The 55,993-nt window shown below is 62.1% G+C and carries 47 protein-coding genes; 24 read left to right on the top strand and 23 right to left on the bottom strand.

What is annotated here, in order from left to right:
• Window positions 1-144 precede the first annotated feature (144 nt).
• The 3 genes from GWC77_RS18815 to GWC77_RS18805 all read left to right on the top strand — a co-directional run bounded on the left by GWC77_RS18815 (window position 145) and on the right by GWC77_RS18805 (window position 3,816).
• Window positions 145-1,926: a phosphocholine-specific phospholipase C gene (locus GWC77_RS18815; RefSeq protein WP_254367035.1), complete on the top strand. Its 1,782-nt coding sequence runs from the start codon at window positions 145-147 to the stop codon at window positions 1,924-1,926.
• A 279-nt stretch (window positions 1,927-2,205) separates the two neighbouring features.
• Window positions 2,206-2,652 carry an HU family DNA-binding protein gene (locus tag GWC77_RS18810; RefSeq protein WP_173259487.1) on the top strand — a complete coding sequence of 149 codons (447 nt, stop codon included), beginning with the start codon at window positions 2,206-2,208 and terminating at the stop codon, window positions 2,650-2,652.
• Between the two features lie 231 nt (window positions 2,653-2,883).
• Entirely contained in the window at window positions 2,884-3,816 is a 933-nt protein-coding gene (locus GWC77_RS18805) for an Abi family protein (protein ID WP_173259485.1), read from the top strand.
• Between the two features lie 216 nt (window positions 3,817-4,032).
• Here GWC77_RS18805 and GWC77_RS18800 read toward each other — a convergent pair whose 3' ends face one another.
• From GWC77_RS18800 to GWC77_RS18780, 5 genes are all read right to left on the bottom strand, one after another.
• Window positions 4,033-5,457: a cytochrome-c peroxidase gene (locus tag GWC77_RS18800; RefSeq protein WP_173259483.1), complete on the bottom strand. Its 1,425-nt coding sequence runs from the start codon at window positions 5,455-5,457 to the stop codon at window positions 4,033-4,035.
• A gap of 115 nt (window positions 5,458-5,572) precedes the next feature.
• The gene (locus GWC77_RS18795) at window positions 5,573-7,234 is read right to left on the bottom strand and encodes a phospholipase C (protein WP_173259481.1); all 1,662 of its coding nucleotides are present in this window, start codon (window positions 7,232-7,234) and stop codon (window positions 5,573-5,575) included.
• 360 nt (window positions 7,235-7,594) lie between these two features.
• Complete coding sequence (locus GWC77_RS18790; RefSeq protein ID WP_173259497.1) at window positions 7,595-8,758, bottom strand: porin; 1,164 nt, start codon at window positions 8,756-8,758, stop codon at window positions 7,595-7,597.
• 252 nt (window positions 8,759-9,010) lie between these two features.
• Window positions 9,011-9,955: a YihY/virulence factor BrkB family protein gene (locus GWC77_RS18785; protein ID WP_173259479.1), complete on the bottom strand. Its 945-nt coding sequence runs from the start codon at window positions 9,953-9,955 to the stop codon at window positions 9,011-9,013.
• 134 nt (window positions 9,956-10,089) lie between these two features.
• Window positions 10,090-11,010 (bottom strand): helix-turn-helix domain-containing protein, encoded by a 921-nt coding sequence (locus tag GWC77_RS18780; protein WP_173259495.1) that lies wholly within the window; start codon window positions 11,008-11,010, stop codon window positions 10,090-10,092.
• A gap of 203 nt (window positions 11,011-11,213) precedes the next feature.
• Here GWC77_RS18780 and GWC77_RS18775 point away from each other — a divergent pair, with 203 nt between their 5' ends.
• The gene (locus GWC77_RS18775; RefSeq protein WP_173259477.1) at window positions 11,214-12,128 is read left to right on the top strand and encodes an NAD(P)H-binding protein; all 915 of its coding nucleotides are present in this window, start codon (window positions 11,214-11,216) and stop codon (window positions 12,126-12,128) included.
• A gap of 109 nt (window positions 12,129-12,237) precedes the next feature.
• Here the strand turns inward: GWC77_RS18775 and GWC77_RS18770 are convergent, their stop codons facing one another.
• The 3 genes from GWC77_RS18770 to GWC77_RS18760 form a co-directional block, all read right to left on the bottom strand.
• Window positions 12,238-13,752: a hypothetical protein gene (locus GWC77_RS18770; protein ID WP_173259476.1), complete on the bottom strand. Its 1,515-nt coding sequence runs from the start codon at window positions 13,750-13,752 to the stop codon at window positions 12,238-12,240.
• 192 nt (window positions 13,753-13,944) lie between these two features.
• Complete coding sequence (locus GWC77_RS18765) at window positions 13,945-15,234, bottom strand: DUF3422 family protein (RefSeq protein WP_173259474.1); 1,290 nt, start codon at window positions 15,232-15,234, stop codon at window positions 13,945-13,947.
• A gap of 132 nt (window positions 15,235-15,366) precedes the next feature.
• On the bottom strand, window positions 15,367-15,513 hold the full coding sequence (locus GWC77_RS18760) for a hypothetical protein (protein WP_173259472.1): 147 nt from the start codon (window positions 15,511-15,513) through the stop codon (window positions 15,367-15,369).
• A gap of 327 nt (window positions 15,514-15,840) precedes the next feature.
• On the opposite strand from GWC77_RS18760, the gene GWC77_RS18755 reads away from it, so the two are divergent.
• A complete protein-coding gene (locus GWC77_RS18755; protein ID WP_173259470.1) occupies window positions 15,841-17,385 on the top strand; it encodes a methyl-accepting chemotaxis protein in 1,545 nt (514 codons plus the stop codon).
• 24 nt (window positions 17,386-17,409) lie between these two features.
• On the opposite strand, the gene GWC77_RS18750 is transcribed toward GWC77_RS18755, so the two are convergent.
• Both GWC77_RS18750 and GWC77_RS18745 read right to left on the bottom strand, forming a co-directional pair.
• Window positions 17,410-17,679, bottom strand: coding sequence for a hypothetical protein (locus tag GWC77_RS18750; protein ID WP_173259468.1), 270 nt, complete (start codon window positions 17,677-17,679; stop codon window positions 17,410-17,412).
• 124 nt (window positions 17,680-17,803) lie between these two features.
• Complete coding sequence (locus GWC77_RS18745) at window positions 17,804-19,267, bottom strand: DHA2 family efflux MFS transporter permease subunit (RefSeq protein ID WP_173259466.1); 1,464 nt, start codon at window positions 19,265-19,267, stop codon at window positions 17,804-17,806.
• Between the two features lie 416 nt (window positions 19,268-19,683).
• Between GWC77_RS18745 and GWC77_RS18740 the strand changes: the two genes are divergently transcribed.
• The 6 genes from GWC77_RS18740 to GWC77_RS18715 all read left to right on the top strand — a co-directional run bounded on the left by GWC77_RS18740 (window position 19,684) and on the right by GWC77_RS18715 (window position 24,684).
• Complete coding sequence (locus GWC77_RS18740) at window positions 19,684-20,253, top strand: RNA polymerase sigma factor (RefSeq protein ID WP_173259465.1); 570 nt, start codon at window positions 19,684-19,686, stop codon at window positions 20,251-20,253.
• 58 nt (window positions 20,254-20,311) lie between these two features.
• Window positions 20,312-21,145, top strand: a complete 834-nt coding sequence (locus GWC77_RS18735; protein ID WP_173259463.1) for an anti-sigma factor — start codon at window positions 20,312-20,314, stop codon at window positions 21,143-21,145.
• A gap of 266 nt (window positions 21,146-21,411) precedes the next feature.
• Complete coding sequence (locus GWC77_RS18730; protein WP_173259461.1) at window positions 21,412-21,630, top strand: hypothetical protein; 219 nt, start codon at window positions 21,412-21,414, stop codon at window positions 21,628-21,630.
• Between the two features lie 158 nt (window positions 21,631-21,788).
• Window positions 21,789-22,136 carry a DUF4399 domain-containing protein gene (locus tag GWC77_RS18725; protein WP_254367034.1) on the top strand — a complete coding sequence of 116 codons (348 nt, stop codon included), beginning with the start codon at window positions 21,789-21,791 and terminating at the stop codon, window positions 22,134-22,136.
• Window positions 22,137-22,381: 245 nt separating this feature from the next.
• The gene (locus tag GWC77_RS18720; RefSeq protein ID WP_173259457.1) at window positions 22,382-23,746 is read left to right on the top strand and encodes an MFS transporter; all 1,365 of its coding nucleotides are present in this window, start codon (window positions 22,382-22,384) and stop codon (window positions 23,744-23,746) included.
• 65 nt (window positions 23,747-23,811) lie between these two features.
• The gene (locus tag GWC77_RS18715; RefSeq protein ID WP_173259455.1) at window positions 23,812-24,684 is read left to right on the top strand and encodes a helix-turn-helix domain-containing protein; all 873 of its coding nucleotides are present in this window, start codon (window positions 23,812-23,814) and stop codon (window positions 24,682-24,684) included.
• A gap of 63 nt (window positions 24,685-24,747) precedes the next feature.
• Here GWC77_RS18715 and infA read toward each other — a convergent pair whose 3' ends face one another.
• Together infA and GWC77_RS18705 are read right to left on the bottom strand one after the other, a co-directional pair.
• A complete protein-coding gene (gene infA, locus GWC77_RS18710) occupies window positions 24,748-25,014 on the bottom strand; it encodes a translation initiation factor IF-1 (protein ID WP_173259454.1) in 267 nt (88 codons plus the stop codon).
• Window positions 25,015-25,148: 134 nt separating this feature from the next.
• Window positions 25,149-25,352 (bottom strand): cold-shock protein, encoded by a 204-nt coding sequence (locus tag GWC77_RS18705; protein ID WP_173259452.1) that lies wholly within the window; start codon window positions 25,350-25,352, stop codon window positions 25,149-25,151.
• A gap of 314 nt (window positions 25,353-25,666) precedes the next feature.
• On the opposite strand from GWC77_RS18705, the gene GWC77_RS18700 reads away from it, so the two are divergent.
• Window positions 25,667-25,987: a pyrimidine/purine nucleoside phosphorylase gene (locus tag GWC77_RS18700; RefSeq protein ID WP_173259450.1), complete on the top strand. Its 321-nt coding sequence runs from the start codon at window positions 25,667-25,669 to the stop codon at window positions 25,985-25,987.
• A 53-nt stretch (window positions 25,988-26,040) separates the two neighbouring features.
• Here GWC77_RS18700 and GWC77_RS18695 read toward each other — a convergent pair whose 3' ends face one another.
• The 4 genes from GWC77_RS18695 to GWC77_RS18680 all read right to left on the bottom strand — a co-directional run bounded on the left by GWC77_RS18695 (window position 26,041) and on the right by GWC77_RS18680 (window position 31,158).
• The gene (locus GWC77_RS18695; protein ID WP_173259449.1) at window positions 26,041-27,999 is read right to left on the bottom strand and encodes a beta-galactosidase; all 1,959 of its coding nucleotides are present in this window, start codon (window positions 27,997-27,999) and stop codon (window positions 26,041-26,043) included.
• A 54-nt stretch (window positions 28,000-28,053) separates the two neighbouring features.
• On the bottom strand, window positions 28,054-28,905 hold the full coding sequence (locus tag GWC77_RS18690; RefSeq protein ID WP_173259447.1) for a carbohydrate ABC transporter permease: 852 nt from the start codon (window positions 28,903-28,905) through the stop codon (window positions 28,054-28,056).
• 30 nt (window positions 28,906-28,935) lie between these two features.
• Window positions 28,936-29,853: a carbohydrate ABC transporter permease gene (locus GWC77_RS18685; protein ID WP_173259445.1), complete on the bottom strand. Its 918-nt coding sequence runs from the start codon at window positions 29,851-29,853 to the stop codon at window positions 28,936-28,938.
• Between the two features lie 63 nt (window positions 29,854-29,916).
• A complete protein-coding gene (locus GWC77_RS18680; protein WP_173259443.1) occupies window positions 29,917-31,158 on the bottom strand; it encodes an ABC transporter substrate-binding protein in 1,242 nt (413 codons plus the stop codon).
• 251 nt (window positions 31,159-31,409) lie between these two features.
• Here GWC77_RS18680 and GWC77_RS18675 point away from each other — a divergent pair, with 251 nt between their 5' ends.
• Window positions 31,410-32,465 carry a LacI family DNA-binding transcriptional regulator gene (locus tag GWC77_RS18675; RefSeq protein WP_173259441.1) on the top strand — a complete coding sequence of 352 codons (1,056 nt, stop codon included), beginning with the start codon at window positions 31,410-31,412 and terminating at the stop codon, window positions 32,463-32,465.
• 53 nt (window positions 32,466-32,518) lie between these two features.
• Here GWC77_RS18675 and GWC77_RS18670 read toward each other — a convergent pair whose 3' ends face one another.
• Both GWC77_RS18670 and GWC77_RS18665 read right to left on the bottom strand, forming a co-directional pair.
• Window positions 32,519-32,944 (bottom strand): DUF1801 domain-containing protein, encoded by a 426-nt coding sequence (locus tag GWC77_RS18670; RefSeq protein ID WP_173259439.1) that lies wholly within the window; start codon window positions 32,942-32,944, stop codon window positions 32,519-32,521.
• A gap of 36 nt (window positions 32,945-32,980) precedes the next feature.
• A complete protein-coding gene (locus GWC77_RS18665) occupies window positions 32,981-34,165 on the bottom strand; it encodes an acyltransferase (RefSeq protein WP_173259437.1) in 1,185 nt (394 codons plus the stop codon).
• Window positions 34,166-34,388: 223 nt separating this feature from the next.
• Between GWC77_RS18665 and GWC77_RS18660 the strand changes: the two genes are divergently transcribed.
• The 3 genes from GWC77_RS18660 (at window position 34,389) to GWC77_RS18655 (ending at window position 37,491) form a co-directional block, all read left to right on the top strand.
• The gene (locus tag GWC77_RS18660; protein ID WP_173259435.1) at window positions 34,389-35,696 is read left to right on the top strand and encodes an L-histidine N(alpha)-methyltransferase; all 1,308 of its coding nucleotides are present in this window, start codon (window positions 34,389-34,391) and stop codon (window positions 35,694-35,696) included.
• Window positions 35,697-35,931: 235 nt separating this feature from the next.
• Window positions 35,932-36,057 (top strand): hypothetical protein, encoded by a 126-nt coding sequence (locus GWC77_RS30115; protein WP_302181374.1) that lies wholly within the window; start codon window positions 35,932-35,934, stop codon window positions 36,055-36,057.
• Window positions 36,058-36,834: 777 nt separating this feature from the next.
• Window positions 36,835-37,491 carry a response regulator transcription factor gene (locus GWC77_RS18655; protein WP_173259493.1) on the top strand — a complete coding sequence of 219 codons (657 nt, stop codon included), beginning with the start codon at window positions 36,835-36,837 and terminating at the stop codon, window positions 37,489-37,491.
• A 27-nt stretch (window positions 37,492-37,518) separates the two neighbouring features.
• Here the strand turns inward: GWC77_RS18655 and GWC77_RS18650 are convergent, their stop codons facing one another.
• Window positions 37,519-37,902, bottom strand: coding sequence for a response regulator transcription factor (locus GWC77_RS18650; RefSeq protein ID WP_173259433.1), 384 nt, complete (start codon window positions 37,900-37,902; stop codon window positions 37,519-37,521).
• 235 nt (window positions 37,903-38,137) lie between these two features.
• On the opposite strand from GWC77_RS18650, the gene GWC77_RS18645 reads away from it, so the two are divergent.
• A complete protein-coding gene (locus tag GWC77_RS18645; protein ID WP_173259430.1) occupies window positions 38,138-39,712 on the top strand; it encodes a PAS domain S-box protein in 1,575 nt (524 codons plus the stop codon).
• Window positions 39,713-39,856: 144 nt separating this feature from the next.
• Here GWC77_RS18645 and GWC77_RS18640 read toward each other — a convergent pair whose 3' ends face one another.
• Complete coding sequence (locus GWC77_RS18640; RefSeq protein WP_173259428.1) at window positions 39,857-43,129, bottom strand: PIG-L family deacetylase; 3,273 nt, start codon at window positions 43,127-43,129, stop codon at window positions 39,857-39,859.
• A gap of 390 nt (window positions 43,130-43,519) precedes the next feature.
• On the opposite strand from GWC77_RS18640, the gene GWC77_RS18635 reads away from it, so the two are divergent.
• The 3 genes from GWC77_RS18635 to GWC77_RS18625 all read left to right on the top strand — a co-directional run bounded on the left by GWC77_RS18635 (window position 43,520) and on the right by GWC77_RS18625 (window position 48,652).
• A complete protein-coding gene (locus GWC77_RS18635) occupies window positions 43,520-46,312 on the top strand; it encodes a bifunctional diguanylate cyclase/phosphodiesterase (protein WP_173259426.1) in 2,793 nt (930 codons plus the stop codon).
• 126 nt (window positions 46,313-46,438) lie between these two features.
• A complete protein-coding gene (locus GWC77_RS18630) occupies window positions 46,439-47,554 on the top strand; it encodes a triacylglycerol lipase (protein WP_173259424.1) in 1,116 nt (371 codons plus the stop codon).
• Window positions 47,555-47,836: 282 nt separating this feature from the next.
• Entirely contained in the window at window positions 47,837-48,652 is an 816-nt protein-coding gene (locus GWC77_RS18625; protein WP_173259422.1) for a lipase secretion chaperone, read from the top strand.
• Window positions 48,653-48,710: 58 nt separating this feature from the next.
• Here the strand turns inward: GWC77_RS18625 and GWC77_RS18620 are convergent, their stop codons facing one another.
• On the bottom strand, window positions 48,711-50,291 hold the full coding sequence (locus GWC77_RS18620) for a PLP-dependent aminotransferase family protein (protein WP_173259420.1): 1,581 nt from the start codon (window positions 50,289-50,291) through the stop codon (window positions 48,711-48,713).
• 116 nt (window positions 50,292-50,407) lie between these two features.
• Here GWC77_RS18620 and GWC77_RS18615 point away from each other — a divergent pair, with 116 nt between their 5' ends.
• From GWC77_RS18615 to GWC77_RS18600, 4 genes are all read left to right on the top strand, one after another.
• Complete coding sequence (locus tag GWC77_RS18615; protein WP_173259418.1) at window positions 50,408-51,517, top strand: ABC transporter ATP-binding protein; 1,110 nt, start codon at window positions 50,408-50,410, stop codon at window positions 51,515-51,517.
• On the top strand, window positions 51,412-52,662 hold the full coding sequence (locus tag GWC77_RS18610; protein ID WP_367949064.1) for an ABC transporter substrate-binding protein: 1,251 nt from the start codon (window positions 51,412-51,414) through the stop codon (window positions 52,660-52,662). The genes GWC77_RS18615 and GWC77_RS18610 overlap by 106 nt, the downstream gene beginning before the upstream one ends.
• Before the next feature lie 98 nt (window positions 52,663-52,760).
• Window positions 52,761-54,020, top strand: a complete 1,260-nt coding sequence (locus GWC77_RS18605; RefSeq protein ID WP_173259490.1) for an ABC transporter permease — start codon at window positions 52,761-52,763, stop codon at window positions 54,018-54,020.
• Between the two features lie 40 nt (window positions 54,021-54,060).
• Window positions 54,061-54,897: an ABC transporter permease gene (locus tag GWC77_RS18600; protein ID WP_173259416.1), complete on the top strand. Its 837-nt coding sequence runs from the start codon at window positions 54,061-54,063 to the stop codon at window positions 54,895-54,897.
• Window positions 54,898-54,911: 14 nt separating this feature from the next.
• On the opposite strand, the gene GWC77_RS18595 is transcribed toward GWC77_RS18600, so the two are convergent.
• Window positions 54,912-55,502 (bottom strand): hypothetical protein, encoded by a 591-nt coding sequence (locus GWC77_RS18595; protein ID WP_254367031.1) that lies wholly within the window; start codon window positions 55,500-55,502, stop codon window positions 54,912-54,914.
• Window positions 55,503-55,793: 291 nt separating this feature from the next.
• Window positions 55,794-55,993: hypothetical protein (locus tag GWC77_RS29145; protein ID WP_217283331.1), on the bottom strand; the 200-nt coding region annotated here is incomplete at its 5' end.

Raw genomic sequence — 55,993 nt, 5'->3', positions numbered from 1 at the left:
ATGACGGGGGACTGCTCGGCGCGGCGTGGCGGCAGCGGTTCCGGGCTACGCCCTTCACCGCTGCCGCCACGCCAGTACTCTCATCCTGATTGACGCGCTGCTCTCATCTTGTTTGACGCGCGGCACGGCGTGGCCAACCTCGGCATGAAGTACATGCAAGGCCTGCTGCACGATTGGGCGACGACTCACTTCGCCTGGAACGGCGGCCGCTACGATCAATGGGTGCTGGCGAAAGGGCCGACCACGATGGCCTACCTCACGCGCGAGGACATTCCGTTCCACTACGCGCTCGCCGACGCCTTCACGATTTGCGATGCCTACCATTGCTCGAGCATGGCGCCGACGGACCCGAACCGCTATTACCTATGGACGGGCGGACTGGGCAACGACTGCACCGGCGGCGGCCCCGTGATCGATAACGCCGAGGCGGGCTATACGTGGTCGACTTTTCCGGAGAAACTGCAAGCCGCCGGTGTCTCGTGGAAGATCTATCAGGACATCGGCATGGGCCTCGACGCAAACGGTTCCTGGGGGTGGACGAAGGACCCGTTCATCGGCACTTACGGCGACAACTCACTGCTCTTTTTCGACCAGTATCGCAACGCGCGGCCAGGCGATGCGCTATACGACAATGCGCGCACCGGTACGAATGCGGCGAGGGGAGACGGCTATTTCGATATCCTGAAGAACGACGTGTTGAACGACAGGTTGCCCCAGGTATCGTGGATCGTTCCGCCCGAGGCGTATTCCGAGCATCCGAATTGGCCGCCCAATTATGGCGCATGGTACATCGATCGGGTATTGCAGGCGTTGACGGCAAATCCGGCGGTATGGAGCAAAACGGTGCTCTTCATCGCCTACGACGAAAACGACGGCTTCTTCGATCACGTCGTGCCTCCGTTCGCACCGTGGTCGGATCAGACCGGACGTTCCACCGTCGACACATCGAACGAATACTTTGGCGGAGCGCCGGGCAAAGCGTCCGGTCCCTACGGATTGGGCCCGCGGGTACCGATGCTCGTGGTGTCGCCGTGGTCGAAGGGCGGCTGGGTGTGTTCGGAGACCTTCGACCACACGTCGATCATCCGCTTCATCGAACGCCGGTTCGGCAGCGCCGGCAGCGGTGCGCTGCGGGAGTCGAACATCACCGCATGGCGGCGGGCGATCTGCGGCGATCTGACGAGTGCGTTCGATTTTGCCAATCCGAACGCCGCATTTCCAGCGCTGCCCGGTACGGATGAATACGCGACGGTCGATCGCCAACGCCATTTCGGCTATATTCCGCTGCCGCCGCTCACCGCATCGAAACCGGCCCAGGAAGCGGGTGTGCGACCCGCGCGAGCGTTGCCCTACGAGCTTTTTGCTCATGGTTACATCACGGCGAGCGAGCGCACGTTACGGATCGAGCTGACGAACCGCGGCCACGCGGGTGCCGCGTTTCTGCTTTACCGTACGGGTAGCGCCGACACCCCGCGCGCGTACGCCGTGCAGAGCGGCAAGCGTCTGTCCGACGATGTCCCGCTCGATGCAGATGGTCGTTATCACTACAGTCTGCATGGGCCGAACGGCTTTTTCCGGCGTTTCAAGGGCTCGGCGAAAGCGACACGCGGGTGGGGCGGCGGTGTTGCGCTGCCCGAAGTGACCGAAGCTTATGACGTCGCGAACGGCAGTATCGGCTTGCGGCTCCGAAACATCGGCAGCGCGGCTTGCGAATTCGAGGTGCGCGATGCCTACGGTTCTCCCTCCGTCAAACGGCGCGTCGTGGGCGGAGAGATTGCGGACGTCTACTTCGATTTGCGCGCGTCCCACGGCTGGTATGACCTTGCGGTGCTCGTGGACACCGATTCCTCGTTCGAGCGCGGGTTCGCCGGCCACGTTGAAACCGGCCGTAGCAGCATGAGTGACCCGGCGTTCGGCATCGATTGAGCACGCAAACGTAGGGTTCGCCCCAGGGTAGGTCCGTCTCTTGCGCGGCAAGTGCTTTGCATCCGAACGATTTCGAGGGGGGACGTCCGCCGTTTTTCGTTACTTCGTTGCGCGAGACACCGGAAACAGTCTGCCGAACGCAACAAATTCGGCGTCTTGGCAGGCCTTCATGCATAAAACAGATGCATGAAGGCGCGCGGCGCTTGTAGAATCCGGCCTTGAAGCGCCGCGCATGTTGTGCGTGCTTCGTGCGTTCAACGACCAACAGGTAGGAGAAACATGTCGACTTCCGCAAACAAGGTTGCGAAAAAGGCTGCCGCCGCACCGGCGAAGAAAGCAGCTGCGAAGAAAGTGCCCGCGAAGAAAGCCGCGGCTAAGAAGGTCGCCGTGAAGGCGTCCGGTGCTGCGGCGCCGATCAAGGACACCTTCACGAAGGCCTCGCTGGCTGCCCACCTTTCGGAGCGCTCGGCTGTCGAGCCGAAATCGGTGAAGGCGGTGCTCTCGGCGCTCGAGGACACGATTCTCGGCTCGGTGCACAAGAAGGGTGCCGGTGAGTTCACGCTGTCCGGCCTGCTGAAGATCGTCGTGCAAGCCGTGCCGGCGAAGAAGAAGCGCTTCGGCAAGGATCCGTTCACGGGCGAAGAGCGCTGGTTCCCGGCGAAGCCCGCGTCGGTGCGCATCAAGGCACGTCCGCTGAAGAAGCTGAAGGACGCGGCTTCGGCTTAAAAGCCCCAGTACGTCGCGCGTTTTCGCAAAATCCCTGCGAGCCGTTGTGGCTCGCAGGGATTTTTTTCGTGCGAACGCGCGCTTCGGCACCCGGACGTACCGCACTACCTGCGCTATGGCTTTAACGCGCGCGCGACGGGCGCCTGCGGCTTCCCGGCGTCCGAATGATAGTTATCGAATCACCCTAGTGCGGGTGGCCGAATAGAATTGGCGTCCCTGAAAGGAGAGTCGATGACCAAGGGGCCGAAGAAACCGGCGACGCCGACCAAGACCTACGCAAAGGCGCCGCTGAGCGTAGACGATGCGCTTAGTCACCTGTGGCGGCGACGGCTCATGATCGATGATCGCCCGGCCAATGCGCGTGTTATGCGCTCGATCGGGTATTTTCGATTGCATGTCTATATGCGCCGTTTTCAAAATCCTGCGACCAAGTATTCCTGGCCACGCACACGCTTCAAGGATATCGTCGAGCTATACGAGTTTGACCGACGGTTGCGCGCGGTGACGATGGACGTGACTGAAAGAGTCGAGGTGGCGCTGCGTTCGGCGCTCTCGACTCCGATCGCGTTGACTCATGGCAGCCATTGGTATGCGGACCGCTCGCTGTATCGCAACCTGCGCGGCTATGCGTCGGCGCTCGCCCAAATCAGCCGGGAATGTGACAAGAAAAAAGGGCTCGCACTGACTCACTACCACGAGACGTATGCCGTGCCGGACCTGCCCCCCGTCTGGCTCGTGTGCGAGCATCTTACGTTAGGCGCGCTTTCGCGATTGTTCGAGGCACTTTCAATCAGTCACCGGAAGACCGCTGGGCGGCATGGCTGGCCGGATATCCCCGATCCGTTGCTCGTGTCTTGGCTGCATTCGCTGACCGACCTGCGCAACGCGTGCGCACATCATTCGCGAATCTGGAATGCCAAGTTCTCCGTATCTGCACCCCAACAGCCAAAAAGCACGGCCCTCGCCAGATATGCGGCCGGAATGCATCAAAACTGGACCTACTATGCGCGGGCGGTCATGATCAAAGCTCTGCTTGATCTCATGGGGTACGGCGGAGAGTGGCGCGAATCACTGAAGACGACACTTGCGTCGTGCCGACATGTCGATGCGGCCGCCCACCTCGGATTTCCGCGCGGATGGGAGATCGCTCCGGCATGGGTTTGACATCGCGTTGACGTCGACGCGGCATTTGGATACTATCGGTGGTGAACACGCTGGGAACGCTTCTCAACGATGCGCAACATCCTACGCTAAAAAGGGACGCGAAAGCGTCCCTTTCCTTTAGTGCGCTGAGCAGGGGCGCACTTCCGCTAGTTTCCGGTGACCTATGCTGATCGGTTGCCCGAACGTTACGTCGTCCTTCCTTGTTGGTTTGTGTCGCTACGGCTTCGACGGCACTTCATAGCCGTCCGTCAACGTCTTCAGGAAAGCTATGATGTCGGCCATATCGGCTTGTGTCATAGCCGGCGTATCGCCAGGCTTGCGATCGAACGGTGCGTCGGTCTTGTCGATGTTCGCCCGGTATTTGACGGGCAAGTCGTCGTATTGCTCGACTTTTCCCTTGGCGTCGCGCGGATAGATCTTGGCCGGATCTATGTCGCGCAGATTGTAGAAGTTCAGCACTTCATCGAGCGAGCGGTACGCCCCGTTGTGGAAAAAGACACTGCGCGTGGCAACGTTGCGCAAGCTCGGTGTGAGGAACATGCCGCAGTACTGGGTTTGATTCGCGAGATCGGCCCGGTGGGGACCGCACAGACCGAGGTCGTGATAGCTCGCGTTGCGGTTGACGGCCAGCACGCGGTTACGGGGCACGCCGAGCGCTTCGTACTCGAAGTCGGTGAACATCGGCGGTTGGCCGTCTTTGGTCGGCGTGGACAGATGGCATCCGGCGCAATTGGCCTTTTTCGGATCGTTGAAGAGGCGCAGGCCACGCATTTCCGCACGGGTGAGACGGACCTTGCCCTCGAGCCAGTAGTCGTATTTGCTCGTGTAGGGGTGGAACGACGGATCTTCGACCTGATAGCGGGCCACGGCGAACATCGCTTCGGAAAGCAGCAAACGCGGATCATTCAATACGCTCGCGCCGAAGAGCTTCGCGAACGCTTCGCGGTAAGCGCTGTGGGCCAGTTTGTCGGCCGCTGCCTGTTCGCTCGCATTGGCCATTTCGACGGGATTGAGTAGCGGACCGTACGCCTGCTGCTGCAAGGTATCGGCGCGCCCATCCCAGAAGAGGCCGCCTTGCGGCACGAGTTCCGGAGCAGCGGGCGCGGTGCCGGCGGCTTTTTGCACATGCGTCGCGCTCGATGCCTGCTGCGCGGCTTGCTCGAGATTGGTGGGCTCGTCGGCATCCGCTTGCGAAGGACCGATGCCGAAGTTCGGCTGGCGATACAGATACATGAGCGAGGGCGGGGGACGATCGCCCTGAAGCGTCATGTCGCTACCGCCAAACTGCACCGGCAAGGCGTTGGGCGGGCCGTACGCCCGTGCGGGGCTATGGCATGACGCACAAGAAAGCTTGCCCGAAGCCGACAACGTCGGATCGAAGAAGATCGACTTGCCGAGCATCGCCATCGCGCTCAGCGGGGCGGTTTGCGGGCGCTGCAGATGGACCGGGTGCAGATTCACACCGGTCAGTTGGGAGACGATCCGGCCGATCGGGGCAGGCGCCGAGCGTGGATAGGCCGCAGCCAGCGCCAATCCGCCGGCCGCAATGAACGCGGCCGCGCCCGCGAGCGTGCCAGTCCATGTGCGACGGCGTGGGATCGTTGGAGCGGGAGGGAGCGCTTGGGTAACGTTCGTTTGCATGGCGTCATGGCGCGCAAAACAGTGTGCAAAATCGCGTTTTCATCGTCACGATCCAAACAAGCCAAGGCCCGCGAGGGGCCCTGGCTTGCAAACGTGGCGGTGTGGGGCGGACTACTTACTGCTCGTCGCCTTCATGACGTCCATGGATAGGCGTGCCCAGCGTCGGATCGAGCATGAGGCGCTGGGGATGCGGTCTATGGAAGTCGAACATATCGGAGATATCGCCGGCCGTCGCGTCGAATGAGCCTCCCCCGATGCGCGAGCCGTCGAGCCAGTTGTCTTCGATGAAACGGACGATCGAAGCCTGCGAAATCGGCGTGTGACTGACGTAGTTCGGCTTGGTCCACGGCGAAATCACGAGGAACGGGATACGCGTGCCCGGGCCGCAGCGGCCATTCACGGGGCCGCCATTCACGCCGAGCGGCTGCTGACCCGTGCCGCACATTCCCGAGCCGTTGAGCTGATCGGCGACCGGATCGAACGATGCGCTCGTCGGTTTCACATAAGCATGGTCATACCAGCCGTCCGAGTCGTCCCACGTCACGATCACCGCCGTACGGTCCCACTCGGGCTGCTGTTGCAGGAAATTGACGACCTTCGCAGTGAACGCCTGCTCGTCGAGCGGATCCGAGTATCCCGCGTGACCGTCCTGATAAGCAGGCGCCTTCAGAAAGCTCACTGCGGGGAAATTGCCGGCCTTGACCGCCGCGAAAAAGTCATCGATATCGTACTGATGGTTGGCCGGGTCCTTGGTCCTGCCGTCGTCGGCGAGCGTGAAGCCGACCGATTGCAGGGAGCTCGGACGCAAGTGTTGCGGGTTCGACGTGGACGCGTAGTACTGGAACCAGTTGTGGTGCGGGATGTAGTCGGCCGTCGAAGCGTTGACCACGTTCGACAGCGAGCTGCGAGCGCAACCCGTCGTGCCATTCGCGTTCATCGCCGACAAGTTGAAGCCGCCCATGAAGCCGCCCCACGGGATCGCCTTCGCATTGAGCAGATCGCCAATATTCTTGCCCGACATCATGGCCTGATCGGTCGCGCTCGAGCAGAGGTCATAGGCCGGGTCGACGTCGTTGATCATCGTGAAGCCGCCTTGCGTGTCGTTCACGTAGTACGAGTTTCTCGACGATTTGACGATCTGCATGCCATTCGTCTGGCCCGCGATCGCTTCGAGCGCGCCAGGCGTCGATGGACCGTATGTGTCCGTATAGGCGTTGTCGCTCATCGCGAAGCGCTGGGCATAGTTCCACATGGCGGTGACCGTATTGCCGTCGTAGTAGCCCATGACTTGGCCCTTGGTGCCGAAGGCACCCGCGCCGCCGCTCGACCCCTTACCCGTGTACTTCGGGAAGAGATCGGCGGCACCGTTGTCGTAGGCCTGCTCTTCGGCCGTGTAGGCGTGATTCTGGTCAGCCGTTGCCGCTTGCGTGCGGTCGAGGCGGAACGGATTCGCGGCACCAGTGCCGTTGGCCGTGTTCGTAAAGTTCGGATTGCTCGTCAGCAGTGCGCCGCTAAGACCGTTGACCTTGGGCGTACCGGGCGCGGCCACGAATACGGGCTCGCCGGCGGGGTTCGTCGCATGCGGGTAGGTCGCGAAGTAGTGGTCGAACGAGACGTTCTCGTTGTAGATGACGACGAGGTGTTTGATCGGCGTAGCGGTCGGGAACGTATCCGCGAACCGGTGCCAGTGGCGTGCCTGATAGTTGTCGCCGTACGCGGCAAACGCGGTCAGCGACACCGCGGCGAGTAGGGCAGGAAAGTACGTGCGGCGAAACATGGGGGCGTGCTCCTGATCGTGGGGGAACGGGCGCATTGGAGCACGCGCAAATTAAGGGACCGAGGCATCCAGCTTTCAGAAGTCGATCGACAGGCTTTCTATTTGCTTCGTCTTTGCTGGCGATGCCCCTGCTCTGCATTGGGCATGAGTAAGCGCTAAAGCGCTAACTCCGGCCTTGCTCTGCATTGGGCATGAGTAAGCGCTAAAGCGCTAACTCCTGCCTTGCTCTGCATTGGGCATGAGTAAGCGCTGAAGCGCTAACTCCTGCCGTAAAAAAAAAACCGGCCGGGTAGGATCCCGGCCGGCTCGGTGTTACATCGGAGTACTGACGATCGCTCGCCGTACTCCTTTCGACGTCGATCAGAACTTGTGGCGCAAACCCACTGCCACGAGTTCCTGGCTGCTCGTGCCGGCGTAGCCGTACGAACCCACCGACGCTTGCGCGTTGACGATCGCCGTTCCCGTATCGTTACGCGTCTGGCCGCTGGCATGCTGATATGCGCCAACGAGGTACACATCCGTGCGCTTCGAGAGCGAGTAGTCGGCGCCCAGCGAAACCTGGTGGTACTTGGCCGACGTATCGCCGCTCGACTTCGTGTAGCTGTAGCCGAGGCCCAGCAGCATTGCCGGCGTCAACTGGTAGTTCACGAAGCCCTGACCCGTGTTGTACTTCTCGGTCGAACCGAACGTCGACAAGCCGTCCGACTTGTACTGCGCGTTGCTATAGCCAGCGCCGACCGTGAACGCACCCACCGTGTACTGCGCGGCAACGCGAGCGATGTTGATCGACTTCGCCGTCTGGTAGCCCATATTGATCGGGCCGTTGAACGTGCCGTCCGAAGTACCGGCCCAGCCGCCACCCGATGCCGTCGGCGTGCGCACGCCGTTCGAGTTGTCAGCCTTGAAATAACCCGCCGCAACGCCGAGCGGGCCGTTGTTGTAAGCCGCAGCCACCGACCACGTTTGACCCGAGCCCGTCTTGCCTGCGACACCGCCCAGCGAGTACATGCCTTCGACCTGGAAGCCGGCGTAGTTCGGCGACAGGTATTTGATCGAGTTGTTCGTGCGCGAGCTGTTGTCGTAGTTATCGACGTCGCCTGCCGTTGCGAACACGCTGCCGAAGTAATTGTCAGCCGTGATGCCTTGCACCAGATCGACGAGCGGATCGTATTGGCGGCCCAGCGTGACCGTACCGAATTGCTTGCTCTCGAGGCCGACGAATGCCTGGCGGCCGAACATGCGGCTACCTTGACCCAGCTGACCCGTGGTGGAGTTGAAGCCGTTTTCCAATTGGAAAATCGTTGCGAGACCGCCGCCCAGATCTTCCTGGCCCTTCAGGCCCCAGCGGCTGCCGGACAGATTGCCGGTGCCCATGTTCCAGCCGTTGTCGCTACCCGATTGGTGATGCACGTACGTGATAGACGTGTCGATCACGCCATACAGCGTCACGCTGCTCTGAGCTTGAGCGGCACCCGCGGCGCCGAGCAGTGCGAGCGAGAGCGTCGACAATGCGATTTTTTTCATCATTTCTCCACGCGAATGATTATCGAAGACTGTTGCGAAGCGGAGAATATCGCAATGTCCCTACCGAGGTGACCGGAAAAAAAGAAAGTGTCTCCAAAAGGAAACACCCGTGACACCTAGCCCCGGTAGGCACTCGGCGCGTATCGTTGCGTAATGCGAAATTGTCTATTCCTAAATCGGGAATAGTTCATGTTGTGATATTTAAATTAAACGAAGCACGCTTAATTGTCTGGCTAATAGCCAGTTAATTCGTCAGCGTAGCGTTTTACCGGCTGCCTGGCGGACAGGGCCCGCACGTTGCCGTTCCTTTCGGCGCTGCTCTCTCGCGGCACGTCTTGCGCGATCGCGGGCCGCGGCGAACTCCGCGCCGAACAGAAGGACGAGCGCCGAAAAGTAAAGCCACATGAGGAGTGCCGCGAGGGAGCCCGCCGCGCCGAACGCGTTGGCCATTCCGGCGTGCGCGAGATAGAGCGCGAACAGCTTTTTTCCGCCCGAAAACAGCAACGCGGAGAGGACGCCGCCTGTCAACGCATCGCGCCACTCGACGTGAGCGTCGGGCAGGAATTTGAGTAGCGCTGCGAACGACAGCGCGAGGACGACGAGCCCGAACGTCAACTGCAGGATGTCGCCGACCGCGGCATACGAGGTGCCGCCCCAGAGCCATTCGCCGATGAACGTGATGATGGTATCGAGCACGAGCGAAACGATTGCCAGAAACGCGACGCCGAGCACGAGTCCGAATGAAATGAGCCGCACCTTGACGAGCGCGACGACGCTGGAGAAACGGCTCGTCGCACCGATCGGCCATACGACGGCGAGGGCGCTGTTCAGCGAAGCGAACGTCGCCGACGCGCCGAGTGCGAGCGCGACGAACGACACGAATGCGGCGAAGCCTCCGCTGTCCCTGTGCGTACGAGCATTCGCGACGATCATCTGCACCGCGGCGGCGGCCTCGTCGCCGATCAGCTGATGCACGTCCGAGAAGATTTCTCCGCGGATGGCGTCGGCGCCGAAAAACCAGCCGGCGACGGCGATCACCATGACGAGCAGCGGCGCGAGCGAAAACGCCGAGAAAAAGGCGATGCCGGCTGCCATCGTCGTGCATCGGTGTTCGCCGAAATGCACGACCGCATCGACGACGCAGGCGCCTTCGCGCCGCGCGGCGTCATATGTCCTGCGAAATGAAAGCGCGGTCATGGCGTGCCCCGACAGAAAACCGAGCGATTGCCCCATATCCCGCAGGGGACGTGCCAGCCCGGGATTTGGCGACGCAGCAATTTACCCTATGCCGGTTGCCGCGCGGATGGCACTGCTTGGGCTCCGATACGCACTCAGCCGTATCGCGCGCGGCGCTCGATCGGCGCCGGGGTTTCACCCTCGTCGCTGTACTTGGCGGTGCGCATCATTTGCCGCGGTGTGGTGCCGAGCAAGCGGCTCATCCAATGTGCCATATGGCTTTGATGTGCGAAACCGGTTTCCAATGCAATCTGCGTCGCGCTCAGCTTGCCTTGCAAGATCAACTCGCGGGCGCGCTCGACGCGGCGTTGCACGACATAACGATGCGCCGGCATCGCAAACGTCTCACGAAAGAGGACTTTGAAGTGCGGCACGCTGAGTTCGACGAGTGCAGCGAGATCCGACAGCGTCAAACGCTGGTCCAGATGGCTCTCGATGAACTCCGCGACGAGTTTGGCCGCGCGCGGCCCGAGCGTTTGTTTGCGCTCGCCCAGCGCGGGCGCGCCTTCGGCCAGTCGCACCGTCATCGCGGTGCACAGGCTCTCCGCGAAGAGGGGATCGGACGGCAGATTCGATTCGAGCTCGGCACGCAACGCCCACGCGAGATGCTGCAAGCGCGGATCGCGTAATTGGAATTGCGGGCGGATGCGCGCTTGCGAAGCGGTGAGGCCAAGCTGATCGAAAGTCGTTCGTGCGAAACGATCCGTCACCCAGATGCGCAAGATCGTACTGTCGGACTCGTCGATCCACTCGCCGTCGAGCCCGGCGGGAACGACATCGGCATCGCCGTGCGCCTGGATGCGGGCGCATCGGCTCCCGTCGCAGCGGCAGCGGGCCTTGACTGGGGCACCGACGTGAAAGGCAATGCGGTGGGCCGTACTTGCCGGAACGTGGTAGGTCCCGGCGGGGAACGCGAGCAATTCGGCGCCGAAGCCGGTCCATCCCAGGCCGGTGCTGGAGCGCAGCACATACCGCGCGTGGGGCGGCGGGGGGTGATCGCGTGTCGTCGCGTTCATGGCATCGAGGGGTTGGGCGTCGGTTCGAATGGCTGACATTGTGCGACGTTTTCTCCGGGTGCGCTCGGGCGTGTCCAACGTGCGGCGCGCAGCTGGGTGGCCCCATCGCCGCCATCCATATCTGCGAATTGCGATCCGTGCATGCGCGCGAAACCATCGATGCCGCGATAGCATCGGCCTCACCCTAGTGGACGGAGTCAATAGTGTTCGTCATTTTCGGTGCATCGGGAAATGTGGGGCGCGCGACGGTAGCCGCGCTCGTCGAGGCGGGACAGCCCGTGCGCGCGGTGGTACACGACCGCGCGCAAGGGGACGCATTTGAACGCATAGGGTGCGACGTGGTCGTTTGCGAATTGGCCGATAGCGCCGCGGTACAACGTGCGCTCGAAGGTGCAGATGCGGTGCAGATGCTGTGCCCGGTGCCACGCGGCGACGCGGAACCGGCCGATACGATGCGTCGAGCGATCGATGCGGTCGAGACGGCGCTGCGTGCGCGGCCACCCTCTGTTTTGCTCGCGCTGTCGGACTATGGGGCGGAACGGCCGCGCGGCACGGGGATCACTGTCCTCTTTCATGAACTGGAGCGGCGGTGGCGCGGTATTGCGGCGCGCTCGATCATGTTGCGCTCGGCCGAGCATATGCATAACTGGGCGCGCGTGATGCCGCTTGCGTTGGAGACAGGGGTGTTACCAAGCTTTCACCATCCGTTGAGCAAGCAATTTCCGACGGTGGCGGCATCCGACGTCGGGCGCGTCGCGGCTCAACTGCTGCTCGACGAATCCGAGCAGGCATTGCGAGTGGTGAGCGTGGAATGCGAGCACCGCGTCAATGCGTACGAGGTCGCCCAAACACTTGGCGAGGCGAGCGGCCGAAAAATCGACGCCGTCGCGGTGCCGCGCGAGGCTTGGGAGCAAACGCTCTCCCGTGCGGGACTCGGCGCCGCGCATGTGGCGTTGATCGTGGAGCTTTATGACGCGCACAACGCCGGCATGATCGACGTCGAAGCCGGCGCGGGCGAACGCCGTTTCGGCTCGACGTCGCTGCGCGACGTGTTCGACGAGATCGTGCCGCGTGTGATGGCGATGCGCAACGCTTCGGTACGCGGCGAGCGGTTGTGAGGACGATCGAAGCAATCGTGTCGCTCGCCTGGGAATGGGCTCTACGGATAGCGTCGATACCCGAAATGCTCGCGGGGATTCCAAACAGTAACGACGATTTTTCGTTGCATTAGCTAGGCTGCCCGATTGCGTCCTTCGCGATGCCTTCTTCGAGATATTCAACGATCAGTTGCCGAAAAGCGGCGATACGTTCGTAAGGCGTGGCAGTGCTGGCGCCGAACGCCCGTCCGTATGCTTGCTCGTGGCGCCGAGTTTGCAGCCATGCTCCGGGAAGCCAGCGACGTATTTTTTCCGCCAGCATATGGGTCGCCTGTTCGGCGATCGCTGAGGGCGCGAGAGGCAGCCCAATCGATTCACTCGGGCGCGTTCCGATGCTGCCAAGGAAGGCCTCGTGGAAGCGCTCGACAGTGTATCGCCTGCCAGTGGGAAGCTGCAGATGATCGGATATCGGCGATGCATATGCCATCGCGTTCGTCTGCGCGCCGCTCCACCGCTCGATATGTCCGGCTGCTGCAATTGCACGGTAGTCGAGGGCGATGTCGCTCATGTCCTTCACGAGCATGTCGACGACACGCCCGTTTGCGTCAATCACGACATCGATGTTTTGCTCGTGCAATTCCGCATGAGCATGCGTGTCCGTGAGCTCGCTCATCAGGATAGCCGCGAGCTTCGGTGCCAACTCGCGGACGAGCCATGATGCTTGAATCTCGCCGATCGACGAAAGGTCCTGCGCGCTGGTACCGAAAACGATTCGTCCCCGCTCGCTCTGGGCAAATTCGGGGTCCGTCAGCACATGAATGGGCGCGACGAAGTCACCAGGCATGAATCCACGGCGGGCCACGGGCATTTCTCGCCAAAGCGCGGTAATCGGCGCTGCTCCGTCGTCAAAACTCAGCGCAATGCCAGCCGGCTCACGGATGTAGTGGGAGTTACCTTGCAGCGCCGCTGAAAATTGAACAGCGGTCTTGACTTCCTGCGGTAACAGTTGCTTATGGGGCGCGTCGAAGGCGAAACGCGGGTCGTCCGGTATCGAGAATTTGAACTGCTGCCAGCCTGAGCCTGTTTTGATCAGTACTGTTCGATAGGAACTGCGCATGAAAGCGGGCTCTCTCTGCTCCGGGGCAGGGAGGCCGAAAAGTTCGGTCATGCGCTCGAGATTGGCCCGGTCGCCATAGTGCAAGCGGATGCGAACCTTCCCGTCGGGTGCTTCGAATGGCGAGCCCCTCAAGTCACCGAACACCGTCAGACTGCCTCTCTTTCTGGCAATCGTTCGCTCGTCGAGATCCCAAAACGGCGAGACACCGCGTACCGTCGACGGCATGAGTTGCGATGCCAGTCGTTCATTGGGGCGGCTGCCGTTGAACTGTCCTTCGTGGAAGACAAGACCGATTGCGTACTTGTCGTAAGGCGTCTCGATGAGCGGGTCCGATAGCGTTACTCGCGCTCGCTTATGTAGGTATGGGGAGGAGTTGTTCGCCGGCTTGGCATTCAGCGGCTGTAGCGCAGGCGGCACGCTTCGCGTTGCGGGCGCCGGATCGGGCGGATTCGAAGACGTGCGCCCGCCCGCGATCGGCTGCTCGCCGTCGGGACGATTCTCGCAGGGGTCCTTTCCAATCCGTGTCATATCCGAGGAGCCCTCCAATGCAAGTCAAGTCGGCTCCGCCGCTCAGGCTTGATGGTGCTCGGTATCCTCGTCCGAGGCTCGACCTTATGCGAATCGGTTTGCGGCAAAACGCAATTCCCGAGTGGCCGTGCAGCGGGTGCAATGGTGTGAACAATGAATCGGGCGAACGCTTCGGCCGAACTGGTGCGGCGTCTAACCTGTCTGTCGGTGCGAATTTTCGCGGCCCAAGCGACGGATGCGGCGGGTGAACAACAGCACTCCCGCCACGACGGGAACGATGAGCAGGCCTTCCAGCACCTCGGGGTCCAGTGGCAGCTGTGCCGCGTGGAGCGCGCGTAGCGCTGCGCCCGAAAGGTTGAGCACGTAGTACGAGATGGCCGCCACTGAGAGGCCTTCCACCGCATGTTGCAGATGCAATTGCGTGCGTGCGGTGCGATTCATGCCTTCGAGTAGCGCTGTCGTATGTTCCTCCTGTGCCAGATTGACGCGCGTACGCAGCAAATCGACGGCCCGCGCAACGCGCGTGGCGGACTGTTGATGCCTCGACCACACCGAGCTGCACGTTTGCATGGCGGGCAATAACCGGCGCTGCATGAATTCCGCGATCGTAGGGAACCCTTCGATCCGCGCTTCCCGCAGTTCGGCAATGCGTGCGAGCACGAGCTTCTCGTAGGCCGCGGACGCGCTGAAGCGCGTCTCCAAACCCGCGTGCGCCTCGATCTGGCCGGCCAGGCGGGTGAGCTCCCTTAGCAGATAGGCGTCGTCGTGCTCGGGGCCGGTCTGTTCCATGCTCCGCATGAGCATCGACAGCGATCCGTCGAGTTTGCCGAGAAATTGGCTGTGGCGGCGGGCGTCCGGTAACGCGAGCAACGCCATCATCCGATAGGTCTCGATTTCGAACAGCCGCTGGATGAGGCGGCCGGCCTGCGCCTCGCGGAAGCCGAGATCGAGTACCAGGAAGCGAGAGAAATGATCGTCGTGGACGAGCCAGTCGCAGTAGACTTCGCCGCCGGAAAGCACCTTGCTGCCGACGAGCACCGGCCCGCTCAGCAACTCGCGAACTTCACGACGTGCGGCTTCGGCTTGGGCGTTGCAGAGCAGTTCGGCGTGAACCGCGACGAAGACGCTTTTTTCGAGCAGTGCAAGCCAGGACGCCGGAACGTCCGCCATCGCAGCGCCATTGAAAAGACGATCCTGCGCGGCCGTGCGCACGAACGTGAACGTCGAGAACTCGGTGTGCTTTTCCCACTTGATTTGCCAGTCGCCTTTTGCTGCCGCGTAATGATTGTGCTGGGCGCAAGGCGCGGGGAGTCCCAGTGCAGCGGCCAAGGCCGCCAGCAAGCGGCCGTGGATGTCTTCGTCGTGCTCGGAGTAGATGGCGAGATGGCTCAGTGACGCCGGGCCGGTAATCCGCAGGAAGGGGCGTGCGTGAAGTTCCTTGGAAAGCGGGTCTCTAAGCGGGTGATTGAGCGAGGCGAACATCGTGAGGGATCGGTAGCCGGATGCGCCAGTGTACCGTTTCCTCGTCGCCGTTTCGAACGGCGGCGCTCGTCGCGCGCCTATCCATATGTGCGAAGCCCGCGCTCGACGGGTCCCGCAGGCTTCGGTGGATGCCTACCGACGTCGATACGGATAGGCCTCGACCGTCACTTTTCGGCGCTCGAGCCTCGTTTCGACACGCGGGCTGGCCCCGCGGATGAACAGGATCGCGCAGGTGGCAACCATGAACCAGATGGAGAGAATTATCGCGAAAGCGCTCATGCCAGCCTCCCAAAGTGTCGAAGATCGCGACCGCGGTATCGGCCTTATCAGCCATCCGGTCTGTCGATGATTGGCAGTCTGCGCTCCCAACGCGGGCTTCGATTCGATAAAAAGAGGCTGAATTCAGGGCTAATCCGAGCCATGGAGGCGATGGCCTTGAATCTGGATATGCACTTCCGACTGGGGAAAACGCGGGGCATCGGGGGGGGTCAGAAAGTTTTAAAGCTGCCGTTGAGCAAGTAAGGTCACCCGCGTTCGTTCCCCGTAATGGGGAATGCGAGATGGCGCCCCCCACTGGACGAGCTCAGAAGAACAAGGAATAACCCTATGCTGCCCCGTTTCCGCGATCTGCGCATTGGTGTTCGTCTGGCCATCGCCTTTTTCATCGCCGCTTTGCTGACAGCGGTGCTTGGTGTCGTGGCGCATGGAAGGTTGTCCGCCATCAGTGCGGAATGGCAGGAATACGAGTCGGTCACGGTCGCGAAACTCCGCTTGCTCCAACACGCGAAAGACATGTTCGGTGAGGCTGTGCACAGCTACAAGGATTACGTCCTTCGGGGCGGTGCGTACCGCGCGAAGTTTCTCGCGAGCCTCGACGAGATCGACAACGCGGCACGAACTTCATTGCAATTGGGTTCATTTGGGCCTGCCGAGTCCGCGGGTGTCGACACGCTGATCGCGGCAACGGCCAGTTACCGTGCGACGCTTGTGGCCCTCGATCCACTGATCGCATCAGGTGCTTCGATCGAAGCGCGCGACCGTAACGTCGCGGGAGCGGACAAGCCCATCGGGCGTGCCCTCGATGCTTTGATCGCCATCGGGACCGCACGCACGCATGAAAAGGGGACTTCCATTACAGAAGCCGCCTTGTTCGCGCAACGGACGATCATCGGAGTAACCATCGCGGCCTTAGTGTTGGCCATCCTGTTGGCGTTTTTCATCGCCCGGGGCATTACCGCTCCCATCCGCGCAGCCGTATCGGCCGCCGAGGCAGTAGCGCGCGGCGATCTCACGCAAGCGATCGTCACCGATCGCGCCGACGAGACCGGCAGGCTTCTCAGCGCGCTCAGCGATATGACCGGGTCGCTTCTTCGAGTCGTGGGCCAGGTCCGTCGCGGCGCCGATGGCTTGGCGACGGCGACCAGCCAGATTGCCGCGGGTAATCAGGATCTCTCTTCGCGCACGGAGGAGCAGGCGAGCTCGCTCGAGCAGACCGCCTCCAGCATGGAGGAACTCGCCGCGGTGATTCGGCGCAATGCGGACAATGCCCAACAAGGCACCGCGATGGCCGGCAATGCGGCCGAGGTTGCGCTCAAAGGCAGTGCGGTGGTGGGCAACGTCGTGAATACCATGGGCGAAATCAGCGAGCGCTCGGGCAAGATCGCGGACATTACCGGAATCATCGAAGGGATCGCGTTTCAGACGAACATTCTCGCGTTGAATGCGGCGGTGGAGGCCGCGCGCGCCGGGGATCAGGGGCGCGGTTTCGCTGTCGTGGCGTCGGAGGTCCGCAATCTGGCCCAGCGTTCGGCTGGCGCCGCAAAGGAAATCAAGGAGCTCATCGCCACGTCCGTCGCGAAAGTCGACGATGGTGCACGACTGGCATCGGAAGCTGGCGAGACGATGGATGAGGTCACGCGAGCGATCACGGCGGTGCGCGACATCATGAATGAAATTGCAGCGGCTTCGGCAGAGCAAAGCCGTGGAATCGAGCAAGTCAATCTGGCGATGGCCCAGATGGATCAGACGACGCAGCAAAACGCAGCGCTCGTCGAAGAGGCCGCGGCTACCTCCACTTCGCTACACGAGCAGGGGCGCCAACTGAGTGAGGTCGTGTCATTTTTTCAGATCCCGTTGACTCGACTACTGTAGACACCTTCAAGATCGATGCCGTGTTCAAGCACGTATGTATCGATCTCCATGGAAACCGCTCACGACCTCACAGACGACGCATTCCTCGACACATTCCTCGCCTGTGCGCTGCCGGCCGGGTCGTTCAACCATCGCAATCACCTGCGCGTGGCGTGGATCCATCTCCGACGTTTCGCCCTCGACGATGCGATCGAGCGAACCTGTGCCGGCATTGCGCGCTACGCCGCGCACCTTGGCGCGTCCGACCGATACCACCGAACGCTGACGGAAGCGCTGATCCGGCTCATGGCCCACGCTGAAGAGTCCGATCCATCGCACTCGTTCGAGGATTTTCTGGCGCGCCCGCAACGCCGGCGACCTGTCGCTCGGCGATGCGTGAATGCGCTTCGAACCGCGTCGCTGGATGAGCGCCGTGGCGTTAGCGGCTTTCGCTGGAAACGGATTGCGCGGTCTCGTCCGGACGAGCTACCGCTTCATGGGGCCGCGTCCGCACGAACGCGCCGGCCAACACCGCGGCGATCGTGGCGGCAATCGCGCCGAGCAGGAACGCGAGATGGTAACCGCCGTTGAGCGCGCGATCGAGGTCCGCCCCCGCCGCAGCAAGCCGATCGCTGCGCGCAGCCGCCAGGCTGGCGAGAATTGCCAACCCCAGCGCGCCGCCCATCATGAACGATGTGTTGACCACGCCGGAGGCCAGACCCGACTCGTCAGGCGCCACGTCGCTCATGGCGGCCAGCAAAACCGGGTTGAACGCCACGCCGGCACCGAGGCCCAGCAGGATCATGCCTGGCAGCACGTGTAACGCAAAGCTGCCGTCCACGGGTGCCCGCGCAAACGACGCAAGGCCGAGCGCCGCAACGAGAAGGCCCACGCACAACGGGGCGCGAATACCGAAGCGCATCACGAGTTTCGCCGATAGCCCGAGCGAAAAGACGGCCATGATGATGTTTGCTGGCAGGAACGCCAGGCCGACTTTCATGGCGCTGTAGTCGAGCACGCGCTGCAGGTAAAGCGCGGAGATGAAGAACCACGCGAACATCGCTGCGGCCCACAGCACCCCCACCACGTTGGCGGTCGCTACGTTGCGCAGGGCGAACATGCGAAGCGGCATGAGCGGATGCGACACGCGCGATTCGACGACCAGGAAAACGAGCATGAGCGCGATGGCGGCGCCGAGTTGAGCAAGCGTCGGTACCGACGTCCAGCCCGCTTCGTTGCCATGCACGATCGCATAGACGGCGAACATCAGCGATGTCGTGACGGTGAGCGCGCCGGCTACATCGAGCTTGGCGCGCTCAGCCAGCGGCTTGGCGCGCGGCAGCAGCGCCAGGCATGCTACGTAGACCCCGACACCGATCGGGACGTTGACCAGAAATATCCAGTGCCAACTGAGCATGCTCGTCAGGAGGCCGCCAAGCAGCACGCCGATACTGCCGCCGCTTGCGCAGACGAAGCCATAGACACCCATCGCTTTCGCCCGATCGCCTGGCGAGGTGAACAGATTCATGATCAGAGACAGCGAGACCGCGGAGACCACCGCTCCGGCCACACCTTGCACCGCGCGCGCAGCGATCAGCAGGCCTTGCGAATAAGCGAGCCCGCAGCCGGTGGACGCCAGCGTGAAAAGCGCGATGCCGAGGAGGAACAGCCTCCGGTGCCCGAACAGATCGCCGAGGCGGCCGCCCAACAGCAGAAAACCGCCGAACGTGAGCATGTAGGCATTGACCACCCATACGAGCGACGTTTCGGTGAACCCGAGATCCGCGCGGATGGACGGCAGGGCGACGTTCACGATGGTCGTATCGAGTACGATCATCAGCACGCCGAAACAGAGCAGGATCAGCGCGAGCCAACGCCTGCGTTCGTCGATGCCATGTTCCATGAGCCACTCCTCTCCTATTCGCGATTGCTTTTGGGGTGATGTCCATATCGCTGACTCGGCGGCGGCGACAGTGGGGACCGTGGCCGCCGCGCCATTCGACGCGAGCAATGATAAATGGTCGGGGCATTCTTCCGCGCCGAACTAAGCGGGTGCCAATCCGCCACTACGGTTTTTAGTAGACATCGGCAATATTTGAATGGGCGGGGCGTGCGTGCTTCGCTTTTCCGTAGTTCCGCTTCTGGTTTGCGTAGATCATGGGGCCGCTAACGTGACACACTGCGGATGGGACTGCAGTGTCCGATGACGATGGCCGGCATCGGGCGGTGCCTGGCTGGCAAGTATCCTGGTGAGCGTATCCCGACGGCCGCAGGAGCAGCGACTTCAACGACGTGCTTCAGGTAAAACGGTGCAAATCGATGAATCAGGTGGACGATCTAGCGGAAATTTTACCGAGCCTGTTGCCGCGATTGTGGCGGTTCGGACTGCGGCTTGCCCGTAACAAGGAGGACGCCGAAGATCTGGTCCAGCGTGCTTGCGTGCGTGCGCTCGAGCGGCGACACCAATTGCAGCCGGGTACGTCGGCGCTGAGCTGGACGTTTTCGATCATGCATTCCGTTTGGTTGAATGAAGTGCGGGCGCGCCAGATTCGCAGCCGCGCCAGTCTCGAATGGAGCGAGGAGTTGGTCGATACCGTTGCGACCCCGGCCGGTTCCAATCCCGAGCTGAAAGTGCTGTATTGGGAAATCATGAAAGCGGTGGACGAATTGCCGGATGCGCAGCGCGTGGTGATGTTGCTTGTTGCCAGCGAAGGACTAAGCTACCAGGAAGCGGCGGATACACTTGGCATTCCGATCGGGACCGTCATGAGCCGGCTTGCCCGCGCCCGGCTTACGATCGGGCAGCGTTTTCACAACGACGGTCGCCGGGCGGTCCGCAGTCCCGCCAGCCGGGAAGCCGGCAATATGCGCGATCCGAGGGTGGTATGACGTTCGCGGAAATAGAATGCGTGGGGTTGGCGCAAACGATGACAGGAGAGCCTCAATCATGAGCGTCGACGAGATCGTGCTGATGGAGTATGTCGACGGCACGGCCAGTCCTGAAGTGCGGGCCGAGGTCGAGGCCGCGCTCGAAAAGTCGCCCGATCTGGCCGAGCAGCTTGTCATCATGCGCGCTTCCGCTTTGCCGTTTCAGGCTGCGTTCGAACATCAAGCGCTGCCCGACGTCCCGGCGCAGCTTCGCGCGAACGTCGAGCAGCTGGCCTCGAAAGCTCCGCGTGGCCGCCAACGCATGATGCTGCCGTGGCTCGCCGTCGCGTTCGTTGCCGGTGCATTCAGCGCGGGTATCGTGTTCAGATACCTTCCGCCGGTCACGACTGGCTCGCTGCTGGCCGCCGCCGATATCGGCGATTCGCAAGTTTCACCATGGGTCAAAGCCGTCGTCGATTATCAGGTGCTGTACTCGCGCAAGACGCTCGCCGATCTCGTTACGGACCGCAATGCCACCGCGCGGACGGTGGATCAGATTCGCCGCGTCGACGGTATGCCGACGCTCAGCATTCCCGATCTGCGCGCGGCCGGTCTGACGTTCAAACGCGTACAGCGATTGAACTATGCGGGCCAACCGCTGGTGCAGATCGTTTATCTGCCCGAGCGGGGCGATCCCGTCGCGCTGTGCGCGATTGCCGAAACAGGACCCGACGAGCCGGCGCATGCGGAGAAGGTGGGCGGCATGGATGCCATCACCTGGCGGCGCGATCGTCTCGCGTATGTCCTCGTTGCAAAAAACGACAGCGTCGATCTCGAGCGGCTCGGCACGCAGATCGCACAAGGTCGTTCTCCGGAGTTGGCGCCTCAGCTCTACGGGAGTGCCGGCGTGTAAGAGCCCGGTAACGGTGACACTGAGCGGGCGTCGGTTCTTGCGATAGCTCCGTTGCCGTGTCGATCCCGACAACAAACCTTCCTGCACTTCCTGCACAAAGGCCCGCAGCGATGCGCATAGCGCACGCTCGCCCATGCGCGCTTTCGTAGTCGCGGAATAAAGCCGGCGGCGGCGGTGTTTTGCAAGTACGCAGCAACGTCATGCGTTCGGTTTGCAGCGGCGAGCGACAGACATACGGATGCTGCTTGCCGATAGGAGGGCGCCAAATGAATACGCTCGAGATGGCCCGCGCGGCGGGATTCGTCGTTTTGCTCGACGGGAAGATCGGTAGGGAAACCTATCATTCCGTAACCGGATCGGTGTTAGCGCTCGAGCGATTCCAGGCGCTGTGCCGCGGCGGAGGCAATATCGTCGACGGCGGCGATGCCGCGATCGCATTCGGTCCAGACGCCGCACGGGATGCTCACAAAACATCTCTCGTGTGAAATTGCCCCGTACGCTGACTATGGGGTATCCGTGCGCGATTCGAATGTGCGCCGATTTACGTAGTTTTCATCCTTTCCAGGAGCTAGTCCCCATGATTCGACGATGCGCAAAGCTTCTTCTCAACTTGGCGATATACGCGAGCGTGTCCGCCGGCTCGATGAGCGCGCAGGCGGCCGCGGGCGTCAGTTTTGTCGAGCCTGCCGATGGCGCGACAGTGAGCAATCCCGTGCGCGTCAAATTCGCTGTCAGCGGAATGCGCGTCGCGCCCGCGGGCGAGTTGATCGTTGGGGCGGGGCATCACCATGTCCTCGTCGACGGCAAGCCGCTTGCGAAAGGAGACGTGATACCTGCGAACGATCACGCCATTCATTATGGTAAAGGTCAAACCGAGGCCGAACTGACGCTGCCGCCGGGCGACCATACGCTCACGTTGCAGTTCGCCGATGGCGCACATCGATCATATGGACCGGACTGGAGTCAGACGATCAAGGTCCACGTGAAGTAAAACCGCACCCTCGGGCGCCGACGAGGTTCATATTGAACCCGGCGCCCGGCCGACTCATCGGGAAATCCCTCGATATTGGAATAGTCCAATTTTTTTGGATCTTTTTGCAAGTCGGCTGCGTGCCTTCCTTCTACAATGGCTCGACCACACTGGCCGGGCCCATTCGACGGATCGCATCAGGACTGCCTGACGCGCAGCTTCGTCATCCCGGTCAGAAAACATAAGACGAGACAAGGAGGAGGACGATGACTGCTACCCACGCCGTCGACATTCAGGATTTCATCAACGCTCGGCGCTTTTCGAAGTTCCAGTGGCTGATTTTTTCGATGTGTTTCGTCATCGTGCTGCTCGACGGCTTCGATACCGCCTCGATCGGCTTCATCGCCCCTTCGCTGCTTGGCGAATGGCATCTGACGAAGCCCGCCCTTGCGCCAGTCTTGAGCGCCGCATTGTTCGGTCTGGCGTTCGGCGCGATCGTGGCCGGCCCCTTGTCCGACCGGCTTGGCCGACGCAAGCTATTGATCGGCTCCGTCGCCATCTTCGGCACGGCCTGCTTGATGTCGGCCTTTGCCGGTGACCTGAGCCAATTGACGATCCTGCGGTTCATAACCGGCATCGGCCTCGGGGCTGCCATGCCGAACGCGGTCACCATGATGAGCGAGTATTGCCCCGATTCGCGGCGCTCGACACTGACCAACCTCATGTTCTGCGGCTTCCCCTTAGGCGCGGCGTTGGGCGGCTTCCTGGCCGCCTGGATCATTCCGCATTTCGGCTGGCGCAGCGTGCTCGTCCTGGGCGGCGTCGTGCCGCTGGCGCTCTTGCTGGTCATGGCCGCTGCTTTGCCGGAATCTGTCCGCTTCATGGTGCTGCGCGCGCAATCGAAGGACAAGATTCGCGCCGCACTGCGGCGCATTTCGCCGGATGCCGACGCGATCCATGACTTCACGTTGGGCGAGGTGGCTCCCGCGCATCGCGGCAATGGGATCGGCGTTGTACTGTCCCGTTCGTACGTCTTCGGCTCCATCATGCTGTGGATCGCCTATTTCATGGGTCTCGTGATTTTCTATGCCGCAATCAATTGGATGCCGATCCTGCTCAAGGATGCAGGGCTTGCGCCGCAGCGAGCCACGCTGATCTCCGCATTGTTCCCGCTCGGTGGCATCGGTGCCGTGCTGTCAGGCGCGCTGATGGATCGGCGCAACGGAAACCGGATCGTCGCTGCCTGCTTTGCATTGACGGCCGTCAGCGTCTTCATGATCGGGCAGACGGCCGGCAATATCGGCGGCCTCGTGCTGTTGGTATTCGTCGCGGGTGTGTTGATGAATACGGCTCAATCGTCGCTGCCGGCGCTCGCGGCTGCCTTCTATCCGACCGCCGGACGCGGTACCGGCGTTGCGTGGATGCTGGGCATCGGCCGATTCGGCGGAATCGCCGGCTCTTTTCTCGTAGCCGAGCTGACACGTCTGCACTTCAGCTTTGCGGGCATCTTCGCAGTCTTGGCCGTGGGCGGCATCATTTCCGCCGTGGCGCTGCTCGTGAAGCAGGCAGTCCATCCTCAACAAGGCAGCAAGGGTCGGAGCGGCGATCGCGCGCAGGCGCTCGCGCATTGATCGATCGGACCTTCGAAAACAGACGCAACGGGCGCGGGGCCGACGCCGTCGGACGCGATCAGGCAATGAAGCATTCGAGCTTGCACGACATTCCGATCTTCAAGCTCTATGGCGAAGGTCGTGACTGGCGCACGCCGGACCTGCTTCACTGCGAGTCGATCCCGGAGCGCAGCAGCCTGTATGACTGGGAGATTCGCGAGCACCGTCATTCCGACCTCGCGCAACTTCTCTACGTCCGCAGAGGAACGGCTCTGATCGATATCGAAGGCGAGCGCACGGAAATCAAGCGGCCAGCGATCCAGATCGTGCCGCCGCTATGCGTGCATGGCTTCACGTTCAGTCCGGACGTAGATGGATTCGTCATCACGATCGCAGCTCCGCTCGTGAGCTGGCTTCAGGAACAGATCGACTCGCCGCGCCTCGTCCTACAGCACCCCGCCTGCTATCCGGTCGGCGCGGATCGGAAATACCTCGACACGCTCTGCGCGGCATTGAACCGCGAATACGGCAACCCGGCGCCTTCGCGGGATCTGCTGCTTCGCTCGCTCGTGAGCGCATTGATTGTGTGGGTCAGCCGCCAGGATCATCAGCGCGAGGTGGCCAACGAAAGGTTGGATCGCGGACATACCCATCTGAAGGCGTTCTCGAAACTGCTCGAGAAGCACTATCGCGAGCAATTGCCGATCAGCGAGTATGCGTCGTCGCTGGGCATCACGGCTGTCCATCTGAATGCGGTGTGTCAGCGCCTGGCCGGCCAGAGTGCGCTTTCGATCGTGCATCAGCGGCTGTTGCTCGAGGCCAAGCGGAATCTGATCTATACGACGCTGAGCGTGAGTCAGATCGCCGATTTGCTCGGGTTCTCCGAACCCGCGTACTTTACGCGTTTCTTCAGGCGCCTGACAGGCACCACGCCGAGCGGATTCAGAAAGGGCAGCTAAGTCGCGTCACCCGTTGCACCCCGATGGCGATGGACATGCCAGGCCAATTTGTATTTCGACGCGTCAGCGTCGGGCAAACCGGCTCCGGGGGGCGCTGCCCGAGCTCCGTTCGTCTTTGTGCCGGAAATTGATGCGTCCTTTGGTCAGGTCGTAGACCGACAATTCGAGGCGGACGCGATCGCCCGCAAGGATGCGGATATGGTGCCGGCGCATGCGACCCGAGGCGTACGCCCCGACTACTGCACCGTTTTCGAGTGTGACGCGAAATCTGCTATCGGGCAGCACTTCGTCCACCACACCGTCGAGTTCGAGCAATTCTTCTTTTGCCAAATCCATTTCTCCGTGAGTGAGCCACCGCGAAAGCGATGACGCGCCGAATCCCGGTCCCTTGCGGGAAACGGGTTCGGCAAGTTTTTGCGCGCGATTTGGCGGGCGCAGAGGGTGCTGTGAAGCACCCTGCCTATTTACAGAGGCGAGATGTTCGAGGCTTGCATGCCTTTGGGGCCACGCTTCGTCTCGAAGCTGACCTTTTGGCCTTCGGCGAGCGTTTTGAAACCATCGCCGCGAATTTCCGAGAAATGCGCGAAGAGATCATCGCCGCCGTTGTCAGGCGTGATGAAGCCAAAACCCTTGCTGTCGTTGAACCACTTGACGGTACCGGTATCCATAAAAGTTCTCCTGATAATGGACAAATGTAGAGATGCGTCGCGAAATCGACGCGGGGAAAAGAATCAAGGAGGGAGAGGACAACGAATACCGCGTTCCGCGGTCAATGATGAACAGCAATCACGCTTCTTGAAGACTTCGGCCCTCACCCTACGCTTGACGTTTGCCTCTGTCAAGGTATTTCGCTGAACGCCGAGCGCCGTATCGTATCATTGCCGTCGTGCGCGCTGGCGGTAAAGCGGCGCAACTCCGGCCGTTGGGCGTGATCGTCATGCCGCGGCGGCTCATACGCTTATAACGCCAAGAGGAAAGTCCCATGACGGCTGCAACGCAATTCGATCAAGTTTCCATCGTCAAACGAGCCAACGTTTACTTCGACGGCAAATGCGTGTCGCACACGGTGCTGTTCGCGGACGGCTCGCGCAAGACGCTCGGCGTCATTTTGCCCGGCACGCTCAACTTCGGTACCGATGCGCCCGAACTCATGGAGGTGCAGGCAGGCCAGTGCCGCATTCGTCTCGAAGGAAGCGACGAGTGGAAGACATACGGGGCGGGCCAATCGTTCTCCGTACCGGGCAAGAGCCGCTTCGATATCGAGGTGATCGAAACGCTCGACTATATCTGCAGTTACCTCTGACATTCCGATATGCCGCGAGCGATAAGGCAACCGCTTCTTGCTTACCGCACGGCTCATTCTTCAAGCCATGCGGCCACGTCCACTGGCCCGACGATGGGGCCCCCCAGCACGAACTTCGCGCCGGGCGGCGCCGGGACCGGGTGCGGCTCGGCCCCATAGTTGATGGCGAAGCGCAGCGGGCCGCGCCTGCGCAGCCGCAGGCCTTCGGGCAACGCCGCTGCGTCGAGGCCGGCCCCGCGCGCGCAGTGCATCATCAAGGCACCCAGCAGCGCACGATCGAATCCGGCTGTCGCAAACGTCACCCGGCCGTGGCGAAGGATGGCGGGCAGACCATCGTCGAAGCGCGCGATCGTCTCCGTTTGCTCACCGGGTTCCGCATGGTCTCGCCATCGCAGTGCCGATCCGGTGACGCCGTCGAAGCGCAGCGTCGGGCGCACCGAGGGCCGCAACGACTCGGAGGCAACGATGCGCATCGGCAGCACCTCCTGAAGTTTGCCCGGTGGTAACTGCGGCACGATCGAAAACGTCTCGGACTTCGCGCCGGTGCGCGGTCCAAAGAGCCAGTGGTTCGATCCTTTGCGAATCTGTTCGACGACGTGCCCGGGCAGAATCGGCAGCGTCGGTGCGACGACGAGCGCATAGCCGCTGACATCGGTGCTTGCCGACACGATATCGACATCGAGCCCGCATTCACGCAGTGCGCAATACCACTCGAACACCAGATGCTGATAGTCGATGTCGACGCCGTGCCGCTGCGTCGCGATGACCCAATCGGCCTCATAGTCGAATAGCAGCGCAACATGGGCTTTTGCGCTGCTTTGACCGAGCGAAGCGGCGAGCTGGCGTAGCTCCGCGCCGACTTGCTCGACTTCACCGCCGCCCGCCGAGAGCGCATCGTCAGGTGTATGGAGGCCGGAATGCATCTGCTCCTGCGCGTACGGACACTGCCGCCAGCGGAAGTAAGACACGAGCTCGGCGCCATGCGCGAACGCCTCCCACGTCCAAAGCCGCACGATGCCAGGTTCGGGTACCGGGTTCCACGGTGCCCAGTTGACGGGGCCCGCCTGCTGCTCCATGACCCACATGCGCCCGTTGCCCACACCGCGGTAGAGATCGTGGCTGAATGCGGAAACGTCGGGATGTCCGGTGCGTGCCCAGCGGTGCTTGTCGGCCTCTGGAAGCGGCAGTACTTCGGTGCGCGGTACCGGATAGCTGTCCCACGCAGCTACGTCGAGTCCGTGACGTGCGAATACGTAATGATCGAATGCGGCGTAAAAACCCATGAAGTTGTGGAGCACATCGCGTCCAGGCGAATGCGCGCGGATCAGCCTGGCTTGCAACGCATGAAAGCTCGCGACTTCGTCGGATTGAAAGCGTCGGAAATCGAGCACATGGGCGGGGTTGGCATCGGTCGGGGTTCGGACCGGCAGTTCGATCTCTTCGAAGCTGCGGTATTCCATGCTCCAGAAAACGTTGCCCCACGCCACGTTCAGTGCGCCGATGTTTTCATAGCGCGCGGCGAGCCAGCGTCGAAAGCCAAGCAATGCGGCGCGCGTATAGGAGGGCAGCGTATCGTGGCAGCCGATTTCATTATCGGTTTGCCACGCGACGACAGCGGGATGCGCGCCGTAACGGCGCACCATCTCGCCGACGATCCGCGCACAGTGATCGCGATAGATTGGGCTCGAAATGTCATAGTGACGTCGCGACCCGAACTGCATCGTGGTGCCGTCGCTTGCAACCGGAAGTATCTCGGGATGCAGGTCGACGAGCCACTTGGGCGGCGCCGCGGTCGGTGTGCCGATGACAAGCGTCAACCCGTGGCGTGCCAGCGTCGCGATGGCATTGTCGAGCCAAGCCCATTCATAGCGACCCGGCTCCGGCTCGATCCGGCTCCATGCGAATTCCGCGATGCGAACACGTGCGATGCCCATCTCCGCCATTCGGCGCGCATCGATTTCCCACTTATGCTCGGGCCAATGTTCCGGGTAGTAACAGACGCCAAGCTGCATTGAGCGTTCCTCGATTCGTTTGTGAAAAATGGTCGACGCGCAGCTGGCGTTGCGCTAACCCTTCGTTGCGCCGAACGTCAGGCCGGCAACGAAGTGTTTCTGCATGGCGAAGAACATCAGGACGGACGGCAGGGCGGCGAGCACCGAGCCGGCCGAGACGAGATTCCACGCGGTGGTCCACTGCCCCCTGAGCGCTGCCACGCCGACGGTAATGGGCGCTGCCTCGTCGCCTTGTGTGAGGCAGAGCGCCCAGAAGTAGTCGTTCCAGACGAAGGTAAAGACCAGAATGGCGAGCGCGGCGAGCGCCGGCCGCACGAGCGGCAGCACGACGCGTGCGAAGATCGTCCACTCGCTCGCTCCTTCGATGCGCGCGGCCTCGATGAGTTCGTATGGAAGCTCGCGGATGAAATTGCGCAGAAACAGTGTGCAAAAGCCCGTCTGGAACGCGGCGTGGAAAATGACGAGCGCCCAGACCGTGTTGTAGAGATTGAGTCCGAGCATCAATTCGCGCACGGGAATCATCAAGATCTGAATCGGCACGAAGTTGCCGGCGACGAATATGCCGAGCAGCACCGCATTTCCCCTGAAGCGGTAGCTGGCCAGCGCATGACCGGCCATCGAGGCAAGCGCGATCGAAATCGCCATGGCCGGCAGTGTGATCAGGCAGCTATTCCAGAAGTAATGCAGCATTGGCGTCTGCGTGAGTGCCGTGCCGTAATTCTCGAAGAGCGCGAAGTGTCTGGGCCACGTCCAGTAGTGGCCTGCCAGCAACTCGTCGGTAGAGCGCACGGAGGTGACGAGTACGGCGAGCAGCGGCACGAGCCATAACAGGAGCGCGACAGGCAGCGAGACGCAATAGAGCAGGCGCGGTACGGGCCGCCACCGGGCGACAGGCATCGGATACATCGAATGCTCCCCAGGATCTGTTCAGGATGTTCAGGAATCGGTCCGCACGAGGCGGCGCAATTGCCATGCGATATAGACGAGCATGATCGCGAACAGCACCACCGCGATCGCGGCCGAATAGCCCTCGCGGTAGTACTTGATCGCTTGGTCGTACATGAAATAGGCGAGCACCGTCGAGCTGTCGAACGGACCGCCGCCGCTCATCACCGAAATGAGATCGAAGCTGCGCAGCGCGCCGATGACGGTCAGCACGAACGCCATGAACGTGGCGGGACGCAACTGCGGCAGGATCACATGCCAAAGCAATGCCCAGCCGCCCGCGCCCTCCATGCGGGCCGCTTCGACGATCTCGGGATTGATGGCCGTGAGTCCAGTCAGATAGAGGATCATGCAGAACGGAATTTGTGGCCAAAGCGCGGCGAAGACGATGCCGAAGGTCACGTAGCGCGGATCGCCGAGGACCGGGATACCGTGACCGACGATGAGCTTCAACAAGCCGAACGTCGGGTCGTAGAACCAGGAAAAGACGAGACCCACCACGACGCCGGGCAGCACGAACGGAGCGAAGAACAACGACTTCACGAGGCGGATGCCGGTGACGTTCTGATTCAGGTAAAGCGCGAGGACCAATCCGGCGGGCGGGGCAAGCAGAAACAGCGCGAGCCAGGTCAGATTGTTCTTGAGGGCGGTGTAGAACGTGTCCGATGCGATTAGCTCCCGATAGTTGTCGAGACCTGCGAATGTCTTCGCGGTCATGCCGTCCCAGTGATGAAAGCTGAGGACGATACTGCTCGCGATCGGATAGATGACGAACACCGTAAAGAGAGCGAGGCCCGGAAGCAGGAAGCAGAGTGCCGCGCGCGTGCGCCGCTTGACGAGCGGCGACCGATTGTTCGTCGCCGGCCGCGCTGCGCGCCGCGACGCTCGTGGAGTAATGGAAATGGACATCGATCGAAACTCCTGCGTGCAGGGCGGGCGCAGCAGCGAGCACCGGCCCCGCGATCGCACCGCCTACTTCTTGTAGATCCGCTTACGCGTGGACTCGAGGCGCTGCAAAATCGCATCGAGCTGCGTGGGATCGGAGAAGAACTGCTGCATCGCCTTCATGCCCTCGTCGGCCATTTCCTTCGTCATGTCGCGATCGTAGAACTGCGCGATGCCGCCGGGGGTACTCGAAAGGGTCTGGAAACCGACCTTCGATATCGGGTCCTGCGGCTCGGGGGCCTTGTTGTTGGACGGCAACGTTCCCCAGCCCTTCGCGAGTTCGCCGTTGATCTCCGGTTGGCCCATGAACGCGATGAGGCGCCGAGCATCGGTTTTGTTTTTTGCCTTGGCAGGGACGATCAGCACATTGACGGGACCGTCCTCGGCCAACGGAACCGAAGCATCGATGACGGGGAAGCGGAAGTAACCCATTTCCTGGCGCGTCGCCGAGGGCAATGCGGCCGAGAAGAACGTGCCCATCAGCATCATCGCGGCCCGCCCGTTTACGAGCATCGGGCTGATCGAATCGACATCGTAGGAGAGCGCGTTCTCGATGAAGTACTTGTCGTCGATGAGCGTTTTCCATGCTTCATAGACATGCTTCACGCGCGGGTCCGTATATGCGATGTCGCCCGCCATCAGTTGCTGGTGGAATGCGTAGCCGTTGATGCGCAGGTCGAGATAGTCGAACCAGGCGGCAAGGGTCCACGAATCGCGCGCCGGCACCGCGATCGGCGCGATACCGGCGGCCTTCAGCTTCCTGCAGTCGTCCAGGAACTGCTGCCAAGTCGCAGGTTCACCGGAAATACCGGCCTTATGGAACAGGTCCTTGCGGTAGAAGAACCCATATGCGTCGTATCCGAGGGGCACGCTGTACTGCTTGCCGGCGTAAGTCGACGATGACTTCACCGAAGCGTAAGTCTGGTTCCAGCCGTTCTTTTGCCAATCGCTGCTCAAGTCTTCGAGCAGGCTGCGCCGTGCAAAATAGGCCATCCGTTCGCCGTTGTGCCAACTGAGCACATCGGGCGGATCAGTGGCGAGCCAGCCCGACATCTGCACCTTGTAAGCCTCTTCTCCGACATAGCTGATCTTAAGATCGACATCGGGATTGGCCTTCTTGAACTGATCGAATGCGTTTTGCCAGGTGGCGCGCTGATTGCCGCGCGCGGATACCGTGATATTCAGCGTTCCTGACCAGGCCGAAGATGCCGCTGCAAAAGTCGCGCAGCTCAGAGAGGCCAGCGCGAGTGCGCGCACGTTGAGTTTCATCGTTGTCTCCATTGTTTGTGTAGTGCAAACGGCTGTTCCGGGCGGTCCGAGATTTAAGCGCTTAAATTTTTATCGCCAGGTTGCCGTGGTCGGTCGTACCATGTGGTCTCCTATGAAGGGGGTGCTTCTGATGGGACGGAAGTTAGCGCACAGAATCCTGTCGCGCAACGTTTGGGAGTGCGTCCCACCATCTGGGAAAACGAGCTCGGGCAACGGGCGGCGCCTGACCGCTTGAATCGGGGGAAAAGAATTTGGTCACACTTGCCGAAGTGGCGCGGCGAGCGAAGGTAACGGGGGCCACCGTTTCCAACGTATTACGCAATCCTCACAAGGTGAAGCCGGAAACGGTGGAGCGGGTGCTTGCGGCCATCCGCGAGCTCGGTTATCGGCCGAACCTGACGGCCCGCGCGCTCGCGAGCGGCCGTACGTCGACGCTCGCGCTGATGCTTTCGAACATCACGAACCCGTTTTACCCGGAGTTCGTGCGCGCGGCGGAACGCGAAGCGCGTAAGCGCGGCCACTTTCTGCTCGTATGCAACACGGATGACGATCCTGCCATTACGCGGGCCTATCTGGAGCAGATCGCAGGTTCGCTCGCGGCCGGGGTCATCGTCATGAACACGGATCTGAGCGAGCGCGAACTGACGGAGATTGCGGGTAAGAGGGCGGCGGTCGTGCTCTGCATGTGGGAGCATGTCCGCGCTTCGCGCGCGTTGCCTTGCGTCACTATCGATTTTGCGGCGGCCGGCGCACTTGCGGCCGCGCATCTGTCGGAGCTCGGACACCGCAAGTTCGGTGCGCTGGTCGGCGCGGGCTCGGGCGGCCCGCAGACGGTGAGGCTTCGCGGATTTACCGATGCGCTCACGAAACACGGCCATGGCGAAAACGCAGTTGCCGTCGCGCATGCGCACGATTCGATCGAGAGCGGCTACGAGGCGGCCACGAAACTGTTGCGTTCCGACCGAACCTTGACGTCGATCTTCGCGACGAACGACCTGATGGCCATCGGCGCAATGCAGGCGGCCGCGGATCTCGGCAAACGCGTGCCCGAGGATCTATCGATCATCGGATTCACCGATATTGCGCTTGCCCATCAATTCCGCCCGGCGTTGACTACCGTGCGGTTGCCCACAGCGGAGATCGCCGCGCGCTCGATAGCGCTCGCGCTCGAGATGGTGGAAGGTGCGAGGCCGGCTCGCGCCGTGCATGTCGTGCCTGGAATGGAACTGGTCGTGCGCGAATCGACAGGGCGCACGCCGCCGTTGCGGCCGAGGCGAACGCAGCCCCGCTCGCAAAAGCCGAGATAAATTTTCTTGCCGCTATGGCTGCAGGGCGATTCGACGGCTTTGGATCGACGACTTCATGCCGCTTTGCTTTTCGGTGTCTTCGTTTCCGCATCCGCAGGCGTCTTCCGGCTCTTCTTCAAGGCCGTTCGGTTATAGACGATCGCTGCGCGCACGAGATTTTTAAACGCGCGCTTGTTTATCTTGTCGCCTTCGAAAAAATCGATCGCTCGTCTTGCGTTGCCTTCGAGCCCCGCGTTGAAGAGCTTATCCGGATCGGGCATGTGCGCGCCGTGCAGAAAAGTGACCTTCACTTTCCCTTTGTGGGCGTTGGCGACGGCAATCATCCCATCGCAGTACCAGACGGGGCTTCCCATCCACTTCCATTCCTCGACGATGTGCGGATCGGCTTCGAGAATGGCCGCACGGAGCTCGGCGAAGGTCTTGCCGCGCCAGTCCGTGAGGCCTGCGATTAGTTCGTCGATGCGTTCTGAAGGATTCATCCGGTCTCCTCGATGCGATGCGCGCCGTCGCGCAGTCTACTCCAGCCGGCGCGATGGCGCAGCGCCGAAGCCGAACCGCATGTCGATCTGCTGGAGGAGCGTGCGCGCGAGCTCGGATGCGCCGCGTTGAATGAGCGTATCGGTGACACGCGATAGTGCATACGAGGCTGCCACCGCGGCCGCGAGGGTAAGCATGAAGACGGCCAGCGACATCCACGATCCATGCGTGGCAAGGAAGGCCGAATCCCGGAAAACGTACATCGCCGCGAATGGGAAGATGAAATGCCAGAGATAGACGCCGTAGCTTTCGCGCCCAATGGCATCGGCGACACGGGCAGGCAGCGACCGGTCGGCCCGCGAGCAGCATGCAAGCAACAAGGCGGCGGCTCCGCATGCCGCGACGATGGGCGCCAATTCGTGCGCGAGTCCCAGCCAGACGCCAAGGACGGCGGTGCCCGCGCCGCAGAGGATCGAAACGAACAGTGCGACGGCCATGCCACGGCGGCTCAATTGCACTTGCCCAACGAGATATGGGCCGAACAGATTCCAGCACCAGAAACCCACGAGAAAACACGGTACTTGGACCGGAGGCCAGAAATAGAAGAACGTGTTGTTTTGAACGCTGCATTCGAGGCGGCCGCCGCATGCGCCGGTAATAAGAGACGCTGCGCAAGCGGACAAGAGCAGCACGCTCAGCGCCGTCAGCCGAGAACGCGAGCCGCCTGTACAGAAGAAGACGAGCGGCGCGATCAGATAGAACAGCATCTCCACTCCGATCGACCATCCGCCCGGGACGACGTTGTTGATGGCCGAATTGGACAGTGCGTGAACGAAGAACAGGTTCAGCAGGATGTCAGAGGTGTCGTGGGGCCCGAGAATCGAGGCGTGATCGGCCTGAAACGTGTAGGTGTACCAACTCATCAGGCCATATCCGACGATTGCGACGTAGTAGAGCGGAGCGATGCGGAAAAACCGTTTGACGTAAAAACGCAAGACGATCTGACCGGTGCTTGCATATCGTGCACGTTCGGTCTCCAGCGTCATGAAGATCGTAACGGCGCTGATCACGAAGAAAAGCTGTACTCCATATTGGCCCATACGGGCGACGATTTTCGCCCAATGCGGCAGATGAGGAAATTGAAACGACAAGTGAACTGCGACGACTGAAACGACGGCAATGGCCCGACCGCAGTCGAGACCCGGTACTCTTTTTCGATCCATCCACTCTCCTTGCATCGGCTCGAGCTGTTGTTTGCATGACAAGACAGCTCTGGGTCGCCGGTCTTCGAGGCGTTTATAGGTGCATTGAGTAGTGTTCGGTTCAGGATCGCGCGAAAGTTCCCCTCGTTCTCGCGCGCATACCTGCAGAGGAAGTTCGCATGCGGGGGTATGACGCCACGAGGTGCGCACGCCATGCCATTAGTTCGCGCACCGAGCGACAAGCATGTCTCGAATGGACGAGGATTTCGCACCGGGTGAATGCAGTCCGCTATACGCGAGCACGCGATACGCTGTTGTGCTCGACGCGGCGGCAACCGAACTTCCATTTACGAAATGGCGCGACGCGATGACACCGAGTCCCGGATGGTTAGATCATGCAGTCGTTCCCTGCTTCCACCATCATGATCCGGTGTTACCGGGCGGCCCCGGTAGCGGAACCTCGGGAGGCAGCGCAAGCGCGCGAAAGCCATCCACCGTCAATGCCGCACTCGATGCGCTGCGCACTCCGGGGGTGGCCGATGGCGCGTCGGCGTCTTTCAAGGCCGGAGCCGGTAGCGATGATCAGTCATTGTCCGGGCGTGCGGGGGATAGCGTCGACGCATTGAGACGGCGTATAGCCGATTCGATCGTGTACCGCGATGGCATCCACGTCCTTCCGGTCAACGTCGCGTATTTGACTCCCGCAGGCGCCGAAAAGTGGGTGGTAGCGTCCAAAGATCCGAAGTACGCGTTGCCTCGAGCGGAACTCGCACTCGTCAAGGCCTTCGTTGAGGAATGGGACGGACACATCGGCGCGATTCGGGAGTTCGGGCCGGGAGATGGGTGCAAGGCGGCGGAGATTATCAAGAGCTTCGGTCAGCCAGCGCCGGAATACACGGGAGTAGACGTGAACCCCGCGTTGTTGGAAAAAGCGAAAAGTACGCTTTCGGCGCTCCAACGAGCTCGGCCAGAATTGAAATTGAAATTCGATTCGCTCGATCTGGAGGATCCTCATTCGATCGGTGAGGCGCAACGTCCCGTCCCCCACCGCGACGGGTTGACGGTGGGAATGCTGTTGGGCCAAACGCTTGGTAATCCAGACCATCCAGCGATCATGTTGAAAAACATTCAGTCGCGCTTGCCGCTCGATGGCCGGCTTCTCGTGGGCGTGGCGCTCATTCCTGAACAAGAGGCTGCAATGGAAAGGACACTGGTCGGATATCGAGCCACGGCCTATCAAGAGCACATCCTTGCTTCAGTCAAGCAGCTTGGCTTGGCCCATGCCGGCCGGTTGCAGATCGTTTGGGACGCCGAGCGTCATAGCGTGGTGGGCTACTTCAAGTTCGATCGCAACGTGAAGGTCCCGGGAACACAGCTCGAGTTCGCGCGAGGCGATCGCATGCAGGTTTTCTATTCGCATCGGTTCACGGAGGGCGAAATGACGGCACTCCTCAACAGCACCGGATTCGACGATGTGCGGATCAAGAAATCCGAATCGTTTCCCTACGCAGTCATCGGCGCTCGAGTGGCCGGCGATGCGCGAGCGGCATAAACGCCGCGGTCGATAAGCGGAGCCGATGCGGTTGCCGCAGCTTACTCATGCGGAAATTCCCGCGCTGCGGACGGTGCCGCAGTACAAACCCTGTCATACGTCCGTTTCTCGTGCTCATCCAGGCGAAGACTTACTCCATCCCCTCGTAGAATGGCGCGGGCTCGGGACAGTGCGTACGCTTCGATACATGCTCCACGCGTTCTTGCAACGAGCATCGATTTTTCGGAGAACCACGATGTCTCGGCTGAACACATGGCTTTTGATGGGCAGCAACGCCTACGCCGAATATACCTACGTGCCATGGCTCGGCAAGAACGTCTATCGCCGCACCGTCGATCTGCGTTACGTCACATTGCTTTGACCGTTCCAGCGCGGCGCGCAACCTGATTGCCGCCGCGTCTTTTTTCCCACACCCGCTGCACCGAGCGAGGCGCCGCCAAAGAAGCGGCGAAGCGCCGGCAGCGCTTCCGCGTTTACCGGTTCATCCAGGAAGAGAAGGGAAATCCGCCGCATCGCAGCGTTGAGCCGCGCGGGGCAACCGCGAGCGCTCAGCGCGCCTCGCGTTCGTCTGACGATTCGTGCGTCGTGGGTTCAGTCGCTCGGATCGTCGAGCATGGCAAACATGCGTGCCGCGTCCGATTCCTTGCGCAACATGCATTGACGCGATTTCTCGATCGCCCGCACGATGCGCGTGCGGCCGGGGCCGCGCGTCGCACGCGACGCGCATAACGACGATCGCCCACCGAGCCGGCATCGTGCCCGAAATCGTTCCGCTCTGACCGCCATGGTTGTCCACCGCAAAGACGCATTGACGAATCCGCCCGGCATCGCGCGCGGCGGACATGCCGCGCTCATCCGGATCGGGCTCCCGGGCGCTATGCCTGACGAGGTGCCGCCCTGCGATCAAAGGTAGGCCACCGCATGCGCGGCGACAACTGTGCGAGAAGACGCCGGGCGCGCACAATCGTTTGATGCGTTCATACTTCGGTATGGCCGGCCCGCCGAGAAGCACGTGCAGTAGCGGCGTATGTGCCGTACGCCTCGTGCGGTACCTTTGGCGCGGCCTATAATGACTGCCGATTCCCGCGTTGCGGCGGCGCCTCGTGCGCCTGATGCGCGCCGGGTGCACGGGGGCCGCATGGTATCCGCTCAGCATTCGACAGTGACGAAGACAGGCGACGATTCCCCCATCGTCTATGTAGTCGACGACGACGAAGGAATGCGCAACGCGTTACGCAATCTATTGCGTTCGGTAGGATTCGCGGTCGAAACGTTCGGATCGGTACGCGATTTCCTCGACTTCAAACGAAAGGCCGTGCCGAGCTGTCTCATTCTCGACGTCAGATTGCCCGGCGAGAGCGGTCTCGCGTTTCAGCAGGATATGAGCCGCAATGGCTTGCGCATGCCTGTCCTGTTCATGTCGGGCCATGGCGACATCGAAATGTCCGTCAAGGCGATGAAGGCCGGCGCGCTCAATTTCTTCCCCAAGCCGTTTCGCGAGCAGGATCTGCTCGATGCAGTCAACGAAGCGCTGGCGCGCGACGGTGAACGGCTCGCCGCCGAACGCTCGCTCGCATCGCTCGGCATGGCTTACGAATCGCTGACGCCGCGGGAACGCGAGGTCATGGCGTTCGTGATCGCCGGCCTGATGAACAAGCAGATTGCCGCTCGAATGAATCTGAGCGAGATCACCGTGAAGATTCACCGTGGCCAGATGATGAAGAAGATGGAAGCGCGTTCGCTGCCGGATCTCGTGCGAAAGGCGCAGGCGCTGGGGGTGGAGCCGCGGCGTTGAGAAGCGTGCGGGAGGCGCCGAAAACGCCTAACCGCGCTTGACCATGGCCCGTTCCAGACATTGCTGCAACTCGTGCGTGTCGATCGGCTTTTTCAGGAGCGCGAGCGCACCGTTTGCCGTTACGCGTGTGCGCAGCGCTTCAGTCGTGAACGCCGTGACGAAGATGGTAGGTGGCGCATCGCCCGAGGCTAGCAGTTGCTCATGTAGTTCGATGCCGCTCATGCCTGGCATCCTGACGTCCGAAATCAGGCATCCGAGTCCGTCGAGGCCCGCCAGCGACCGGCGCGACAAATATGCTTCGGCGGAGTCGAACAGCAGCGTCTGCCAGCCGAGCGAGCGCACCAGATTCGCGATCGCGAGGCGCGACGCTTCGTTGTCATCGACGATCGAGACGGTACCGAAAAAGGGCATGAATGAACTCGTTTCCGCGAGCGGCGGTAAGACATGCCGCTCGCCATCGTTTATCAGTACCGAGGGTAGTCCGTAACCCATCGAACCGACATCATACGGAGGTATGCCGTCGATCGCCGCGGTGGTAGGATGGACTCACCGTTGTCTCGAAAGCGGTACTGGAAGCAGCGAGACAGCGTTGAACGCGGCGCGGCTTGCCGGCGCACGTTCGGCGTGTCGCAGCGGAGGTGGACAAATGGCACAGGAGACCCCCAACGCGCCGGCTTACGCCGGTGACCTCGCTGCGGCGCCCGATGCCGCTGGACGCGGAGCGCAGGCAGGTTTCGATCGGCCGCTGCGCGAGAGCGAGGCGCACTGGCGTGAGGTGTTCGAGCACAACCCCGTCATGTACTTCATGGTCGATGCCGACGGCATCGTTCAATCGGTCAACGGATTTGGCGCCGCGCAACTCGGCTATCGTGTCGACGAACTGGTCGGCCAATCCGTTCTCGCGGTATTCCGTGAAGAGGACCGGCCCTTCGTCATCCAGCAGATGAGTATTTGTCTGGCAGATCCCGGTCTTTCGCACAGTTGGGAAGTCCGCAAGATCAGGAAAGACGGCTCGTTGCTCTGGGTGCGCGAGAACGCGAAAGCGGTGCGGCGCCCGGACGGTTTTCTGGTTCTCGTCGCCTGCGAGGACATCACCGAGCGCAGGCGAACTGAAGACGCGCTCCGGCAAAGCGAGATGTACCTGGCCGAAGCGCAGCGTATCAGCCATACCGGCAGCTTCGGCTGGCGGATTCCGAGCGGCGAACTGATCTGGTCTGCGGAAACGTACCGTATTTTCGAATACGATCCGTCCGTCGAGCCGACCGTCGAACTCGCGCTCCAGCGCATGCATCCCGACGATCGCGAGTTCGTGCGGCAACTGCTGGAGCGCGTGATGCTCGAACAGACGGACTGGGACGTGGAGCATCGGCTGCTCATGAGCGATGGGCGGGTCAAGGACGTTCGCGCGGTGGCCCACGCCGTGCGTGACGGTGCCGGCAACCTCGAATTCATCGGTGTCGTGATGGATGTGACGGCGTCGCGCAAGGCGGCTCAGGAGTTGAGCCGTGCGCGCGCCGAGCTTGCGCATGTGATGCGCGTGACGACGCTCGGCGAGCTGGCCGCCGCGATCGCGCATGAGGTCAATCAGCCTATCGCGGCGATGGTCACGGATGCACAGGCATCGTTGAATTGGCTGGGCCGTGAGCCCGTCGATCTCGGCGAAGTCGATCAGGCGCTTCACCGTATCGTCGAGAACGGCAACCGAGCGGCCGATGTCATCGGCCGCATCCGCGAACTGGTCAAGAAGGCGCCGCCCCGCATGGGGATGGTCGACCTGAACCTGGCCGTCGAGGAAATGATCGGACTGACACGCGCGGAGATTGCGGGCTCGGGCGTGGCGCTGGAAACCGCGCTCGAGGACGATCTACCTTCGGTGCACGGCGACCGCGTTCAGCTGCAACAGGTACTGCTGAATCTGATCGTGAACGCGCTGCAGGCAATGAGCGCAGTGGCGCCCGGGCAAAGAAAATTGCGCATTTGCACCGCACGCATCGAGTTCGATCGCGTGCGTGTGTCCGTGCAGGATTCGGGACCTGGTTTGTCGGCGGCGCTCGTCGATCGCATCTTCGCGCCTTTTTATTCGACGAAGCCCGATGGACTCGGGATGGGACTATCGATCTGTCGATCGATCGTAGAGGCGCATGACGGACGTTTGTGGGCAAGCGCGGACGAGCCCGGCGCGACGTTCCATTTCACGATACCGGTCGATTCGGCGCGGTAATGGCCGGAAAAAGCCGCATCAAGCGGCTATGCCGTGTCGCTCTTGTCATTTCGGCCATGCGGCAGAACGCACGCGCATTCGAGGCCGAAATCGCCAACGAGGGTGCGAACTTGCAGGGCAGTGACGGCGCGCCATGCATCGCGCTCAACCCATCGCGAGGAGTCCGAGCCCCACCTGGGTAATCATGCCGGCGGCGATTACGATCTCGGGATCGATTCTGCGCAGCAGCCCGCCGTCGGCGACGAGATGCGGCTGCGTGATATCGACGGGCGATGCTTCGGCGCCGCGCACCGGCGGTCTGATCGCAGCAATCGGCCCTCGCCGGACGATCGGGCCGCGACCATGATTCGCACCGTGGGCGTGTTGATGCGCGAGCTGGAATCCGCGTAGGAAGACACCGTCGGCCGCAACCATGCCCATTTGTATGGAGGCGGACGCAATGTCGCCCGTCATGATCGAATGCGCGGCACCCAATGCATTGGCCGCGGCGAACGGCACCGACGCGATCGTTGCGCCCAGCATCTGGAATTCGGGCAGCCTTTGAAAGAACGGCGGCTTGTACAGCCGGCCCCCATCGGGCCGTTTTCTGCCGTATACGAGAAGCTCCCCGAGCGCTTTTTGTACCCACAGCGGCCGCTCATCGTTGCCCGGCAGGAATCGACGCAGCTTGTCGCCGGCCGCCGGCACGGTCGGATCGAAATTGTGTTTGTTACCGATCACTTCGAGCGAGCGGGCGAGCCGTTGCCCTCCGTTGCCGCTCAGATGCACGGGAACGAACATCAGCGTAGCGAGGTTGGCGAGCCAGGTCGCCGTGCCTTCCATCGAATCGAAGCCCGTCAGCATGACTTGCGGTGCGAGCCAGATGCCGGCTGCGGCGATATCGCTCGGCGCATAGCTTGCGCCCCAGAAGACGCGGCGCGCGCGCTCGACGGGGCTTTCGGACGCGAAAAGCCCTTCGTTGGCGAGCGTATCGAGCCGACGGAAGGCATCGACGTCGTCCGGCGTGGTCCGCAATATTTCGGCGAACATCGCAAGCTCGTCGCGATCGTGGCGTCGATAGCCGCGAACGAGTCCGCGCACCCCCGTCGTCCGCCTTTCCAGCAGATCCAACGCGGGCATCTCCGCGGGTTCCAGTGACGAGGAGACGCCCTCGACCTCGCCGACAGCGCCTGCGGCGCGCGTCAGCACCCGCTCTCGATCGACAGCGAGTTCGTCGAGACGCTGCATGACGCGAATCTGGACGATGCGCTTGGCTGCATTGATGCCGGCGCGCGCTCCGAACATCGCGCGCCCCGTTTCGAGCATTGTCTCCATCGTGGTGTCGGCGGGCAGGTGCAGGCCGTACCGCATGCCCACGTAGGCACCGGTAGCCGTCGCGGCGATCTTGCCCAGTGCGAGCGCCCCCGCTCGACGAATCTTGCGCTGGGGCATGCCGGTCACCGGCGGTGCGCCATAAGCCTCGCCCGGCGCCATGCGATATTTCGCGCGCGTATTAGCAACGGTGGTCTGGTACAACGTGCCGCGATCGTCGAGCACCATCGCGGCGCGCGCGACGAGTTCCGTCTCGATGCGCCGTTGTCTGAGGCCGGTCTGCAGCTCGCGCGGAGGGCCTTCGATGCGATAGATCGCCACGTCGGCGTCCGGGTTGGACTTGAGTAGGCGAATGGCGTGCTCGCGTGCACTTTCGAGGCTCGCGAACGGGCGCGTATGCGCATCGAGCGTCAAGGCGCTGCCGTCGCTGCCGAGCACATCGACGGGCATCTGTTTCGTCGAAAGGACATAGTGGGCCGAATCCCGTCGCGGCCCGGCGATGAATCGATGACCTTCTCGCCGCTCCTCAGGCGTCAGCGCGCGAATGCGGGTGCCGAGCGAGACATGCTCTGAGACATAGGGGGGCGGTGCTTGAAATGCGGCGAGGCCTTCGCGCTGCTTTTCCGTCATCTCGTGCGGCAGGGTGCCGATACCGGCGCGCGCCAGTCGCACTTGCTCGGGCAGCGCGCGCATTGCGCTATCCGATTGCGGGCCGAGGTGCGACGTGAACGTGGCGGCAGGCAGCAGCTCGACGCCTTCGGCGCGTTCGTGGGTCGGATCGTTATGCTCGGGAATCTGCGGTGCGAGGACGGTGACGTTGTCGTTGTCAATACCGTCGGTCTGGGCGCCCGCGCTTGCACTTTGCCCATCGTGTTCGTCCTCGAGCTGGGCCGCAAGGAGTTCGGCTAGAGGAACGGGTAGCGGTTCGTTGAGCAACGCCCGAAAGAATTCGATGACGCGTGGGTCCGTCCCGGATGCTGCTTCGAACGCTTCGAACGGCACCTCGGCGTTCCACTGCGGTTTGTTGCCGGGCGGCTGTTCGAAATCGTTGGGCGCCATGTGAGCCGGCCGTTGTCCGAACCATTTCGCGAGCAGCGCGCGGATCGCGAGTCGCTCTTCGTCTGTGCACCGGCTCAATATTTCGAGTGCCGCGGGTGTTTCCCGTAAGTGTCGCTGCTCGTACCACCCGGCTTCGATGGCCGATATCCGTACGGGCTCGCGGATATCGCCGCGGCCCGATTCCTTCGTTTTTTCGATGGCTTCGTCGAGTGCTCTGGCGCTTTCCGAATGACCGGGATGCACGGCGGCCTCCGAGCGCAGACTGAAGGCTACGGCCGGCTTCTCTTCGGCGATGATCCCCGCGATGAATTCGACGATATGCTCGCGGTTCCAATCGGCGATATGACTGTATCGAAGACTACGTTCGGCGGGCGAGTTGTACGGACTGCGGTCCGGATAGCTGAGCACATGGATTTTCAAAAGAGCTGGATCGGGACACAAATCGGCGAGAAAGCCGAACGATTGAGCAATGCGCGTCGCGCCGTATTGCTCCGAGTAGAGCGCCTCCTTTCCCGTTGCGGCGAACTTCGGCCGCTGAATGTCGGTTTCGCTCGTGAATGCCGTGCCGCCGTTCGATTGCGTGAGATAGACGACATTGACCTTCACGCCCATTGCAAACAACGTGCTGATCGTTTTGACCATCATCGTTTCGTCGTCGGGGTGGGCAAGCACGATCAGCGCGCTGTCGAAGTTCCAGCCTGGCGCATGCCGATCGAGCAGCTCCTGCATCGCCGGATGAATCTTGTTGGCTCGCACGGCATCGCCCGCGTTGGGTAAAACGCTGCCGCCGACTTCGGGCGTTTCATCGGGCGATGCGGCATCGACGTCGGTGGCCTTGGACTGCGTCTGCGCGTCGTCGCCGCGGGACCTGGCCGCTTGCGGGCTTGCACTGCGACGCGCGCGTTTGCCATCGACCAAGCCGGCCAGGCGCGATGGCGCATGCGAGCGTCGGATCGGCCCGTCATGCGCAGCCGAGGGTCGTCCTTCCGACGGGCGGGACGCGTACTCGTGCTCGGTGGCATGTGCTCTGGAAATGCGCTTCAACACGGCAGGGCTCTCATCGAAGAAACGAAGTGACGCACGCGGATTGCACGTTTCGCGCCGTCACTGCGATGCGGGAAATAGGTTGATGGTTATTGTGCACAGCCACGGCGCTCATGGCGTGCTGTGCTTCGGCGTACGACGCAGGTCTTCGCGCCAGAGCCGCGTGCAGGCCTATCGATAGTCGGCGGACGAACAAGAAACGAAAACGGCAAGCGAACTCCGAATCCTGCGGCGATCGTTACGCCAGTCGGCCATGCGGCCCCAAATCATGCTCTGTCGCTAAAGTCGGACCGGCGTGCGCCGATATTCTCGTAAGAGAGCGCAATAGCGACGACGCGCGCAGGCGTGCACGCGTTGCAGCGCAACAAATTGAATCAAGGTTAAAAAAACGGCATGCGTGTCGCGATCTCTTGTCAGGCCAAGATGGCAGTTCACGGGTTAATCGGCATTGCGCGCTCTGCCGGTGAGTGGCTTCGCCGCATCGAAACGGGCTCCCGTGCATTTCTTCCCGTGGCGCTCTTCCTCTTGAGCGTAGGGACGTTTGCGTGCGGTGCCGCATACACGCTCGCGTCGCACAAGCAGGCTCACGACGTGCGCACGCGAGCAATGCATGTCCGCAATAGCGTCGAGGCACTGCAATCGCTGCTGCTGCAGGCCAATGCGGAATTTCTGCTGGGCTTGGGCAGTGCGCGGGCGACCGACTACGGTTGGCCGATCGAACGCGTGGGCGAGGCGGCGCGTTGCTTCGAGCGTCTCGGCGAGATACTGGCGAACGACCCGGCCAATCTCGCGCTCGTCACCGCACTTCGGCAGGATACGGCGCGCTGGGTAGGCCAGCTTGCCGAGACGGCCGTTCACGCGAGTGTGAGCCAGCAACGGGCCACTGTCGATAGTGACCGGCTGCTGTCGACCAATCGCAATCTGACCGGTATCGTGAGTCGACTCGCGGCTCTGCGTGCCGGACAGGTCGAGATTCTGCGCATCGACTCCGACAGAACGGCCGACCGGCTATTCGTCGAACGGGCCGTGCTGGCTTCCACCGCCGCGATCGCATTCGGCCTGTTGCTGTATGCGTTCGCGGCACGGCATCGAGTCCAATTGGCCCGGCAACGTGTGCATGTCGTGGCGCAGGAAAGCCAGCGACGCTTTCGCGACTATTTCGATCACCATCCTTTGCCGATGTTGATCTTCGATGTGCGGACGCACGCCATACTCGCTGCGAACGACGCGTCGGCGCTGCAATACGGTCATTCGCAAGAGGAGCTTTGCGCCCGCACGATGACATCGCTTTACGCGCCCGAGGACCTGCCGGCGTTTCGCGACGATTTGCGCCGGTTCCGGCAGGCCGAGGTCCTGAGCGGTTCGGCGGGACTGTGCCGGCAGCTCGACAAGAGCGGAGCGCGCATCTTCGTCGAGTTGTCCTATCATTTTCTGGACTATGCGGGTCATGACGCCTGTTTCGTGACGGCAATCAACGTGACGAGGCGAAAGCACGCCGAGCTCGCGCTGCGTCTGCGCAGCAAGGCGCTCGATGCCATCGGCAACGGTGTGTTGATCATGCGGCCGACCGATGCGGGCAACGTCATCGAATACGCGAATCCTGCGTTCGAGAAGATCACGGGATTCGCGCGAGAGCATATCGTTGGCTGCGACCTGAGCTCCGTCGACAGCCGATTCGGTCATCACGCGGCCGTCGCGGCAATCGGTCGCAGCCTCGCGCAAAAGGCGGACCTCTCGACCCTTCTGCGCAGCCGCCGGGAAGATGGCAAGACGTATTGGAACCAGCTGCATGTTTCGACGGTTCACCCCGAGGATGAACCCCATACGCATCACATCGCGGTCATCAACGATGTCAGCGAGCTCATCGAATCGCGCGACCTGCTGCTCAAGCAGGCGCGATTCGATGCCCTGACCGCGCTTCCGAACCGTGTCATGCTCGCCGAGCTGCTGGATCAGGCCATTGCGCAAAGCGGCGCCTTTGCGTTGCTTTTTATCGATATCGATCACTTCAAGGACGTCAACGACAGCCTGGGTCACGGCGCGGGCGATGCGCTGCTGCGCGAAGCCGCGGTGCGGTTGGCGAGTGCGATCGGTGGGGACGATGCCGTCGCACGGTATGGCGGCGATGAATTCGTTGTCCTGATCGATTGCACGAAGCGCGACGATGCGCTCCAAGCGGTACTCGAACGGGTGAAGCGGGCATTCGACGCGCCGATCGCGATAGACGACGTCCAATTGCACGTGCAAACGAGCATCGGCGTGACCTGCTATCCGACGGATGGCGCCGATGCTGAGTCCCTGCTTCGGAATGCGGATCTCGCGATGTATCGCGCAAAGGCGCTCGGCCGCAACAGCATTCAGCACTTCAGGGCGGAACTCGCGCACGAGGCCAAGCGCCGGATTCTGCTGTCGCGCCGACTGCGCGAGGCCTTGGCGGCCGATGCGTTCGAGCTCGTCTACCAACCGCAGATCGATACGCGTTCGATGACCGTGACGGGCGTCGAGGCGCTGATCCGGTGGAACGACGAGGAGCTTGGCGCGGTCAGCCCCGCATCGTTCATTCCGCTCGCGGAAGAGCTCGGTCTCATTGCATCGATCGACGAGTGGGTCCTCGATGTGGCCTGTGCTCAGGCCAAGCTTTGGGAAAACGTGCTGCCTGGCGTGCGCATGTCCATCAATGTTTCGCCGCGCCAGCTCGCGCGGCGAGACTTTCATCAAACGGTGCGTCAGGCGCTGGACAAAGCGCGGCTTTCGCCGGGGAGTCTGGAGATCGAAATCACCGAGCGCGCATTGGTTGCGCAAGGCGCGCTGCCGACATTGCGGGCGCTGAGCGAGATTGGCGTAGCGATCGCGATCGACGACTTCGGCTCCGGCTATTCGAGCCTGTCGTATTTGCGCAGCTTTCATGCGGACAGGCTCAAGATCGACATGTCTTTCGTGCACGGCATCGGCAAGAGCCGAGAGGACGAAGCGATCATCAAGGCAATCCTGGCGCTTGCGCACAGCCTGCGGTTCGAAGTCGTCGCGGAAGGGGTGGAAACGGCCGATCAGCTGAATTTTTTGGTCGACGTGCAGTGCGATGCAATTCAAGGGTACATTTTTTCGCCTCCCGTTTCGGCAAAGGATGCACCGGAGCGGATTGCATGCCTTGATTGCACCCCTTCTCGATTAGTGAATCTTGTCTAAATCCGTTTTTTTCGCTTACACCTATTCGCGTTTATTGCTTCACTTCATGTCGCTGGCGGGCAGCAGGCTTCGCGCGCTGCCTGACCCAAATCAGATCATTCCGATAGACGAATCGGAGGAGGCGACATGACAGGATCGATCAAAAGGGCGGTGTTCTCCGGCGCGATAGTGCTTGCGTCGATCGTTGCGACCTGGCCGGCTGGTGTCGGCGCGGCGCGAGCGTCTCAGTCGATCTCGCTGGCTGCGGCAACGGCCGCTACCGTTGCCACCGTTGGCGAGGCCGATACCTATGCGGCAACGCGCTACCCCATCGTGCTCGTGCACGGCCTCACCGGGACGGACCGGTACGCGAATGTGCTCGACTATTGGTATGGCATACCTCGCGATCTGCAATCGCATGGCGCGGCGGTCTATGTGGCGAATCTCTCCGGTTTCCAGAGCGACCTCGGCCCCAACGGGCGCGGCGAGCAACTGCTCGGTTTCGTCAAAGAGGTGCTCGTTGTGACGGGCGCGCAAAAGGTCAACTTGATCGGGCATAGCCAGGGTGGCCTCAGTGCCCGCTACGTGGCGGCCGTGGCGCCTGAGCTCGTTGCATCGGTGACGACGATCGGCACGCCGCATCACGGCTCGGAGTTCGCCGACTTCGTGCAAGACGCGATGCGCAAGGACCCGACGGGGCTCACGCAACCGGCCATCGCGCAGCTCGCCAATGTCCTCGGTGTATTGCTGAGCAGCAATCGCAATACGAACCAAAATGCGCTTGCGGCGCTGCATGAGCTGACGAGTTCGGGCGTCGCCTCCTTCAATGCGGCGGTGCCGAGCGCAGGCCTCGGCGCCCCCGGCAGTTGCACGACGGGCGCGGCCACCGAGACGGTGGGTGGCTACACGCATTACCTCTACTCGTGGGCAGGCACGGCCATCGAGCCGAAGGGGTCTCTCTTCGGGGTGCGCGGCGCGAAAGACACGAGCGTGTCCGGTGCGCTCGATCCCGCGCTGTATGCGGATCCGGGCACGCTGACGCTTTTCGGTACCGGCACGATCATGGCCAACCGCAACGCCGTGCCCAACGACGGACTCGTTTCGCTATGCAGTGCACTCTATGGCAACGTGCTCGGAACGCACTATCACTGGAACCATCTCGACGAAATCAATCAACTGTTCGGTCTGATGGGGCAGAACGCGGAAGACCCGGTCGCCGTGATTCGCACGCATGCGAACCGGTTGAAGCTGCAGGGACTGTAGCGCGTGGCCGGCGGTTCGCGCAGCAGCGCGGGCTCACGCTTGCGCTCGTTCCTGTCTTGCAGTGCTTTTCGAGCGGTTGCGGCAACCCTGACTGCCATGGCGGCGTTTGCGTTCGTGGTTTGGTGCGTGGCCGACGGTCTCGACCATCACGCAACGAAATCTGTCGGACGATCGACCCCATCGCGGCACTCGAGCGCCGGCGAGCGCGAGGCAATTTCGCGCTCAGCCGGGCTAAGCGCGGCAACATCGAGCGGGGCCCAGCCGCGGTCGCTGTCCGGATCGATGGCGCCGCACTTGCCGCTCGATGTCCGGGGACATCTGGCCGTCACGCGCGCCGCGCGAGAGTTCTTCGACTATTTCCTGACGGCTCGTCACGAGGTGACGCCCGAAGTACTCGATGCGATGGTCAGGCGAGCGATTGCGGCGCAGCTCGAGGGCAGCAAGGCCGAACCGGAAGCGCTCGATCTCTGGCAGCGCTATCGTAGCTACCTTGCCGGGCTCGCCGATCTCGCGCCGCTGCAGGTCCCTGCTCTCGAACGCGGCGCCAGCGTCAATGTGGACGCATTGCAAGCGGCGTTCGATGCGCGGGCATCGCTCGCGAGCCGCACGATGGGTGCTGCGTGGAGCGAAGCCTTCTTTGGCGAGCAGTGGCGGACAACGGCTTATTCGCTCGCGCGCGTGCGAATCGCCAGCGATCCGACGTTGACGGACGAGCAAAGGGCCGCGCGACTCGACGCATGGAGGCAATCGTTACCGGCCGAAGAGCGCGCGTCGCTCGAGCGCGAGGCCAAAGCGCAAGCGAGCATGGACACGATCGCCGAGTTGACCCGGCAGCAGGGATCGGCCGACGAATTGCGCGCGCAAGCCACGCAGGCGTTGGGTGCCGAAGTGGCGGAGCGGATGGTGCAAATGCGCAGGCATGACGACGAATGGCGTGCACGATATGCCGATTACTCGGCGCAGCGGGCGCAGATCGATGCGATGGGGCTCGCGGCCGAGGCCTACGAGGGACGCGTGACACAACTGCGCGAGCGGATGTTTCCGAGTGCGGGCGAGCGCGTGCGTGCGGCAGCGCTCGATGCGGGGGCTACGCGGTAGCGGATTCGGCTGCGTGTGCGGGCTAAGCGACGAGAGCGCGGTGCAGTCGAGCGCGAACTCATGCGACCCGCTCGGCGCGGCGCTTGCCGAGCTGGCTTTCGATCGCGCGTGCCAGCGCATCGAAAGCCAGCGCCATCTTATCGTTCGGTACGCAGGCGTAGCCGAGCAGCAGGCCGCGCCGCGCGGCGTGTTCGGCGCTGTAGTAGGCCGAGAGCGGCCGCACGATTACGCCGGCGTCGAACGCTGCGGCGGTCACGGCGCGATCGTCGGCCGAATCCGGCAGGCCCAGCACGAGGTGAAGGCCGGCTTCATCGCCCATCACGGGCAGCGCGTCGCCGAAGCGCGATGCGATCGCATCGATGAGCAATTGGCGGCGCTCGCCGTAAAGCGTGCGCATGCGGCGCACGTGCGACGTGAGATAGCCATCCATGATGAACTCGGCCAGCACGGCCTGGTGCATGAGCTGGCCCTCGCGATACAGTTCGGCTACGCCGGTACGAAACGTATCGACGAGATCTTCAGGCGCCACCATGTAGCCGATTCGCAGCCCCGGGTACAGAATCTTGCCCAGGCTGCCGACGTAGATGACCCGCCCGGCTTCGTCGAGCCCTTGCAACGACGCGATCGGCCGGCTGCCGTAGCGGAACTCGCTGTCGTAATCGTCCTCGATGATCCACATCCGGTGCTGACGTGCGTATTCGAGCAGCGTGCGGCGCCGCGCGAGGCTCATGACCATGCCCAGCGGATATTGATGGGAGGGCGTGACGACGGCGAGCCGCGGTGGCTCCTTCAACGAGGGTTCGCGCGGATTGAGTCCTTCGTCGTCGACGGGCACAGGCGTGAGCGCGAGTCCGGACGACTGCAACACGCTGCGCGCGCCCCAATAGCAAGGTTCCTCCACCCAGGCGCGATCGCCTACATCGGTCAGAAGCCGCACGGCGAGGTCCATGGACTGATGGATGCCCGTTGTAATGATGATCTGATCGGGAGAGCACTTTACGGAGCGCGCGACGCGCAGATAATCCGAGAGCGCTCGCCGCAGTGGCCGGTAGCCGCCGCCCGGCGCGTAAGTGAGCAGTTCGGGGTTGGCCTCCTTCCAGAGTCGCGCTTGCAGGCGGCTCCACGTGCGAGCGGGAAATTCGGTGACATCGGGGACGCCCGGCATGAACGCGCCCCATTGCTTCGGTGCCACGCCGGCACGCGCGATCAGCTGTCGGCCGCGGTTCGAAAGGAGGGGTGCCGCGGCGTTTCCTGGGGTTTTCCCTGCGGCGGAGCCGGGGGGCGCGCCTGTTTGCGCGTTCGGCATATGCGTCGCACCGGCGCCTTGCTCGGTTCGGGCCGCGGGCTTCACGCGCATGGCGGCCGCGTCGGGACGGGTATCGGCAACATAAGTGCCGCTGCCCGTGGTGGAAAGCACGTAGCCTTCGGCGGTCAGTTGATCGTAGACACGGAGCACCGTATTGCGCGCAATATCGAGGTCTTCGGCCAGTGTTCGCGAGCTGGGCAGCTTGGTGCCGGGAGCGAGTTGCCCGGTGAGAATGGCCTGCTGGACGAGCCGCAGCACCTGGCGGTACATCGGTTCGGTCGTACCGCGCTCGAGCCGCGCGCCGAGCCAGTCGGACAAGATGATCGTGTCCAAAGTGGTTCCTCTCGGAATAATGAAATGGCTCCGTTCAGTGGAACCGTAACAGATTATATTGGATCGCACAGGAAGCGCGGTGCGCAACTGTCGATGGAGCCATTCGGGAGGAGACGATGAAATCGGAACAAGTGATCGTTAGCTTTCGCGGCGTGCGCAAGACGTACGACGGCGAAACGCTCGTCGTCAAGGGGCTCGACCTCGACATCTATCAGGGCGAATTCCTGACGCTGCTCGGGCCGTCCGGTTCCGGCAAGACCACTTGCCTGATGATGCTTGCCGGCTTCGAATTTCCGACCGGCGGCGAAATCCGGCTGGACGGACAACTGCTCAACACCGTACCGCCGCACAAGCGCAATATCGGCATGGTGTTCCAGAACTATGCGCTTTTCCCTCATTTGACCGTTGCCCAGAACGTCGAATATCCGCTGACCGTCCGCAAGCTCGGCGCGTCCGAGCGCGCGGCGCGCGTCCATGACGCACTCAAGATGGTGCGCATGGAAGCGTTCGCGAAACGCTATCCGGCCCAGTTGTCGGGCGGGCAGCAGCAGCGAATTGCGCTTGCGCGCGCGCTCGTATTCGAGCCGCGCCTCGTGCTGATGGACGAGCCGCTCGGCGCGCTCGACAAGCAACTGCGCGAGCACATGCAGCTCGAGCTGAAGGCGCTTCATGAGAAGCTGGGCGTCACATTCGTCTACGTGACGCACGACCAGGGCGAAGCGCTGACGATGTCGGACCGCGTAGCCGTGTTCGACAAAGGGATCGTTCAGCAGCTCGATACGGTCGACCGGCTCTACGAATCGCCTTGCAACGAGTTCGTCGCGAACTTCATCGGCGACAGCAATACGCTGCACGGTACGATCGCCGGTGTAGACGGCGAATTCTGCCAACTGCGTTTGCGCGACGGCACGCACGTCGTTGGCCGTAATGTCGCCAACGCGATTGCCGGCGCGCCGGCCATTGCCTGCATCCGTCCCGAGCGCTTGCGGCTTGCGCATGGGGGCAACGGCGCGGCGGTCGGGGGCCGCACCGGTCCCAATGCGCTGGCGAGCGAAGTGCGCGGCCTGATCTATTTCGGCGACCACGTGCGCATGCGCTGCGCCGTGCCGCAACAGGACGAGTGCTTCGTCAAGGTGCCGCTCGGTACCGAGGCGCTCGATGCGTTCGAGCCGGGGGCGCCGATCGCACTCGAGTTTGCCCCCGAACACCTGCGCGTTTTTGCTTGATCCGCGCGAAGCCACGGTTTCGCGCGCGCTGCACATTACCCGTCGCCGTAGTGGCGGATCCGCCCACGAAGAGGAGAACCCAGATGAAGACCAACATGATTTCGCTGCACCGTAGCGCTGTGACGGTGGCCCTCGCCGCCGCCGCGACGCTTTCGTTCGCGGCGGCAACGCAAGCGGCCGAACTGACCGTCGTCAACTTCGGCGGCGCGAATGCCGACGCACAGAAGGTGGCTTACTACCAGCCGTTCGAGAAGCAGACCGGCGACAAGGTCACGGCCGTCGAATACAACGGCGAGACGGCCAAGATCAAGGCGATGGTGGAAGCCAAGCACGTCAATTGGGATGTCGTGGAAGTGGAGTCGGGCGACTTGGGCCGCGGCTGTGACGAAGGTTTGTACGAGAAGCTCGACTGGTCGAAGATCGCCAAAAAAGACCAGCTGATCCCCGAATCGCCGCGCACTTGCGGTGTCGGCTTTTTCGTTTGGTCGACAGCGCTGGCCTATAACGCCGACAAGCTGAAGACCGCGCCGACCGGCTGGGCCGATTTCTGGGATGTGAAGAAATTCCCGGGCAAGCGGGCGCTGCGTAAAGGTGCGCGCGGCAATCTGGAGTTTGCGCTGATGGCCGACGGTGTCGCGCCGAAGGACGTATACAAGGTGCTCGCCACCAAGGCCGGTCAGGATCGCGCGTTCAAGAAGCTCGACGAGCTGAAGCCGAACATTCAGTGGTGGGAAGCCGGTGCGCAGCCGCCGCAGTTTCTCGTTGCGGGCGACGTCGTGATGTCTTCCGCCTTCAACGGCCGGATCAGCGCCGCGCAAAGCGAGGGTAAGAATCTCAAGGTCGTCTGGAACGGCAGCATTTACGATCTCGACTATTGGGTCATTCCGAAGGGGTCGCCCAACAAGGCGCTGGCCGAGAAGTTCATCGCCTATACGGTGTCCACCGATCCGCAGAAGGTCTACGCGCAACACATCACGTACGGTCCCGCCAACCGCGGCGCGATCAAATCGCTCGACGCCAAGACGCTGGCCAATCTGCCGAATTCGCCGGCCAATGGCAAGAACGCGGTGCTGCAGGATGCGGCGTTCTGGACCGATTACGGCGACGAACTCGAGCAGCGTTTCGCAGCATGGGCGTCGAAGTAAGCGGCGAGACGATCTGAAGCGACACCGCGGCGCCGCCCGCTCGCAAGAGCGGGTGGCACGCGGCGCGAGAGGCACGGTAGGAGATGAGCGTGAACACGATGACGATCACGGGCGAGTTGAATGCAGCGACGAGCGCTGCGCTCAAGCGTGAACTGAGGGCCGCACAGGCTCGCAAGCGGGCAGTGGCTTTGCTCATGATCGCGCCGCTCGCGGTTTTTTTGCTGCTGATTTTTGTCGTCCCGATAGGCGCGCTGCTGACGCGAGCTGTCGAGAATCCCGAGGTCGCGGGTGCGTTGCCTAAGACGGTTGCGCAACTGCGCCAGTGGGATCGCGAGAGCGCTTTGCCCGACACGGCCTATGCGGCGCTGGCGGCCGATTTGACCGCGCTCGAGGATGGCGAGTCGCTCGGCGGTCTCGCACGGCGGCTGAACGTTGAAATCCCGGGTTACCGCTCGCTCGTTGCGAAGACTGCGCGGGCGATGCCGCTGAAGGACGATGCCGGTCAATTGCTCCCGCCCGAGCAGATTCGCGCGAGGATGATCGAGATCGATGGGCGCTGGAGTGACGCGCGTTACTGGCGTGCGATTGCGAAGAATGGGTCGCGTTATTCGCCGTTTTACCTGCTTGCCTCGCTTGATCATCGGCAAGACGCGTTCGGCCATATCGAGGCGACCGATCCCGATCAACGCATCTATCTGACGGTGTTTGGGCGGACGTTCGTCATCAGCGCCGTCGTGACGCTGGCCGCGCTGCTGCTCGGCTATCCGCTCGCGTACTGGATTTCGACGCTCGACGAGCGGCGTGCCAATCTGGCGATGATCCTGGTGCTCATTCCGTTCTGGACCTCGATTCTCGTGCGTGTGGCGGCTTGGATCGTGCTGCTGCAGAGCGAAGGGCTCGTCAATCGCACGTTGCAGTCGCTGGGCGTGACTCATGCGCCGCTCGCGCTGTTGTTCAATCGAGCGGGCGTGTATATATCGATGACGCACATTCTGTTGCCGTTCATGATTTTGCCGCTCTATAGCGTCATGAAGGCGATTCCGCCGACTTATCAACGTGCGGCCGTTTCGCTGGGCAGCCATCCGTTTGCCGCGTTCTGGCGCGTGTATGTGCCGCAGACTTATCCCGGCATCGGCGCGGGTGCGTTGCTCGTCTTCATTCTGTCGATCGGGTACTACATCACGCCTGCGTTGCTGGGTGGGCCCGACGACCAGATGGTCAGTTATTACGTGGCCTACTTTACGAACGTGACGATCAACTGGGGGATGGCATGTGCGTTGGGCGGTCTGTTGCTTGCAGCCACGCTCGTGCTTTATGCGATCTATGGGCGCTTTACGCGCGCCCAGCCGAGCCTTTGATTTGGTTTCCCGTTGACGGGTAGCGGGGACGGAGCTGAACATGAGATTCGCCAAACCGATGTTTGCGCCGCATACGTCGCTTATCGAGCGCATTTGGTACTTCGGGCTACGCGGCCTGGCCGCGCTTACATTGCTTTATCTGGTGTTGCCGGTGCTCGCCATCGTGCCGCTCTCGTTTTCGTCGAGCACGTTTCTCGTCTATCCGATTCCGAGCTGGTCGATGCGCTGGTACGTCAATCTCGTGACGTCGGGCGAATGGCAGCAGGCGGCCAAGAACAGCTTTATCGTCGCGCCGTCGGCGACGCTCTTGGCAACAGTCCTGGGCACGCTTGCGGCGCTGGGTTTGGCCAAGGCGAATTTTCGCGGCAAGGCCGTGCTGATGGCGATTTTGATTTCGCCGATGATCGTGCCGGTGATCGTGGTCGGTGTCGGCATGTATTTGTTCTTTGCCCCGCTCGGGCTGGCGAACACCTATGCGGGGCTCATCATGGCGCATGCCGCGCTGGGGGTGCCGTTTGTCGTAACGACAGTCGGGGCGACGTTGCAGGGCTTCGACGGGAATCTCGTGCGGGCGAGCCTATCGCTAGGCGCCAATCCGACGCGGACTTTCTTTCGGATTACGTTGCCCGTGATTGCACCTGGGGTGATATCGGGTGCGCTGTTTGCGTTTGCGACTTCGTTCGATGAAGTCGTGGTGACGCTCTTTTTGGCCGGGGCGGATCAGACCACGCTGCCGCGGCAGATGTTTACCGGGATTCGCGAGAACATCACGCCTACGATCGCCGCGTTGGCCACCATTCTCATCGTGTTCTCGACTTGTCTGCTGCTCGTGCTCGAGTGGTTGAGGGGGAGGAGCGCGGCGCGGGCGGTGGCATGAGGTGCGGGGCATGGCTAACGAGGCCGCCCAGCCTCGATCCATGCCTCGGTCACGTTTCTCGTCAAGTTGTACCGCGCGTAGTTGAACATTTCGAGCTTCGCAAGTTGGTCGTCGAGCAGAGCTTCGAAGCCCGGGGCAATGTTCTCGGTCACGCCCAGTTCTTTCATGGCGGTGCTCATCGTCTTACGTTCGCGCACGATGAGTCCGATCGCGTCGGTGAGCATCTGCCTGTAGCGCAGCCGCAGCGGACTGGGCACTCCCATCGATTCAAGAACTACCCGATATTTCATGATCGATCGGCGATAGGTCCATTCGAAGAGGTCGATCGCCATCGAGGGGTCACCCAATTCATAAACACCCATCATCGCGGATGCGTAATCGCTTTGCTCGACGTCGAGGAGTGACAGTGGCGCGCAGTTATAGATCATCAACGGAACATTGGCCGCGAGGCGGCTCGTACGCTTGTTGCCATCCTCGAACAGATGCTTCGTGTCGAGGAGCGTGTATCGGTTGCCTTCAAGCCGGGAAGACGACCACGACAGATCGATCAGCCATTGCTCCAGCACTTTGCGCGCATAGGTGCCGGCAGGTTGGCGATCGCGCATGCGGCCCGCTTTCGCGAGGTCGATCGCGAGCTCTTCAGGCAGTCGAGCTTGCCTCTGCGGCTTGCGGAGCCAGCTCCGCGAGCATGTAGCGCGTAGCACGTGCGTTGCCATGGCGAATGACGCGCCCTTCCCCCTGTAATCTATCGAGTGTTCGCTTAACGGTAGCGAGGCTAAGGTTGGCTGTTGCTGCCAGTTCGCGTGAGCTGACGGCGTCCCGCCCCTCGGCGGAGAGGTCTTGCAACGCGGCCAACAACTGGCGATGAGGGTCGTTCATGCGGTCTCAGAATCGGCTCAGAAGTGAGCTGATTTTGAGCCGATATGAGCCGATATTGAGCCGATATGAGCCGATATGAGCCGATTCTGAGCTGTGGCGCGACAATCTGGATGAGAGACGCGCGACAAACAAGATGAGAATGTCGCGGCGAGGTTGATGATGCCGATGTTGATTGACGCTGACAAGCGTTTGTTGATTGACGCGCGGCGCATGTTGC

The organism is Paraburkholderia sp. NMBU_R16, assembly GCF_013282575.1.
GTDB lineage: Bacteria > Pseudomonadota > Gammaproteobacteria > Burkholderiales > Burkholderiaceae > Trinickia.
This window is presented reverse-complemented; position numbering and strand designations above follow the sequence as displayed.

Bases quoted from the DNA above. Each gene is read 5' to 3' on its own strand.
- GWC77_RS18705 (WP_173259452.1), bottom strand. From the start codon at position 25,352: ATGGATACCGGTACCGTCAAGTGGTTCAACGACAGCAAGGGTTTTGGC.
- GWC77_RS18670 (WP_173259439.1), bottom strand. From the start codon at position 32,944: ATGAATCCTTCAGAACGCATCGACGAACTAATCGCAGGCCTCACGGAC.
- GWC77_RS18715 (WP_173259455.1), top strand. From the start codon at position 23,812: ATGAAGCATTCGAGCTTGCACGACATTCCGATCTTCAAGCTCTATGGC.
- GWC77_RS18795 (WP_173259481.1), bottom strand. From the start codon at position 7,234: ATGTTTCGCCGCACGTACTTTCCTGCCCTACTCGCCGCGGTGTCGCTG.
- GWC77_RS18700 (WP_173259450.1), top strand. From the start codon at position 25,667: ATGACGGCTGCAACGCAATTCGATCAAGTTTCCATCGTCAAACGAGCC.
- GWC77_RS18595 (WP_254367031.1), bottom strand. From the start codon at position 55,502: ATGCGCGATCGCCAACCTGCCGGCACCTATGCGCGCAAAGTGCTGGAG.
- GWC77_RS18815 (WP_254367035.1), top strand. From the start codon at position 145: ATGAAGTACATGCAAGGCCTGCTGCACGATTGGGCGACGACTCACTTC.
- GWC77_RS18680 (WP_173259443.1), bottom strand. From the start codon at position 31,158: ATGAAACTCAACGTGCGCGCACTCGCGCTGGCCTCTCTGAGCTGCGCG.
- GWC77_RS18745 (WP_173259466.1), bottom strand. From the start codon at position 19,267: ATGGAACATGGCATCGACGAACGCAGGCGTTGGCTCGCGCTGATCCTG.
- GWC77_RS18755 (WP_173259470.1), top strand. From the start codon at position 15,841: ATGCTGCCCCGTTTCCGCGATCTGCGCATTGGTGTTCGTCTGGCCATC.
- GWC77_RS18735 (WP_173259463.1), top strand. From the start codon at position 20,312: ATGAGCGTCGACGAGATCGTGCTGATGGAGTATGTCGACGGCACGGCC.
- GWC77_RS18630 (WP_173259424.1), top strand. From the start codon at position 46,439: ATGACAGGATCGATCAAAAGGGCGGTGTTCTCCGGCGCGATAGTGCTT.
- GWC77_RS18655 (WP_173259493.1), top strand. From the start codon at position 36,835: ATGGTATCCGCTCAGCATTCGACAGTGACGAAGACAGGCGACGATTCC.
- GWC77_RS18635 (WP_173259426.1), top strand. From the start codon at position 43,520: ATGCGTGTCGCGATCTCTTGTCAGGCCAAGATGGCAGTTCACGGGTTA.
- GWC77_RS18625 (WP_173259422.1), top strand. From the start codon at position 47,837: ATGGCGCCGCACTTGCCGCTCGATGTCCGGGGACATCTGGCCGTCACG.
- GWC77_RS18760 (WP_173259472.1), bottom strand. From the start codon at position 15,513: ATGAGCGCTTTCGCGATAATTCTCTCCATCTGGTTCATGGTTGCCACC.
- GWC77_RS18725 (WP_254367034.1), top strand. From the start codon at position 21,789: ATGAGCGCGCAGGCGGCCGCGGGCGTCAGTTTTGTCGAGCCTGCCGAT.
- GWC77_RS18765 (WP_173259474.1), bottom strand. From the start codon at position 15,234: ATGTTCGCCTCGCTCAATCACCCGCTTAGAGACCCGCTTTCCAAGGAA.
- GWC77_RS18600 (WP_173259416.1), top strand. From the start codon at position 54,061: ATGAGATTCGCCAAACCGATGTTTGCGCCGCATACGTCGCTTATCGAG.
- GWC77_RS18740 (WP_173259465.1), top strand. From the start codon at position 19,684: ATGAATCAGGTGGACGATCTAGCGGAAATTTTACCGAGCCTGTTGCCG.
- GWC77_RS18695 (WP_173259449.1), bottom strand. From the start codon at position 27,999: ATGCAGCTTGGCGTCTGTTACTACCCGGAACATTGGCCCGAGCATAAG.
- GWC77_RS18660 (WP_173259435.1), top strand. From the start codon at position 34,389: ATGTCTCGAATGGACGAGGATTTCGCACCGGGTGAATGCAGTCCGCTA.
- GWC77_RS18720 (WP_173259457.1), top strand. From the start codon at position 22,382: ATGACTGCTACCCACGCCGTCGACATTCAGGATTTCATCAACGCTCGG.
- GWC77_RS30115 (WP_302181374.1), top strand. From the start codon at position 35,932: ATGTCTCGGCTGAACACATGGCTTTTGATGGGCAGCAACGCCTACGCC.
- GWC77_RS18605 (WP_173259490.1), top strand. From the start codon at position 52,761: ATGACGATCACGGGCGAGTTGAATGCAGCGACGAGCGCTGCGCTCAAG.
- GWC77_RS18665 (WP_173259437.1), bottom strand. From the start codon at position 34,165: ATGGATCGAAAAAGAGTACCGGGTCTCGACTGCGGTCGGGCCATTGCC.
- GWC77_RS18770 (WP_173259476.1), bottom strand. From the start codon at position 13,752: ATGACACGGATTGGAAAGGACCCCTGCGAGAATCGTCCCGACGGCGAG.
- GWC77_RS18615 (WP_173259418.1), top strand. From the start codon at position 50,408: ATGAAATCGGAACAAGTGATCGTTAGCTTTCGCGGCGTGCGCAAGACG.
- GWC77_RS18780 (WP_173259495.1), bottom strand. From the start codon at position 11,010: ATGAACGCGACGACACGCGATCACCCCCCGCCGCCCCACGCGCGGTAT.
- GWC77_RS18800 (WP_173259483.1), bottom strand. From the start codon at position 5,457: ATGCAAACGAACGTTACCCAAGCGCTCCCTCCCGCTCCAACGATCCCA.
- GWC77_RS18730 (WP_173259461.1), top strand. From the start codon at position 21,412: ATGAATACGCTCGAGATGGCCCGCGCGGCGGGATTCGTCGTTTTGCTC.
- GWC77_RS18805 (WP_173259485.1), top strand. From the start codon at position 2,884: ATGACCAAGGGGCCGAAGAAACCGGCGACGCCGACCAAGACCTACGCA.
- GWC77_RS18650 (WP_173259433.1), bottom strand. From the start codon at position 37,902: ATGCCCTTTTTCGGTACCGTCTCGATCGTCGATGACAACGAAGCGTCG.
- GWC77_RS18645 (WP_173259430.1), top strand. From the start codon at position 38,138: ATGGCACAGGAGACCCCCAACGCGCCGGCTTACGCCGGTGACCTCGCT.
- GWC77_RS18690 (WP_173259447.1), bottom strand. From the start codon at position 28,905: ATGTATCCGATGCCTGTCGCCCGGTGGCGGCCCGTACCGCGCCTGCTC.
- GWC77_RS18685 (WP_173259445.1), bottom strand. From the start codon at position 29,853: ATGTCCATTTCCATTACTCCACGAGCGTCGCGGCGCGCAGCGCGGCCG.
- GWC77_RS18810 (WP_173259487.1), top strand. From the start codon at position 2,206: ATGTCGACTTCCGCAAACAAGGTTGCGAAAAAGGCTGCCGCCGCACCG.
- GWC77_RS18790 (WP_173259497.1), bottom strand. From the start codon at position 8,758: ATGAAAAAAATCGCATTGTCGACGCTCTCGCTCGCACTGCTCGGCGCC.
- GWC77_RS18785 (WP_173259479.1), bottom strand. From the start codon at position 9,955: ATGACCGCGCTTTCATTTCGCAGGACATATGACGCCGCGCGGCGCGAA.